The organism is Thioalkalivibrio sp. ALJ1, from assembly GCF_000745395.1.
In the GTDB taxonomy this organism is placed as follows: Bacteria; Pseudomonadota; Gammaproteobacteria; order Ectothiorhodospirales; family Ectothiorhodospiraceae; genus Thioalkalivibrio.
Genome location: NZ_KN050684.1, coordinates 1,526,173 through 1,583,843, shown reverse-complemented (window position 1 = coordinate 1,583,843; position 57,671 = coordinate 1,526,173). Strand labels below are relative to the sequence as shown.

Here is a 57,671-nt window from a genome sequence, read left to right as displayed (position 1 = left end):
CGACCGCTTCGACCTAGAGGTGCCCCCGCAGACGTTGGACTTTCTCGGCTCCCTCTACCTGATGATGCAGCAACTGGAGAGCGGCGCGCTGAGCCAGGAAGGCGCCCGGAAGACCATCCAGTCACTGGAGCGGGACCGGCTGCGCGAATACCGCTTCGAAGTCGCCGGACGCGAGACCATGGACTCCCCGATCGGTCGCGTGGAGACCGTCCGCATCGATCGCCGCACCGATGACAGCGATGTTGCCCTGTCCGCCTGGTTCGCCCGCGAACTGCGCCACGTCCCGGTGCGTTTCGACTACGAGGCCGACGGCCGTGTGTTCGAGCTGAATCTCACCCAGCTCGAATGGCACGACCCGATCATTGATCTGAACGATTAGGGAAACACTGATGAATGGCATCCGCCCTCACTGTTCCCCTGGCCAGACGAGGAATTTTCCTCAGTCAGCCGTATAACCCCGACGCGCTGTACCCTGGGAGAATCCCCGTACAGCCAATATCCTGCGCGACCATCGAACAAACTCACGAACCATCCGGGCTAACCAACCATGAGCGAAACCTTTGACCTGGCCATCATCGGCAGTGGCCCCGGGGGCTATCGTGCCGCCGTCCTGGGCGCCCTGCGCGGCCTCAACGTCATCATCATCGAGAAGGGTGACTGGGGCGGCTGCTGCCTCAATCGTGGCTGCGTGCCCAAGAAAGACTGGTACCACACCGCCCGCACGGTCGCCGCCCAGCGCCACTTCGAGGGCCGTGGTATCAGCGGTAGCCTGAGTGCCGACATGGGCCAGGCCTGGGACCACCAGAACGACGTGGTCACCGAGGTACGCAACTCCTATCTCGGCTATATGAAACACCTCAAGATCCAGTATCGCCATGGCAACGCTAGCTTCCGCGATGCCGAGACCCTCGAGATCGTAAACGATGACGGCACCGAGACCGTCAGCGCACGGCACACGATCATCGCCACCGGTGCGACGGCCAGTGTACCGGCACCGTTCAAGGCCGAGGCCGGCCGCGTCCTCACCACCGACATGCTGTTCGACGACAAGCCCCCGACCGGCTCGCGCGTCGCCATCATCGGCTCCGGCGTGGTGGCCACCGAGTTCGCCTGGATCTTCCACCACCTCGGCAAGGAGGTGACCTGGTTGAGCCGTTCCAAGCCGCTCTCCGGCCAGAAGTTCAGCCCCCAGGCGCTGGGCACGCTGAAGGAACGCCTGTCAGAAGATGGCGTAGAGCCGATCCGGGTCAAGGGCTACGACAAGGTGGAGACCTCGGACAACGGCGTCACCATCACCGACAGCGAGGGCAATACCTTTGAGGTCGACTGGGTGCTGCTCGGCACCGGGCGCACCCCCCACACCGAAGGCCTCAACCTGGATGCCATCAGCGTCAAGACCGATGGCCGCGGATTCGTGAAGCGCCGCCCCACTCTGCAGACCGACGTCGACAATATCTACGCCATCGGCGACGTCGCCAGCGAATGGCAAACCGCCAACCATGCCCTGGCCGACGCCACCATCGCGGTCGAGAACATCCAGAACGGCAACACTCGAGAACAGGACGAGCGCTTCGTGCCGATCGCGATTTACACCGCGGTCGAGATGGCCCGCCTGGGGATGGACGAGGACGACGCCGAAGACGAAGAGCTGGAACCCGCAGTGGGCTTCGCCGCCTTCGAGACCTCCCCCCGTGCTCTGGGCCAGGACGAACCGGAAGGCTTCGTGCGCCTGATCGGCGACATGGATACTGGCGCCCTGCTGGGCGGTGAAGTCATCGGCAGTGATGCCGGCGAACTGATCCACATCCTGTCCCTGGCCCCCGACCGCGACACCGCGCTCGCCTGGCTCGCCAAGGGCCAGTGGAACCATCCGACCCGCGCCGAGGAATTCCTCAACGCCACCGAGACCCTCGCCTCCAAGTGGAACCTCAAGTCGGAAATCTTCGGGCTCTGAGCCATTAGCGGATGTAAGGAAGCAGGATCGCCGCCACTGGAAAACCGAAGGCTGACCGAACCACGCGGTTGCAACGTCAAACCAGCCCTACCCCAGCTTGCGTCCACGTTTAGCCGAAAGGACTTCGGCGTCAGCGCGCTGGACGAGCGTGTCGAGGTGATGATCGGCGGCAAGGTATCCGGCGGCGCCCAGGCTGATGGCCACCCCGGCCTCGGCCTGTACGCGGTTGCGCAGACGATCCCCCATCTGGCGAGCAGACGCCAAGGGCGTATCAGGAAGAAGCAGGACAAATTCGTCCCCGCCATAGCGGGCAAAGAGATCATTCGTCCGCAGCTCGGCCTGCACACTAGCTGCCACCCGCTGCAGCACAGCGTCGCCGGCCGCGTGGCCGTCCTGGTCGTTGATCTGCTTGAAGCCGTCAAGGTCGAACATCAACAGCGACAGCGCGCTGCCATGGCGCCGCGCGCGCTCCATCTCACGCTCGGCCCCAGCCTGAAAGTAACGGCGGTTACCGACGCCCGTGAGGCTATCCCTTGAAGCCAACAATTCCAGCTGCGTATTGGCCTCCTGCAGCTTCCGGTTCGCCTCGTTCAGGGCCTGGGTACGCACCTCGACGACGGCTTCAAGGTCCTGGTTATAACGCTCCAGATCGGCGCACGCGAGACGCAACTCGGTGACGTCCTGGGCGATCCCAAACACGTGCGAGACCGCCCCGTTCGTATCGTGCACAGGCACCAGCAGGGTCAACCAGTGCCCCGCGCGCTCCTCGCCATGGCCATCACGGAACGCCGCATGCTCTTCGTAACGAAGCGGTTTGTCCTGGCGCAGACAGTCCCGATAATGCCCAACCGTCGCCTCCGCGACAGACCACGGCAGGAAGTCGTGCAGCCGCTTTCCGATACAGTCCTGAGCAACCACTTCCGTCATTTTCGGATTGGCCGCCTCAACCACAAAATCTGGCCCCTCGACCCGCATCAGGAACATGTTCTCCGGGAAATGTTCCCAAATCTCGGTGAGCAGGCCAGTCTGGGCGATGGCTTCCATAAACCCTGGGGTTCTATCGTTCTCCATCTCGCCCTAACGCCCGGCATTATTCCCTTTTCATGGTGCATCCAGATTTTTCCCGGCACTTCCCTGCTCGCGATGGACCACGGCCTCGAAATCGGCAACGGGCATCGCGTGGTGGTACAGGTACCCCTGGAAGCGATTGCAGCCATGGCGTACCAGGAAATCACGCTGGATTTCGTTCTCCACACCCTCGGCAATGAGTAACAGGCCCATGTTGTGAGCTATAGCGGTGATGGTTGCGACGATGTTGGCGTCATCGGCGTCATGTTCGATGTCCTGTACGAATGAGCGATCAATCTTGAGCATATCCAGCGGTAGCCGTTTCAGATAACTCAATGACGAGTACCCGGTCCCGAAGTCATCCAGCGCCAATACAACACCCAGGGCTTGCAAGGCCTCCAGGTTGGCGATCAGTTGCGGCGAGGCATCGGCCATCACACTCTCGGTTACCTCGACATGCAGACGCTCGGCCGGTGCAGCCGTCTGTTCCAGAACACTCGTCACCTCGTCCATCAGGCGTCGCTGGCGCAGATGATGCGGCGACAGGTTGACCGATATCGGCAACGTCTCCAGCTCTGGCTGGCCCTGCCAGCGGGCAAGGACCTGGCAGGCCTGCAACAACGCCACGCGCCCGATATCCAGGATCTGACCGGTGTTCTCGGCCATTGGAATGAACTCGCCCGGGGAGATCCAGCCACCATCGGCTTGCGGCCAGCGCATTAGCGCCTCGCCACCCAGGATGTGACCGTGTGAATCCACCTGGGGCTGCAGGTGGATCACCAGCTCGTCGCGCTCCAGGGCCTGGCGCAGACTGCGTTCGAGCTCGGCCTCGCGCAGCAGCGTACGCTGCATCTCCGGATCATAAAAACGCACCGCGTTGCCGCGCTGGTGTTTCGCCTGATACATCGCGAAATCCGCCTGCTTGAGCAGCTCCTCGGCGGTATCAAAGCCCCGCGGGAACAGGGTGATGCCGATACTGCCCGACATCACGTGCTCGATCTCGTCGATGACGACGGGTTCGCGCATGGCCCGCAGGAGTTGCTCGGCTATCCGCCGGGCGTCCGCGCCGGCCTGGGAACGATCCGAACTCAACTCCTCAAGCAGGGCCACAAACTCGTCGCCACCCAGGCGGGCGACGATGTCCTGATCCCGCAACCGGTCGGTAAACCGCCGGGCCAGGGTCTGCAACAGACGATCACCCGCGGAGTGCCCGCAGGTATCGTTCAGCGTCTTGAAGTTGTCGAGGTCAATCAGCAAAAGCGCCGCATGGCGCCCGGTGCGATTGACCGTGTGGATCGCGTGCTCCAGGTGTTCCAGTAGGAGCCGCCGGTTGGGCAGATCGGTCAGTGCATCGCGAAAGGCCAGCCGGGCATTCTCCTCTTCCACCTCGAGGATGCGGCCCAGCCGCTGCGCCATGGTCTGCGTCACCTCCTGCAGCCGCGCAATCTCGCGGATGCGCGAATCGGCGCGTAGTTCGGTGGAAAACTCGCCATGGCCGATCCGATCCAATGTCTGCACGGCCTCTCGCATCGGCTTTAGGGTGCGACCCAGCCACAGATAAAGTCCGCCCGCGATCACCAGTAGTACCAGGAACGCGACGGTGTAGGTCGTCAGGTTGATCAGCTTCTGGGTGGCAACGGATTCGGTCAGATCGCGCGCCAGGACCACATTGGCGGTCGGGCGCTCGGCGGCATACGGGGTCAACGGCAGGTACACCAGCTGCGAATGCCGCCCGTCAAGGTCAACGCGAACGGCCGCCGGCTGTTCATGCAGCCGGCGGCCCACCGACAAATCCATCGCGAAGGGGGCAGTGAGCGCGAGTGGGCCCCGCTCGTCCAGTAGCGCGGCCCGACCACCAATGGCGTCCGCCATGGACTCCAGCGCGGAGGTCGACAGGTCACGCAGCTGCACGACACTGCCAATCGGGTTTCCGCTTCGATAGACCGGGACGGCCAGGCCCGCGTAGAACCGCTCGCCGGGGACATGATGCAGGCCTTCGTGAAAACGTCCATCAGCCAAGGCTGCAGCAGCCAATGGCACCCGTTCGCCGCGTGAACCGTCCGAGTCGTAGCGCACGGTGCCCTGGGCATCAAGCACGACGATACGGTCGGCAATTTCGCCCGCGCGCAAACGATTGTAGAGGGGATCGGCGTAATTCTGGATACCCCTGTCCGCTCGCATAGCACCGATCAGAGCATCGTTCCGGGTAACCGAGGGCACCTCCGCGCGCATGCGCTGCCACTCGTTCTCTAGCGTCTGGCGCCACGCGGCCGACTGGCCGTCCACGCCCAGACGGTCAAGACGCTGCTCCGCCTGATCGACTGCGAGGTGTGTCCCGAGGGCAAGGGTTCCCGCCAGCACCAGCAGGCCGGCGAACATAACCCCGGCAAGGATCGTCTGAAGCCGAATGCCCCGGCCGAGCTGGGCGGCGCCTGCGGAGTCCATCGGGTTATTCGAAAGGGTAGCCCGCGCGGATCCACTCCGGGAAGCCACCGGGGAAGTAATGGAGATTGGTGAAGCCCCACTCCTGCGCCCTATGAATTGCCGCTTCGGTGCGCCAGCAGTCCCGTTCGTTGCAATACAGGACAACCGGTTCATTCAGCCCACCGATAAACGCCAGCAGCTTCTCGCGGGTAAAGCGGTTCTGCTCATCGTCAGCGGCGCGCATGATCGTCAGGTTGCGCGCCTCGGGTATACGTCCGGCCTCGTAATCGGTTTGCAACCGGGTATCCACGAACGGCACGCCTTCGCGGAACAGCGCCCAGGCCTCGGACGCATCGATGGTCTGGGCACCGGGAATCTTGTCGGGGGCGCGATACGGCCCCCCGTTGGCGCTAAGGCTACCTGCGAACAGCGACAGCAAAACGCCCATGACGACCACCAATACACATCCAGAACGGCGCGCCCAGGCGGGATTCGGAGCAGGTTTACGGAGGCCTCCATGCATGTCGGAACCCTATCACGTCACGCCCAACCATCCAGCGTAAAACTTGTTTTTTATGCACATTTCTAGCGCGACTGACATGACGCCCGGACGACCGGGGCCAGAGGGCATCAGCACATACAAAAACCGCGCACAAAAAAAGTCCCGCACATGGCGGGACTTCTGCAACCTGGCGCTTACGCGCTGGCGGTTGTCTTACTGCGCTTCGACGTTCGCGGCGGCCGGACCCTTCTGGCCCTGCTCGACGTCAAACGAGACGCTCTGGCCTTCGGCCAGCGACTTGAAGCCGCTACCCTGGATGGCGCTGTGGTGGACGAAGACGTCCTTGGAGCCATCGGTCGGGGTAATAAAGCCAAAGCCTTTTTCGTCGCTAAACCACTTCACTGTACCTGTAGCCATTTCGGTTACCTCTGCTTGTTCATAGTAGATTGGGATTTCGAGGAGGAGAGACTGAAGGGCAACCGAACGACGGTGGGTCTTGATCGTGATTCTCTGCGGTCCCGAGCGGGGCCGGTACTGCGAATCTGTACGTCCATTTTCCTGGGTGTCGCCTGGTGCAATATGGAGCCTGTTACCGTTACCTCGCAGCCATTGTCCTCCTAAACGGCCGCGCATTGATAGTGTTTTTTGGGATTTTCTTTCCGGAAGGCGAGAAATACTTTGCTTATCCGCTGCTTGAACCACAATTTAATTTCGGCGAATACGCGTTATTTCTCCTAAAACGGCGCTCGGAGGCCGAGTTACAGGGCATCTCCCGCGATATCGACAAGGCCATCTGAAGCCAAGGGAAGGGGCACATGCAGCGAGGCAGCCATTACCCGCAGCAGCTCTGCCTCGGCGACCCCAACAGTGCCTCCGTGGTGGGCGGTCACGGCCATCGCGCGAATCAACCGATCCTTGTCGCGCAGACGCAACCCATCCAGCTGATCCAGCACACGATCCAGCACGTTCGCCCAGGCCCTCGCCCCACCGGCACCGGAGAGGGCCTCGGGAATCGTGGCATCCAGCGGCAAGGCCCCGGTGAGCTCACCCAGCCCGGCCGTCAGCGCCGCCCGCGCGGCGTCCGGATCATCCGGGTGGCCGTGGTGGGCCAACAACGCGAGCAGGTAATGCGCTCCCTCCTGATGTGCATCCAGCCGGGCATGCCGCGGACGGGACGCCGTGTAGGGGTCCTGCACGTCACCCAATTGCCGCGCCAATAGCCGGCCCAGGGCATATTCGAATACCGCCACCCGGCCATCGGCGTGAATCATGCGCTCCACCAGTGCCTCCAACCGCACCCGTTCCTCGGCGGCCAGCCGCCGCAAGGCTGGAAAGGCAAGCTCGAGCAGCGGCATACGCAGGTCCGCGCGCAAGGACGGTTCGGCGTCCAGCAGCCCACGCACTGCCTGCGCACGGGCCTCGCCCTCGGCCTCGGCGATCAAGCCCAGTTGCTGCTCACGCACCTCGAAATCGGGGTTCAATAGCAGGTACAAGACCACCTCGACCGCCCGGGCCTCGGAACGCGCGGTCCAGGCCAGCGGTCCCGGGATTGCGGCGAGCAACATCCCGGCCCCCAGGATGTGGGTCAGTGCAGGGTGGCCGCCCAGGGCATCCCCCACCGCTTCGCCCCCGGGTAGTGTGCCCTCCCGCTTGTGCTGCATCCCGTCCACGGCACGTTCCCGGGCGGCCTTGCGCACACGGGCATTCAACTGATCCCGCAGGCCTTCCAGTTCGTCCGGCTCGAAGTGGGGCTGCAGGACGCGGATACGGTCCAACAGCGGAGGGTGGGTCTCGTAGAGCTGGCCAATCGCATCGCTGGCGAACAGCATGTGGGTAATCTCTTCGGTATTGCCGTTGAGCCCCGCATAGCGCGCCGCGACCTTCTTCAACGCCCCGGCCAGACCTTCCGGCTCGCGGGTGAACTGCACCGCATGGGCATCTGCCAGATACTCGCGCTGACGCGAGATCCCGGCCCGAATCCAGCGCGCGAGCGCCAGCCCCATGTAGCCAACCACGATCAGGGTCACGCTCACGATCGCGCCACCGGTCTCGGCAATATCGCCCTTGTGTCGCCGCCGGCGCCGCGCCAGCCCGCCCTGCCCTAGCAGCGCCAGGATCTCGATCCCGTAGAGAATGCCAATCAGGCGCATGTTAAGCCGCATGTCGCCATTGAGGACGTGCCCGAACTCGTGCGCGATCACGCCCTTTAGCTCAGCTCGGTCCAGGCTGTCCAGAGCGCCACGGGTCACCGCCACCACCGCGTCACTCGGCGCAAAACCGGCAGCGAAGGCATTGATGCCCAGGTCCTGCTCCAGCACGTACACCTCGGGCACCGGAACCCCCGAGGCGATCGCCATCTCCTCCACCACGTTGCGCAGCTGGCGCCGCTGCGGGTCGGTGGGGTTGCCATCAACCTGCACTCCGCCCATCTCCCGGGCGATCAGCCGGCCGCCGCCGGCGCGCAGCTGCCAGGCCCGGTACAGGCTGGCCAGGGCGATCAGCCCCGCGGTCACCCCCATGGTCCAGGCAGCGGCCTCGGTCCCACCCCCGAAGGCCCAGACCATCAGCCCCAGGGACCCAACGATCACCAGCACGGACAGACCGAACAGGGCCAGCAACCAGCGAGTCCTGCGCTGCGCCTGATCCTGATGCTCAAAGAAGTTCATGGCCGCTCCTCGCCACAGGGGAGGAAACCGGCTGCTGGGTAACGACCGGTCGAGCCCCGAGAAAGCGCCGATCGTTCGGCGCCGCCGGAAGACAGGCTACAAGAAAAGTGCAGTACCGCGCCCTACCGAGAACCAGCGGGCTCCAGGCTACTCTCCGCAGTACGGACGGATTCAGTCGCCCGCGACCGTCATGGACTCGATGAGGATGGAGCCAGTGTGGATGTTGCCGCGGCGGTCAACGTCGGTGCCCACGGCCACCATGCGCTGGAACATGTCCTTCAGGTTGCCGGCAATGGTGATCTCCTCCACCGGGTACTGCAGTTCGCCATTCTCCACCCAGAAGCCGGCGGCACCACGCGAGTAGTCGCCCGTTACCTGGTTCACACCCTGGCCGATCAACTCGGTCACCAGGAAGCCGGTGCCCATCTCGCCCAGCAGGGCGGCGAAGTCCTTGTCGCCCGGGGCCACCGTCACGTTTCGTGCCCCGCCAGCATTACCGGTGGTTTCGAGGCCCAGGCGGCGGGCTGCGTAGCTGTCCAGGGTGTAGCTTTGCAATACGCCCCCCGCGATCAGCGGGCGATTGCGGGTCCGCACGCCCTCGCCGTCGAAGGGGGCCGAGCCCAGTGCCCGCGGGGTCAGCGGGCGTTCCTCGATCTGCATCCACTCGGGGAACACCGCCTCGCCGACCGCGCTCAGCAGGAACGAGCTCTCGCGGTACTGGGCCGGGCCGGAGATCGCGCGGGTGAAGCTGCCGATCAGGGTCCGCGCCATCTCCGGGGCGAACAGCACCGGGCAGCTGCGGGTGGAGAGTTTGCGCCCGCCCAGGCGGCGCACGGTGCGCTCGGCGGCCTCGTGGCCGATCTGCTCGGCCGCGGTGAGGTCTTCAGCGTGGCGGGCGACCGTGTAGGCATAGTCGCGCTGCATGCCAGCATCGTCACGTGCAACCAGGGCGCAGGACAGCGAATGCCGGGTGCTGCGGTATCCACCCATGAAGCCTTGGCTGTCGCCGAGAAAGGCGATGGCGCGACGGGTGCTGACACTGGCCCCTTCGGAGTTTTCGATCCGCGCATCGGTGGCAATACCGGCGGCCTCAATGGTGCGTGCCAGTTCCGAGGCCTCGACCGCGCTACAACCCCAGGGGTGGTCCAGATCGAGATCTTCCCACTCGGCCGCCTTGAACGCCGGGTCCGGCATCCCGGCATACGGGTCCGGCTCGGTATAACGGGCAATGCGACAGGCCGCCTCGACGGTATCGATCAGGGCCTGATCGCTGAAATCGGTCGTGGAGGCCGCACCCTTGGACTGACCAAAGTAGACGATCAGCGACAGGCTCTGGTCGCGTTCGTGTTCCAGGGTCTCGATCTCGCCCTTGCGCACGCCCAGCTCCAGACCCACGCTGTGACTCACCACCGCCTGGACATCCGAGGCCCCACGCGCCTGCGCGGCTTCCAGCGTGCGCTGCACGCGCGCCTGCAGCGAATCCGGCGAATGGGACAGGGCCTGGACTCCGTCTTCCTGGGACACGGGTTCCGGGATCGCGCGTTCGGGTGATGTGCTCATGCAGGGTTCCGTTACTCGGTAGCTGATCGGGATAGCGAAAGGTGGGCCGCGCCCCGGGGGCCAAACCCCGGGGCGCGGCTCGACTGAGGGGGCGGCGCGGGGCTAGTCGACCCGGGCACCGTGCTTATGAACCGCGCCGACGTTACCCCAGCGTTCCAGGTCATCGACGTGTACACCGACCCAATAGAGCATGCCGACGCTGTCACGCGTCCAGCCGCCGACCAGATCCTGGCCTTCGCCCAGCTCCACATGATGGGCGAACTGCTCGGCCTTCTCGCGTGCCCGGAAGACATGCCACTGGACAATCTTGTCATGGCCATGGCCTTCCGGAAGGGACCGTTCCTGCTCCAGAAAATCGAGATTCATCTGCTGCCTCCTTGGTTGCATTCCGTACCGCGAGCCTCGGGGAAACGCCCCTTCAGTCGCGTAGTCACGCTCAGGCCGCCTGGGTACCGCCCACGGTCATGCCGTCTATACGCAGCGTTGGCTGACCCACGCCAACCGGCACGCCCTGGCCCTCCTTGCCGCAAGTCCCGACGCCAGTATCGAGCTTCATGTCGTTACCGATCATCGACACCCGGGTCAGAACATCCGGGCCATTCCCGATCAGGGTCGCACCCTTGACCGGATAGGTCACTTTGCCCTTCTCCACCCTATAGGCCTCAGACGCCGAAAACACGAACTTGCCCGAAGTAATATCCACCTGGCCACCGCCGAAATTCACTGCGTACAGACCATCGTCCACCGAGGCCAGGATCTCCTCCGGATCGGCGTCACCGCCAAGCATGTAGGTATTCGTCATCCGCGGCATCGGCAGACGGGCGTAGGATTCGCGACGACCATTACCGGTGGAGTGCACGCCCATCAGGCGGGCATTCATCTCGTCCTGCATGTAACCGCGCAGCACGCCGTCCTCGATCAACACCGTCTGCTGGGTCGGGTTGCCCTCATCGTCCACGTTCAGCGAGCCACGCCGCCCCTCCAGAGTGCCGTCGTCGACAATGGTGATGCCCTTGGCCGCCACCTGCTCGCCGATGCGCCCGGAGAACGCGGAGGTCCCCTTGCGATTGAAGTCCCCCTCCAGCCCGTGACCGATGGCCTCGTGCAGCAGCACGCCCGGCCAGCCAGGGCCCAGCACCACTTTCATGGTCCCGGCCGGAGCCTCGCGCGCCTCCAGATTCACCAGCGCCTGACGTACCGCCTCGCGGGCATAACCGGCGGCGCGATCCGCCTCCAGGAAGTAACGGTAGCCGGAGCGCCCGCCGCCGCCGGAGGTACCGGATTCGCGGCGCCCGCCCTGCTCGACAATCACCTGGACGTTGAGACGCACCAGCGGGCGCACGTCGGTGGTCAGCTCGCCACGGGCGTTCAGGATCAGCACGACCTCGTGCACCCCGGCCAGCGAACACATCACCTGGGTCACGCGCGAGTCGGCGCCCCGGGCGACCGCATCCACTTCCTTGAGCAGATCGATCTTGGCCTGTTCGCCCAACGAATCCAGCGGGTTGTCCGGGGCGTACAGGGCCGGGCGCGAGGGCGCGCGCGAGGCAACCGCGATGCGCCCGCTCTGCCCGGCATCAGCAATGCTGCGGGCGGTCTTGGCCGCCTCCAGCATGGCCGGCATTGCGATGTCGTCGGAATACGCGAACCCGGTCTGCTCGCCGCGCACTACACGGATCCCGACGCCGCGCTCGATATTGAAGCTGGCGGATTTGACGATACCGTCCTCCAGCGACCAACCCTCCTGGCTGGAGAACTGGAAGTAGCAATCACCCCCATCAATGCCCCGTCCGAAGGTGGTGCCCAGGAGTGTGCTGAGCTCGCTGTCGCCAAGGCCGGCGGGGTCGAGCAGGGTTTGTTGCGCAAGGCTGTCGATCATGAAGTCCTCTCGGGTGCCGCGGTACCGACGCCCCGGGCCAGGTCCGGACGGGGCGCGTCGTGTTGATCGTCAGTATGGAGCTTGGGGCGCGGGCTTCGCTTTCAAGCGCGCGGGCGTTGCGGGTATATCGCGCGCCTGCCCACGGCCTGGGTATCCAATAAGCGAATCACGTGGTCCCGGGGCAAGGCAGGCGTCGATGTTCAACGGCCGGGAAGCTGTTGCGGATACGTTTCACCTGCGCGTGATCCAGCTTGGCCAGTAATACGCCGGGGTTGCGCTGCAACTGCCCCACAACCCGGCCCCACGGGTCCACCAGCGCGCTATGCCCGTAGGTCTCGCGCCCGTTGACATGGAACCCGCCCTGGGCAGCCGACAGCATGAAGCATTGATTCTCGATCGCACGGGCGCGCAGCAACACATCCCAGTGCGCCTGCCCCGTCTGCGCGGTGAAGGCGGCCGGCAGGGCGACCCATTCCGCATCCTGGTCCAGCAGGGCCCGGAACAGCTCCGGAAAACGCAGGTCGTAGCAGATCGCGAGGCCCATCCGCCCCACCGGGGTATCGACCACCACGACCTGGTCACCGCGCTCGAAGACCTTCGATTCGGTATAGGCCTCGGTACTGTCCGGCAGGCGTACGTCAAACAGGTGAATCTTGTCGTAGCGGGCCACTTGCTGCCCCTGATCGTCGAACACCAGGCAAGCCGAACGCACGCGTTCGCCGCCCTCGGTCTGCAGCGGGATGGTCCCGCCGACGATCCACAGCCCCAGGCGGCGGGCCTGTTCCGACAGGAATGCCTGTAGCGGACCCGCGCCATCGGCGACCTCCGCGATCCCGAGGATGTCGGTCTCCTGCATGCCCATAAAGGCGAAGTTCTCCGGCAGCACGGCCAGGCGTGCCCCCTTGTCCGCGGCCTCCTGCAGCAGGCGCTTGGCCTCCAGCAGATTGGCCTGGGGTTGGGGTCCGGAGGCCATTTGAATGGCCGCTACCTGATTCATATTGCTCCGATCATCCAGTCTACTGTGCGTCAGTCGTTGTCGCTTCCGTCCGTATCCGCGGCAGGTTGCACCAGCACGCGTATTTGCGGGTCGTCCCAGGCGCCTGTCACCGCGTACTCAACACGGGCCGCCTCTTCTATCTGATCACCAATCCCCAGTACTCGTTCCGCAATCAGGACCACCACTCCGGTCACCGGCCCACCCACCAGCGCGCCGACAATCGGCAACGCGGTGCGCAGGCTGGGTACCACCACGATCTCGTGGTCGTAGTCGCGCGCCACCAGGCCCGTTCGTCCGCTCAAACGCACCCGCGCCGAGGGGCCCTCCATCCGCAGGCCGGGCACATGCAGGTCGCCATCCTGCAGCACTGCATCCGCCGTCAGTTCGCTGAAGCTCAGACCCTCGGTGAATACGTCACGGAAGTCGAGGCGCAGCCGCCTTGGCAGCACATCCAGACTGACCAGGCCCAACAGGCGCCCGGCCCCCGGCTCGACATCGGCCAGGCGGCCATCCTCCAGCGCCAGTTCCATTGCGCCTGCCAAATGCGCAAGGCGGGGGGCATACAACGCCCCCGGCCAGGACAACGACAGCGTGCCGTCCCCGGAGCCACCCACCAGCGCTCGCGACAGGCCCGCCGATTGCAGCGCACCCCCCCAGTCATCCCCGACCAGGGTTACATCCAGCCGGGCCTCCGGCCGCCCCTCGGCATCCACCTGCCAGACGCCCGTAGCGTCCGCATGGAGGTCGCCTTCCGGGGCCCGAACCTCCAGACCGCGAACTACCAGTCCATTTGCCTGAGGCTCCAGCCCCAGCTGGATGTCCGCGAAACGGTAATCGCCCAGCGCCAGGCTGTCGAGTGCAAGGGCCACAGACGGCCAGACACGCGGGTCCTCGAAGGTTCCGGCCTCAACCGGTCTCGGGTCCGCCTGGGATTCCGGCTCACCGTCGCCCCAGTCAAGGTCCTCGATCAGCAGATGGCTCAGATTCGCCTCCAGGCGACCGCGTTCATCGGCCGCCAGCGGCCGCCATTGAGCCTCTCCTGCCAGCCAGTCAGAGGCCGCCTCCATATCCCAGCCGGAATCCGCACGCCGCGCCAGGAAGCGCAGTCCTGGGAACACCCGGTCGTCCCAGAGAATCCGGTCGCGTATATCCAGCTCCAGACGCGTCAGCGCCACTTCGCCGGTGCTTTCATCTTCGGTCGGCGCACCGATGTCGACCTCACGGCCCCACGGCGCCGATTCCAGGGCCGCCTGCCAGGGGTCCACTGCGAGCTCCGGCAAGCGCGCACGCACCGATACACCCGAACCTGGCAGGGCCAGGTCACTGGCCGCGGGCGCGCCGATCTCCAGCGCCATCGCCTGCAGCCCTACCCCGCGCCCGGCGGTATCCGGTTCGGCCCCGCGTGCCGCCGGGTCCTCCGGCGCAGCCGCGGGCGACAGGCGCATGTGCGCACGCAGCACCTGACCCAGGCTGATGCGCCCGATCCCGGCGCCGGAATGTCCCAGGGGCAGGGAGAGATTCAGCGCGCGGGCTTCCCCCGCCGGCTTTCCGATGGGCTCCGGCCAATCGATCGCCACCCCGACCAGGTCGGAGCGCAGTTCCAGTCGAACCCCATCCACGGCTTGCCCCAGCCGCAGCTGGGCGTCCCATTGGGCGGAGCCCTCGAGATAGGGTTCAAGCTCCGGAAACCCCGCCAACCAGGGCGCCAGTGGTTGGGGCCCTTGCGCGGTGATTCGGGCCTCATCGCCGTTCAGCGGCCAGTCCGCCCCGAAGGTCACGGTCTCGTCATGCACTCGGGCCGTCAGCCCCTCGGTGGTTACTCGGTCCGCGGTATCGAACCGCACCCGCCCCTCCACCGATCCGAGATCGGCGGGCCAACCCGCCACCTCGAAATCGACCCCGCGCAATTCGAGCTCGCCTTGTACGCGGGTCTCGTCCATCCGGCCTTCCTGCAACGGCAAACTGAGGGCGAGACTCAAGCGACTGCGTCCTTCCGCGGCGGCCTGGTCGCGAATCTCCGCGGCGGGCTCAAGCAGTTCGGCCTGACGCAGATACGTCAGCAGATCCGCGGCGTCGCCCTCGGATTGCCCTTCGAGCTCCAAGATCGCGTTCTCCATATCGGCGATACGGATCTGGGTATCACGCACCTCGGTGTCGAGGATGCGCCCGCCGGCGCCTTCAGCCCGGAAGCCCGCGTTATGGAACAAGAGCCGACCGCTCAACTCTTCAGCCCGCGGCCAGCCGTCCTGATAGTCCAGCACACCGGCCTCGACATCGGCCCAGAGGTCGAACACCCCCTCGTCATTGGCAAACGGGAAGTCCTGCCCGCGCCCCCGGTACGCCATGCCGCCACCGGAGGACTTCCCGGTACGGATACTGTCCACCAGCCACTGGTAGGTGTTTTCCGGCAAGTGATAAAGCGGCAGGTAGCGCGCCGTGTGGTCGCCGTCGGCACGCAGAATATCCATTGCGATATCGACCCGTGGCCCCGCCGCGTGACCGTCCAGGTAAACCTGCATGCGTCCCCGCACGGCGGCATGGGCATTGGCCGCATGCAAGGCGTCACCGCTCAAGCGCCAGTGCCCCTGCTGATCTCGCTCTGCCTGCAATCGCCCCCGAACCCGATCCAGCGACACCGGGTCCGCCAGCACCCGTGGCAGATCGACCTGCATCCCGCGGCTATCCAGCAGCCATTCCGCCGTATCGTCCCGCCACTGAAGGTAGCCCGACACGCCTTCCACCCCCGGGACCTGCTCAACCGCCCGCCATTCGAGATCGCGCAGGTCGGCCTCGGCCCAGACCGGCTGCAGGCGGTCGTCTTCGCGACGGGCCTCCACCCGGCCGAAATCCAGGCGGCCGCGAGGTCGCAGATCGCCAATGCGCTCCGCCAGCTTCGGCTCGGCCTGCTCCAGCAAGGTCAGTAGTGGCACGTACGGCGCGATGTCGAGGTCGCGCGCCGCCAGCTCTAACGCATCCACCACTAGCTGGCGTGGTTCGCCCTCCAGGTGATACCTCAAGCGCAGGTCGCCCGAACCGGGACGGGTCGCGGCCCAGGAAGAACGCTGCCAGTGGTCGGTAACCCGCCAATCGAAGCGGTGACCAATCGCCGATCCGGCGGGCTCGCCATCCAGGCTGAGGATGGTGTCATGTTCACCGCGCAGCCAGGCCATGCGCCCATCGTCCAGCCCCCCCCACAGGTGGAGTGAGGTCGTGCCCTGGGGGGCCGGCCAGCCCAGATAGGCCAGCCAGGGTTGCCAGGCCTCCAGCTCCACGGCATCGGCATGCAGGAAGAAACGCGCGTCGCGCAGGTCCGCCGCCGGGGCTTCCAACCCGACTTCCACCCGGCCACCGGGGCTGGAGGCCTCCAGCTCGCCGTTGACGTAGGCCCGCATCGATCCGTCATGGGCCGTGCGCAAGGCGGCCCGTTCCAGTTGTAGTGAGGATTCGAGACCCGCCTGACGATCGTCCCAGACCAGATGCACCTGCTCGGCGTCGACATCGGGCCACTGTGCAACCGGGATGGTTAGCAGACGTCCCTCGCCCAGACCGATCTCGCGGCCACTGAGGACGAATCGTCCGTCGGAATGGCGCACCAGGCGCAGTTCCACGCCTTGCACACGAAGAGCCAAGGCGGGGTGGCGGCTGCGCAGGCTGGCGCCGGCGCGAAGCGACACCCCCAACGAGTCAATCGCGATCGACTCGCCGGAGGGCATCGCAACCGAGACCTCTCGGATCATCAGCGCGGGCGACCACCCCACCCAGCCGAGCTCGATCCGGGACGCGGTGACCTCGTGCTCGAGTTGCTCGCTCGCCGTGGTTTCGACCCAGGAATGGAGACCGTTCCAGTGTGGCAGTGCGAGACGCAACGCCAACAGCGTGATCGCGGCGAGCAGAATCAGGAAGAGCAGCAGACGCAGTAGCACGCGCAGACTCTGTGACAGGGTGCTCATTTCGACCCCACGCGGTCGCAATCCAGCCTCCCCGGCCGACCGGGACCCGTATCCAGGATGGGTCCGCTTGTGCGAATCAACTGGGTGTCCTCTCCCCTGGGGAATGCCCGGCAACGACGGCATCCGCCGATCGTGCCGCACGGGTCGTCAGGTTCCGCGAATCACCGCGCCGCATTGGCCCTTGCGACGACGCATTGACGCGCATCACCCGGGCGGTAGCTGCGCGTTGGATGATCCACGCGCCCTTCAATTGTCAGACGAAGACCACATCGAACTGTTCCTGGGTATATAGCGTCTCCACTTGGAAACGAATCGGAATCCCCACGAAACTCTGCAACTCGGCAAGGCTGGCGGACTCCTCGTCCAGCAACAAATCGATCACGCTCTGCGAGGCCAGCACCCGCAACTCGCGAGCGTCATACTGGCGCACCTCGCGCAGGATCTCGCGGAACAGCTCGTAGCACACCGTCTCCGCCGACTTCAGATAGCCGCGCCCGCTGCATACCTGGCAAGGCTCGCACATCTGGTGCTCCAGGCTTTCGCGGGTGCGCTTGCGCGTCATTTCCACCAGACCCAGCGGGGAGACATCGCAGGTCTGGGTCTTCACGTGGTCGCGTTCCAGCGCCTTCTCCAGCGCGCGGATCACCTGGCGCTTGTGCTCGTCGTCCTGCATGTCGATGAAATCAATGATGATGATCCCACCGAGGTTACGCAGGCGCAGCTGGCGGCCGATCGCCTGGGCCGCCTCCAGATTCGTCTTGAAGATGGTCTCTTCGAGCTTGCGATGGCCGACGAATCCGCCGGTGTTGATGTCGACCGTGGTCATCGCCTCGGTCTGATCGAAGATCAGGTAGCCGCCCGATTTCAGCTCCACCTTGCGCTCCAGCGCGCGATGGATCTCTTCCTCGACATTGAACAGGTCGAAGATCGGACGCTCGCCCGGATAGTGCTCGATACGACCGATCAACTCCGGCAGATAGCGTTCCACAAACCCGCAGACCTTCTGATAGGTCTCGCGCGAGTCGATGCGGATGCGCTCGATATCCACCCCCACCATGTCGCGCAGGATGCGCTCCACCAGCGGCAGATCGGTATAGACCTCGGTCCCCGGAGGAGCGCCCGCAGCCTGCTCCTGCAGGGTGTCCCAGACCTTCTTCAGAAAGGCCGTGTCGTTGTACATGGCCTCGTAGTCGGCCAGCTCCGCGGCGGTACGCACGATGAAGCCATGCTGCGGGGCCAGCTCATCGCGCAGCTGCTCGATGGACTCGCGCAGCCGCGCACGCACGCCCTCGTCTTCGATCCGCGTGCTGACGCCCACGTTGGTCTGGTATGGCATCAGCACCAGATTGCGCGACGGCAAGGTGATGTACGTGGTCAGCCGAGCCCCTTTGGAGCCCAATGGATCCTTGACCGCCTGCACCAGGACTTCCTGACCCTCGCGCAGCAGTTCGCGGATACCTTCACGCGCCATGGGAGCGGGGGCACCGTTTCCGTGGCCATTGCCATTGCCATTCCCGTTGGCCGTGGACGCGGGGACCTCTGCGTCGGACAGGCCATTGCCATTGAATTCCTCGCGCTCCACCGGCGCCACGTCGGAGGCATGCAGAAAGGCCGTGCGTTCAAGACCGATGTCGACAAAGGCGGCATCCATGCCCGGGAGCACCCGGGCGACCCGGCCCTTGTAGATATTGCCCACGATCCCGCGGCGGCGGGTGCGCTCGAGGTGCAACTCGGTCAGGACGCCATTTTCCACCAGGGCCACGCGGCTCTCCTGGGGTGTCACGTTCATCAGGATCTCAGTACCGGTCATGCGTTCTTCTTGTTATTGATCGAGTAATGGGGCAGGCCGCCGCGCCCGCGAATCCGCGGTGCAGCGGCCTGGAGTATCGGCCTACTTCGAAGCGGGTTCGGATGCCTCGCGCTCGGCGTCGGTGATCGCTGCCTCGGGCGGGGGTCGGTCGACGCGCGGCCAGGACTTGATCACCGCATGCACCAGGGTCGCCAGCGGGATCGCAAAGAACACGCCCCACAGGCCCCAGATGCCACCGAACACGAATACCGCGGCGATGATCGCGACAGGATGCAAATTGACCACTTCGGAGAACAGCAACGGCACCAGCACATTGCCATCGAGGAATTGGATCACCCCGTAGGCGATCAGGATCCAGGCGAACTCGGGCCCGATGCCGAACTGGAAATACGCCACCGCCGCCACTGGGATCGTCACCACCGCCGCACCGATGTACGGGATGATGACCGATATCCCCACCATGAACGACAACAGCACCGCGTATTCCAGGCCAAACCAGTTGAAGGTGAGGAAGGTAACGGCCCAGACGATCAGGATCTCGATGAACTTGCCGCGCACGTAGCTGGCAATCTTGATGTTGACCTCGCGCCAGACCTCACTGGCCAGGTGCGTGTCCTGCGGCATAAAGCCGCGGATCCAGTTCAGGATCAGGTCGCGGTCCTTCAGCATGAAGAACACCATCAGCGGGACAACGATCAGGTAGATCACCACGTCCACGATATGCCGTGCCGAGGACAGCGAGAACGAAAGCACCCGCTGACCCAGCAGGGTCGCCTCGGCCTGGATCGCTCCCATCAGGTCCCGCACCTGTTCGTCGGTAATCAACTGGGGATAGTGCTCAGGAAGCTGTAGCAGCAGGGATTGCCCCTCACGGATCATCCCCGGAAGCTCGCGGACCAATTGCGTCACCTGGGCCGACAGCAGCGGCACGACGCTAAACAGTGCCGCCACCGTCAGCGCCAGGAACGCGATCAACACGAGGGTGACCGCCAGCAACCGCGGCACGTGGATCCGGGTCAATTTCTTGACCCCACCTTCCAGCAGGTAGGCGATGATCAGCGAGGCCAAAAGCGGCGCCAGGATGCGCCCGGCGAAGATGATGACCAGGAACCCCGCGAGCAGCAAAAACGCCAGGATCACGACCTGCGGGTCGGTGAAATGACGCTGGTACCATTGGCGCAGAACTTCGATCATCGCGCAGCGCCTCCCGCCGCGTCGTCATCACCACCGCCCGTCTGACGCGTCGGATCCTGAGCCACCGCCTTCTCGTAATGGGTCCGGAAGACCACTTCCAGCTCGTCGATCACCTCCACCGCCGGGCGCCCCTGCATCACGTGCTGCCCCATCAGGGCCGAGGTCTCGTTCAGCAACTTGGAGCGATCCAGCATGTGATACGTGGCCGATAGCCGACGCATCGCCTTGATCACCGACTCGTTCTCCGGACGCGGGATGGATTCCGGCTCGGGCACCGGCTCCGGTTCCGGAGCCGGCGACTGCTGTTCCAGGAAGCGGGCAAACTTCAGCAGGCTGGCCTGGTCCTCGGCGGACAGGCGCTGGGCGATCTCGGCAATCGCCTTGGCCGGGTCATCCCGATCCTTCTTGCGCGCGCCGCCAAGCACCGACCCGAGGTCACCCCCGGACAGGCCACCCTTCTGGCCCGGACCCAGGGGTGGAATCATCCCTCGTCCTCGACCTTCAGGCTGAACACCGGCATCTTGCGGCGCTCCTGCATCAGACCCAGCTCCTTGACCAGGGCCACGATCACGTCCTCGGTCACTTTCTGCATGTCGCCCCATTCCATGCGGGCCTCGCCCAGTAGCTCGCCCATGTTTGGCGGCGGATTGTGCTTGGCCTCCATGATGATGTCCTCGAGCATGCCTGGCTTCATTTCGGGCCGGAAAAGCACGCCATAGGTCAGTGCATCGGGACGCACGGCCAGCCAGTCACCTTCGTCATCGACCAGGATCGGTTCCAGGTCGTCCGGCAGTGCCACGCTGCCATTGACCAGCTGCAGCACACGCCGGCCGTCCAGGGCCTCGGCCAGGTCATCCCCTGTGCCCGCCGCAGTCTTGTGCGCAGTCACAAAGCGGGCCCGGTACATCGGGTCCTCGTGGGCCGTGCCACCAGCCTGCTCGGCCACCAGCAACCCGCCCATGCCGATGCCGACAACCGGGCGCTTCGAGCGGCGGAAGATATCGATCAGCGACAGCTCGTCCGGGACCTGCGGATTCTCTTCGTGATCCGCGGTCGGCCAGGCCCCGCCGAGCAGCCAGAGGCCATCGAACTGGGCCGCCGAGCCCGGCAGATCCTGGCCCACGAACGGGCGATAATAGGAGAAGCCAATATCGCGCTTTTCCAGCTGCGACTCGATCAGACCGAGAAACTCGGAATACGTATGCTGCACCACGCAGTAGTTCTTCATGTCGCGTCAATCCTGTTTGGGTTCTTTTGCGGGGCCGGGCGTCCGCTGGCCGGTGCAATAGCCATGCAGGAACTGCATCAGTACCTCCAGCGTCGGCACGCGGAACTTCTGCCGCGCGTGCACCAGCGAGATTGGCCTTTCCAGCGGCGGCGACAGCGGTAGCGCCACCAGTTCGCCCAGGGCCAGTTCCTTGGCCACCACCGCTTCGGACAGCACCGAGACCCCCATACCAGCTACCACTGCACCCTTGATCGCCTCCGGGCTGCCCAGTTCCATGCAGCCGCGCAGACTGTTGCGGTCGTAACCAGCACGCCCAAGGTACTCCATGATGACCTCGCGGGTCCCAGAACCCTCCTCGCGGCAAATGAATGGGCGTGCGATGAAATCGGCAACGGTCGCGGTCTCGCGGCCCGCCAATTCGTGCTCCGGCGGCACAATCAGCCGCAACTGATCCACCAGGCAGGGCTGAACTTGCAGGCTGCGATGGGTCACCGGTGCCTCGACGATGCCGAGATCGACACTGCCGTCCTCAACCATTACCACCACGTTCTCGGTGTTGCCGACCCGCAGCCGAATACCAATATCCGGGTGCTCGCGCCGGAAGGTCCCCAACAGGGCGGGCAGCATGTATTCGGCCACCGTGGTACTCGCCCCGATCACCAGCGCGCCTCCATCGGCGCCCTTCAACTCACGCAGGGCCGCCTCGAGCTCGCCGTAGGTGTCAAAGATGCGCTCGGCATATCGCTGAACGACACGCCCGGCATCGGTCAGGGTCACCCGATTGTGATTGCGATCAAACAACCGAGTATCCAGCTGCTCTTCTAGCTGCCGCACCTGAAAGGTGACCGCCGGCTGGGTCATATGCAGCATTTCGGCCGCCCGGGTGAACGACAACAGGCGTGCCACCGTAAGAAAGACCTGCAAGCGTCGATCAGCCATGCCACCCCATCCCTGAATATTGCCGTGCCCCGCAGGACGTACCGGAATGCTATCAAGCCCCCACCGTGGGCAACAGCGCCCCCGGCCAGCGCGCGCCCAACCTCATCACCCGCACCTGACACATCAACCGGATATAAGTGGTCCATAACCCAAGGCATAAGTAGCGGCGCAAGCCAAGGGATCCACAATTGCGCAGTCGCCGTTTGGCACCTGGCCCAACGCCCATTCACAACGGATTGGAAGAAGCGAGGGAGACACTGACTGAATCGCACGCCCGCTTACCATCGACTCGGCAGCACACCCAATCCAGGCGTCTGCGAGAGTCAGACACCTTCGTGCCTCCCTTGCACCGCCCCAATGCCTGCGCTATAGTCCGCCGTCTTTCTGGTAGACCCAAATTCCGGAGTCCCCCGATGGCCCGAGTATGTCAGGTGACCGGCAAACGCCCGGCGACCGGTAACAACGTTTCGCACGCACACCGCAAGACGCGGCGGCGCTTCCTGCCCAATTTGCACTCCCACCGTTTCTGGGTGGAGAGCGAAAACCGTTTCGTACGCCTGCGCGTTAGCAGCAAGGGCATGCGCATTATTGACAAGCGCGGTATCGACGCGGTCCTGGCGGACTGCCGATCCCGTGGTGAGAAGGTGTAAGGAGAGTACCCATGGCAGCGAAGAGCGCACGCGACAAGATCCGCCTGGTGTCCTCCGCCGGCACTGGCCACTTCTACACCACGTCGAAGAACAAGCGGAACATGCCCGAAAAGATGGAGATCAAGAAGTTTGATCCCGTCATCCGCAAGCACGTGATGTACAAGGAAGCCAAGATCAAGTAATCGCGCCTTGCGGCCCGATTGCCTGGTCGACAGGCGAGAAAAGCCCGGCCCGCTCACACGGTGCCGGGCTTTTTTGTGTCCGCGTGAACTCAGACCGGATCCGGCTGCTCGCCCTCCCCCGGGTGCGCGCTACCCTCGGCGGCTGTCTTGGCCCATTGCGTCATCACGCGGCCCCAACGGTGGGCCGTCGCAGGGTCCAGTTCGATCTTGGTATAACGCCCACCATCGCGGATAATAATCCGCAGGAGTGGTACCCCAGAGTCGTGCAGGATCTGCCGCAACTCCACGACTTCGCCGAAAGGCGCATCAATTGAATCCATGGTGCGTGTGTTCCTCCTGAGCCGGCCTTTCGCACACAGTCGTGGCCGCCCATCCGTTTATTTTATTGATCAAGGGAAACACTGGTTAATGTACACGCCCGCGTTGGTACCCCAGTTTTCCAGAGACAACGCGCGTCGTGCAGCTGGTAGTGGTTCTACCCGCCCGTTTCGGATGGAGTTGGGGCGCAACGCAGGATCGGGGAATCTGGGGCGCCAACCCTACAAACCATTGAAAGAAGGGGCTCGCCCGCTTTTTCATGGAAACGGCGTTGCGGCTCCCTTGTGCAGAATGACTGCACGGCAGTCACCGCGCATTAAACGCACGCAAAAGCGACTCGAGCGCGAACGTCTACATTAATCAGTGTTTCCCTGGCGCAAGCATGCAACCAATTTTTGTCGGCCGGCAACCTATATTCGACGAGCAGGAGAACCTGGTCGGATTCGAGCTCCTCTTTCGCGCCGGTCACCTGGACGCCGCCTCGGTCACCGACGGCGACCTGGCCACATCGGATCTCCTGCGCAGCGCCTTTATCGACATCGGCCTGGAACATCTGGTTGGAGACCATCTGGCCTTCGTCAACCTTACCCGTGGCTTTCTTGAACACGAGGTCATCACCAGCCTGCCACCGGAGCAGGTCGTGCTGGAGATCCTCGAGGATATAGAGATTGACGCCGAGGTCATCGCCGCCGTGCGCCGGCTGAAAGGGAGTGGCTTTCGCATCGCGCTAGACGACTACCAGTTCCAGGAGAGCCACGCCGAGCTGGTAGAACTCGCGGATCTGGTCAAGCTGGATGTGCTCACCCTCGGTCCCGAGCGCCTGGAACAGGAGGTCGCGAACCTGCGCGCCTTCGGCGTGGAACTCCTGGCCGAAAAGGTCGAGACCGCGGAAGAATACGCCCATTGCCGGAGCCTCGGCTTCAGCCTATTTCAGGGCTTTCATCTCTCCTTCCCCCACGTGATCGAGGGCCAGCGCCTGGAGAGCCTAGAGCTCGCCCTGCTGCGCCTGCTGAAGGCATTGCAGGCACCCGACCCCTCACCGGGAGAGCTGGAAGAATTGATCGCCGCCGAGCCAGGATTGGCGATTCAGCTGCTACGCGTCGCCAACAGCCCCGCCTACCGCGCAAACCGCCCGACTGACTCCCTGTACGGTGCGATCCTGCGCCTGGGACAGGGGCGCATCAAGCGCCTGGCCATGCTGATGGTGCTGCGCGGCTCCAGCGACCAGACCCAGGGACTCGAGCAGGTGATGATCCGCGCACGCATGGGCATGCTGGTGGCCCGCGCCCTGGGACTACCTGCCGAGGAATGCGAACGCTATTTCACACTAGGCATGCTCTCCGGGATGGATCGCGTCCTGGGCGTTCCCCTGCGTCGCATCCTGGGCGAGCTGCATCTCTCGCTCGAGATGGAGCAGGCGCTACTGGAGGGGACCGGCCCCCTCGCACCGCTACTAGCGACCATTGCGGCGTTTGAGGGTGCCAGTGCAGAACCCGACTCCGTCAAAGCCCCGGTCCCCGCCCCGGTCTCCAGCCGCCTGTACCTGGAGGCGGTACGCTGGACCGAGGATTTACTCGCCTCACTATCGGAGAATTAGAGCACCAATGGCCATCGCCCTGCGCAGCCAGCTAGCACCGGCCACCGCAATCGGACCGGACGCCGGGATGCGAATCCGCCTGCGCGAACCCGCCGGTATCGATGCTGGACCCGATTACCTGCAGGTCCAACCCGGACTGCTCCCATTGGCTCCCGATGACTATGTAGAACTCTGGACCACGAGCAGCGAGTCTCGGATGGCCAAACAAGGCCCCGTCCACCTGCTCGAGTCCGATGACGTCCTGTTCGCGAGCTGGACCGGCACCGACCACGGCCTGAAGGAACAAACAGAACAGGCCTACCGCGCACTGCTCGAGGCCTGCCGCGCGCGCGGGTTCACCCATCTGGTGCGGGTCTGGAACTTCTTTGGCGACATCCACGCCGAGGAGGAGGGTCTAGAACGCTATCAGGCCTTTTGCATCGGCCGCGCCGCCGCATTGGAGGCACTAGAGATCCCGCTGGCCAGCATGCCCGCCGCCACTGCCATCGGCAGCGACCAGCGCCAGTTGATCATCTACCTGATTGCCACTCGAACCCCGGCCGAACCACTTGAGAATCCGCGCCAGGTAAGTGCCTACCATTACCCCAAGCGCTACAGCCCCAAGAGTCCGACGTTTGCCCGCGCGACCCGTCTGGAAACGCGGGACGGTCTTCTGATCCTCCTCTCCGGGACCGCCAGCATCGTCGGCCATGAAAGCCGCCATCCAGACGACGTAACCGCCCAGGCGCGCGAGACCCTGGCCAACTTGCAAGCCCTGCACGACGCGGCCGGGCGTGAGCTTCCCTGGCCCTCCTGGCTGCGCGTGTATCTGCGCCGCCCGGAAGACCGGCCCAAGGTCGCGGCAGTGCTCGCGGAGCACTACAAAGCGGCCCACCCTGGCCCGATCGTGCAATGGGTTCGAGGCGACATCTGCCGCCAGGAGCTATTGCTGGAGATCGAGGGCGTCCATGCCTGAACTGCCGGAGGTCGAGACCATCCGACGCGGGCTGGAACCCCTGCTGGCAGGGCGCCGCATCACCACCTTCGAGACCCGCGAGCCACGCCTGCGCTGGCCGGTACCGACGGAGCTGGCGCAACAGCTAGCCGGTGCCCGAGTGCAAACCCTGTCCCGCCGCGCCAAATATCTGCTGTTGGAAACCGACCGCGCGGGCATCCTGCTACACCTGGGTATGTCCGGAAGCCTGCGCCATTGCACACCGGGGACGCCGCTGCGCCGGCACGATCACTTGATCCTGCATCTGGACAACGGCTACCAGATCCGCCTGCACGACCCACGCCGTTTTGGGTGCTGTCTGCCCTTACCTTCCGACGACACACTCCATCCGTTGCTGGCAGACCTGGGACCGGAACCGCTGGCCCCGGAATTCGACGCTGACTACCTGTTCCAGCGCAGCCGTGGACGCCGGAGCGCGGTGAAGGCCTTCATCATGGATCAGGCCATTGTGGTCGGGGTTGGCAACATCTACGCTACGGAGGCGCTGTTCCTCGCCGGCATCCGGCCCGGCCGCGCCGCCGGCCGGGTCACTCGAGCCGAATACGATCGCCTGGCGGTGCACATTCGCACTGTACTCGCCACAGCCATCGAACAGGGCGGCACCACCCTGCGCGACTTCCTGCGTGAAGATGGCACCCATGGTTACTTTCGTCAGTCCCTGCGCGTCTACGGCCGCGCGGGAGAGCCCTGCCACGTCTGCAACAGCGTGCTGCGCACCCGCCGCATCGGCCAGCGCGCCAGCAGCTACTGCCCCACCTGCCAGAAATAGCCGCCCGTCTTGCTACAAGGCCGCGCAGAGCTTTTCACCACAGAGGGCATCGAGGACACGGAGAAGGGCGAGTCACAGAAAGACCGGAAGCTCGTAAAGATTCCGGATGGAATGAATGTGATCCGTACCGATGCGGGCCCCCGCAGCTACAACGATCCACCCAGGCCCGTCGTCATCCCAGCCGCAGTGCCGCGAAGAGCCGAGATCTCCCAAGGCACCTTCGGCGCCTGGCGCTCTGCCCGTTTTGGGCCATTCCGGATAAACGCTGCGCGGTTTCCGAGATGGCGACGGTCCGTCACGTTTTCAGAATAATGAATGTCTCTTCCGATACTTACCGGGCAAGGCACACGGGAGCCGGAACCTGGGTCTTCTCCGTGCACTCCATGCCCTGTGTGGTGAAAACGCCCTTGGCCTTCTTCGTGCGCTTCGTTGTGAATCAAGACGACCTCACCAAGGCACAAAGCCGCCGGCTCGCCCGGTTCAGAGGTAGCGCGAGACACGGGGTACAGCATCCAGCAAGTGCCGGGTGTACTCCGCCTTGGGGTTAGCCAGCACCTCGGCGGTGGTGCCGATCTCTTCCATGCAGCCGTCATGCATCACCAGCATTCGATCCGAGAAATACTCGACCACGCCCATGTCGTGGGTGATGAAGATCATCGCCAGGCGCCGGTCCCGGCGCAGCCGCGCGAGGATCTGCAAGACCTCGGCCTGTACCGACACGTCCAGCGCGCTGGTCACCTCGTCGCAGATGATCACGTCCGGGTCCAGCACCAGCGCGCGGGCAATCGCGATGCGCTGGCGCTGACCGCCGGAGAACTCGTGTGGATATCGCCACAGGGTGTCCTCGGGGAGCGCGACCTGGTCCAGCACCTTCCCGGCCATCGCGATGCGCTCCTCCTGGTCAACGCCAATGCCGTGTACGGCCATTGGTTCCGTCAGCAGAGTCAGTACGTTCAGGCGCGGATTCAGCGACGACGCCGGGTCCTGGAACACCACCTGCAAGTGGCGTCGCAGCCGACGCAGGGGCTTGCGCGGCATGCGCGTCAGCGACTCGCCCCGGTAGCGGATCTCGCCACCGGTCGGTTCCACCAGGCGCAGAAGGGCCCGGCCCAGCGTGGTCTTGCCGCAACCGGACTCCCCGACCACGGCCAGAACCTCGCCGTTCTCCAAGGAAAACGAGACATCGTCCACCGCACGCACTACATCGACCTGGCGGCGTAGCAGACCCTTGAGCACCGGGAAGTGCACCTGCAGCCCGGAGACCTCGAGCAAGGCCTCGCGCCCGGCGCCCGGTACCGGTGGCAGCGGGGGCAGGTTCTCCGGCAGGGCCTGAATCAACTTGCGGGTGTAATCGTCCTGCGGATCGCGCAACAGCGGGAGGCATTCGCCCTCTTCCACCAGGCGCCCATTGCGCATCACGGCCACGCGGTCGGCGACCGAGGCCACGACGCCAAAGTCGTGGGTGATCAGCAGCACCGCCATGCCGTTCTTTTCGCGCAAGTGATCGATCAGCTTCAGGATCTCGGCCTGAATGGTTACGTCCAGTGCCGTGGTCGGCTCGTCCGCGATCAACAGGTCCGGCTCGGCCACCAGCGCCATGGCGATCATTACGCGCTGGCGCTGGCCGCCGGATAGCTTGTGCGGATACTCGTCGCGGCGCTGCTCGGGGTTCGGCAGCTGCACCTCGCGCAGCACCTCCAGCGTGCGTTCGGCCCGCTGCTCCGGGCTCATCTGCGGGCGGTGCAGGCGCAGGACCTCCTCGATCTGATCACCGACGGTCAGCACCGGGTTCAAGGAGGTCATCGGCTCCTGGAAGATCATACCGATGCGGTCGCCACGCACCTGCTGCATCACCGCATCGGGCAGGCCCAGCAATTCCTGGCGCCCGCCGCGACCGGCCAGCCAGATTTCACCGGTGCTGGCCCGGAACCCGGCATCCAGCAAGCGCATGATCGCCAGGGCGGTAATCGACTTGCCGGAGCCGGACTCCCCGACCAGGGCAAACAGCTCGCCCGCGCGGATGGAAAAGCTCGCTTCCGCCACCAGCGGCTGCTCGCTGTCGCGATGGCGGATCTGCAGGTTGCGCACATCCAGCATATTCAGCGCATCCCGCCGCTGGTCGCGCCGCCCGCACCCGCGGCCGGCCGTGCACCCTCGTCACGGTTGGCCGTGCGCGCGGCCGAACGGGCATGCGGGTCCACTGCGTCACGCAGGGCCTCGCCGATCAGGTTGTAGGCGAATACCGTCAGGAAGATCGCCCCGCCAGGGAAGGCCGCCATCCACCAGTTGAAGGTGGAGCTCTGCACTGCCTGGTTCAGCATCTGGCCCCAGGAGGGCTCATCCACCAGCCCCAGGCCCAGGAACGACAGGGTGGCCTCGGCCAGGATCGCCGAGGCGACACCGAAGCTGGCGGCCACCAGGATCGGCGCGATGCCATTGGGCAGCATGTGGCGGAACAGGATCGAAGGCAGTGACAACCCGGAGGCGATCGCCCCCTGTACGAAATCCTGCTGGCGCAGGCGCAGGAACTCCGCGCGCACATAGCGAGCATAACCCGACCACGAGGTCAGGCCGATGATCAGCATCATCAGGTACAACGAGCGCCCGAAGAAGGCGACAAAGGTCAGCAACAGGAACAGCGTCGGAATGGCCTCGAAGATCTCCACCAGACGCATCCCGATGATATCGACGATCCCGGAGAAGTAGCCCATCAAGCCGCCCAGGATCACGCCAATCCCCAGGGCGATCCCGGTGGCGATGAAACCGATGGACAACGCAATGCGCGAGGCATGGATCATGCGCGAGAGCACGTCCGCCCCGGTATCGTCGGTACCAAACCAGTGCACCCGCTCCAGTACCTCGCGCGGGGCCTCGAGCCCGGTATCGGCGTAGTCGCGCAGGTAGTCGCGCGGGGAATACGGGATCAGTGCACGCACCACCGTCTGGTACTCTCCCATGGCCTCGGCCTCGCGATACTGCTCATAGATCACCAGCGACGGCGGGGACACCGTCTGCCAGGCGACTGCCCCCAGGATTGCGCCTAACACGCCCCAAAGGGCGAAGCGCCGCCACGGCCGCCCGGGCAGACGCCAGAACACCAGCGCCAGCAGCAGCATACCGAGTAGTGTGACGTCGGCCGCGGTCAGGTAACGCAGGAACGGCATCGCCCACTCGCCGTCGGCCGTCTGCACCAGCAGCGGGTGCGAACTGGCCAGCAGTGGCGCCAGCACCGCAACCAGCGTCAGTAACGCGATCCAAGCGATTCCAAGCCGTGCGCCCCAGCGCAGCAGCACCTCGCCCACCACGCGACGCGACCAGGAGCGGCTGCGGCGCTGGTTCGCCGAACGTATGGCCTCAGTCATAGTTCACCCGCGGGTCGACGATCGCATAGGCCAGATCCGCCAGCAGATAGCCCACCAGCGTCAGCACACCGGAGATCAGCGTGATCGACAGCACCAACTCGCGGTCGCGGGTCTGCACCGCCTCCACCGCCAGCTTGCCCATCCCGTCGATGGAGAAGATCGCCTCCACGATGACCGAACCGGCCAGCAGCGATGGCAGCAGGGTCGCGGAAACGGTAATCAGCGGCAGCAACGAGTTGCGAAACACATGGCGCCACAGCACGTCGTGCTCGGCCACACCCTTGGCCCGGGCGGTACGGGCATAGTCCGAGGTCAGATTTTCGAGCACCGCCGAGCGCGACAGCTTGGCAAGAAAGGCCAGCCCGCCGTAGGACAGGCACAGCACGGGCAGGACCAGATGCCAGGCCCGGTCGAGCAGGAAGCCTGGCACCATGCTGCCGGGCGTGAGGCCAAGCGCCAGGACCAGTCCGGCCCCCAAACCCACCGTGCCCAGGTAGAACCCCCGCAGCACGCCCCAATCGCTGTGCGCCATCAGCCAGCCTGCCCCCAGGCCCACCAGAGCCGCAACGATGGTGCTGAAGGCACCGGCCGCAGCCAGATCCCGAAACATCAGCCAGCCACAGACCGCCCCGATCAGGGCCCCGAGGCCGCCTCGGATCAGGGCCGGTAGATGCCGCGCCAGATAAATTCCCAGCGCCGCACCCAGAAACGGCAGCACCAGCAACAGTGGCAATGCCCAGACCACCTCCACCGTCGGGAGAAAGGTCATGTCCAGCGCCGCGCGCTGGCTCAGCCCTCCGGTGGGGAACCACTGCCAGAACTGGTCCGAAGCGAAGAAGCCGATCAACAACACCCCCGCAAGCATGGTCGGCACCGACCACAGCGCCAGCAGCACCACACCGGACTGGGAGTCGAAGGCCTCGCCGTGACGCGTCGCCGCGCGCACCCCCACGGCCACCGCAATGATGTAAATCAGCGGGATGGAGAGGACATTCAGCAGCAACGTGATCGGCAATCGCTCGGCAATCAGGTCCATGACCGGACGGCCGTAGCGGAAGCTGGTCCCCAGGTTCGGTACCTTGAAGTGCGGCCACCCGGTCATTGAGCCATCCGCGTCCTGGGCAAAGCCGACCGGGGAGATGTTGTTCAGCCAGCGCCCGAACTGCACCGGCGCGGGCTGATCCAGGCCGTACAGGCGGTTGTAGTACTCCTCCATCGCCTTTTGCGCCTGCGGCTCCAGGCCCTGTCCCTCGACCAGGGTCAGGGCGCTGATCCCACCGGGCGCAGCGGCCATGACGGCAAACACGATCACGGTGATGCCGAACAGCGTCGGCACCATGAGGACCAGGCGGCGCAGGATATAGGTCAGCATGACACGCGCGGGCTCCTGGCGAACTCGGCTCCGGTTCGCATCCCGGCTACTGCCCGTGGCGCTGTTGTTCGAACGGCACGTAGACCTCCAGCGGCACGAACCCGAGGTTCAGGCCCAGCGCCGTCTGCTCCAGGTTCTGGATTCGGCGGTCGATGAAGGCCAGGGTCTGGCGCCGCATCAGGAAGGTATACGGCTGGTCCTCGTGCAGGATGCGTTCGGCCTCGCGCCAGTGCTCCATGCGCTCGGCCTCGTCCACCTCGCCGCGTGCGGCCTCGATCACCGCATCCATCTCCGGATTTTCGTAGTGGATGAAATTGTCTCCACCGGAGACGGTCTGGCTGGAATGGAACATCTGGTAGATATCCACCTCCACACCACTGGTCCAACCGAGCGTAATGGCATCGAAGTCCTGGCGACTTAGATTCTCCAGCATCACCGACCACTCGGTCGGCGTCGGCTTCATCTCGACCCCGGCGCGGGCATACAGATCACGCAGGAACAGCGCGATACGACGGGTGTCCTCGTTGTCCTGGAAATACACCAGTTCGAAGGAGAACGGTTCACCTTCCTCGTTGACCAGCACGCCATCGCGGTTCTTCTCCTCGTAGCCGGCCTCGGCCAACAGTTCGAGTGCCCGCTCGACGTTGTACGGAATCGGCTCCAGGTCTGGATTGTGCTGATCGCTGCGTGGGCTGAACGGGCTGATCGCACGTTCCGCGTAGCCCAGCATCACCTCTTCGATCAGGCGGTCGACATCGGTCAGATGGCTCATCGCCTTACGCACGCGTGGATCGGCGAAGCGGGTCGGCTCGCTCCCGCGCCGTTGGTTCCAGGCGATGTAGGAATACCCCGCGGTCGGACTCATGTACTCGTGGGTATCGGCCCGTTCGCGCAAAGCCTCGTCGTCGCGCAGCCGGGCGTACTCACGCGGACGGGCACCGTAGACGTCGATGTCCCGGTTGCGGAACGTGGTCAGACGCGCAGAATCGTTCTGGATCACCCGCCAGACCAGACGGTCGAACGACGGCTCCACCGGGCCCCAATAACGCGGATTGCGTTCCAGCTCGATGCGACCGGCGTCCGGGGTCCAACCGGTCGGGTCCTCCAGGCGGTAGGGCCCGGAACCAAGCAGGATTCCCCGCGATTCGTTGAAGTTCTCTGGCTCGTCCAGATAGCGCTCGTAGAAGTGCTTCGGCAACACACCCAGCCCGCCGGCCACCCGCATCGCATCGAAATACGGCTCCTCGAAAATGAACCGAACCGTGCGTTCGTCGAGCGCCTCCACGACCTCGACCTTCTCCAGAAACGCCCGCGCCCGCGGCACTGCAATGGCATCGACCATCAAAAAATCAAAGGTGAACTGCACATCCTCGGCGGTTAGCGGCTCGCCGTCGGAGAACTGGAGCCCCGGGCGCAGACGAAAGGTCAGCTCGGTCCCGCTGTCGTCGAATTCCCAGGACTCGGCGAGCAGACCCTGCCACTCCAGCGACTGTGGATCGCGCTGCACAAGGGATTCCAGCACGTAGTTCTGTACCTCGGAGGCATAGGCATCCGAAGAGACATAGGGCGTGATGGTCGCCAGCCCGGTGCCGAAGGCCTGGACCAGCCAGTCGCCCTCGGCATAGTCCTCGGTCCCCGCGGCTTCGGCGGCACGGCGGAAGGCCGAGGGGACCTCGTCCACCCGCGGCGCGCGCTCCGCATCCATCCCGGCAAAACGGCCGGACGCCAGGTCGGATTCCAGCCCCTGAAGGCTACGCCGCAAGGCCCGAAGGTCTCGGGCCTGTTCGGTCATGACGTTCTGCATGGAGGCCATGCGCTGCCACTGGCGGTCGATCTGAACCATTACCAGCAACAAAAGGATGCCCAGCACGATCAGGGTGGCGATCCAACCGAAATGACGATTCACAAGGCCTCCGAATTGCAGCGGTGGCGCGCCGTCGCCCCCGATTTCGGGACGCCGGGCGGGTGGTCGCGCGGACCGTAAGTGTTCGCACTATAGCAAGCCATTCCCTTCGACTCATTGGGTGGTGGCCGCACTTGCGGCACATCGGTATGATCCCGAAGACAGTCGCGCCCGACCACGGTTCCACAAACCGTCGGGCGCCGTCGAGACCGCCCGCCCGGGTGCGTCGGCACGGACCTGAGCCAAGGAGTTTCACATGGGTTTTCTGAAGGGCAAGCGCGCGTTGATTGTCGGCGTTGCCAGCAACCGCTCCATCGCCTACGGCATTGCCGCGGCCATGCATCGCGAAGGCGCCGAACTCGCCTTCACCTACCAGAACGAACGCCTGCGCGACCGCGTCGAAAAACTGGTTGCCGATTTTGATTCCGACATCCTGGTGCCCTGTAACGTCGAGGATGACCGCGAGATCGAGCAAGTGTTCGAACACCTGGACAACTACTGGGACGGGGTCGACATCCTCGTGCACTCGGTCGCCTTTGCCCCCAAGGAGCAGCTTGAGGGCGACTTTCTGGACAACATGACTCGCGAGGGCTTTCGCATTGCCCACGACGTCAGCTCCTACAGCCTGGCGGCCCTGGCCAAAGCCGGGCGCGGGATGATGAAGGACCGTGACGCCTCCATCCTGACGCTTAGCTACCTGGGTGCCGAACGCTCCATGCCCAACTACAACGTCATGGGTCTGGCCAAGGCCAGCCTCGAGGCCAACGTGCGTTACCTGGCCAGTACCCTGGGACCGGAAACCACGCGCGTAAACGCCATCTCTGCCGGTCCGATCCGCACCCTGGCGGCCGCCGGTATCGGCGACTTCCGCCGCATCCTGGACCACGTCGAGGCCAATGCCCCACTGCGGCGCAACGTGACCACCGAACAGGTTGGCAACGCCGGGGCCTTCCTTTGTTCCGATCTTGCCTCCGGGATCACCGGCGAGATCATGTACGTCGACTCGGGCTACAGCACGGTGGGACTGGGCGCGGCCGAGATCGGCCTCGAGAAGTAGTTCGCCGGCTAGCTGCCTCGCCCTCGCCCCACCCGTCAGGGGCAGGCACAGAAAAGCCCGGCCCGCGAAAGCGGAGCCGGGCTTTTCTGTCAGCGGACTTTGAGCCTCTCTCGACAATCAAACACGTTCGGCATTACCGACCGCCATACAAGAGCGCTTCGCCACGGCATGCAGCGGCCCTTGACCTCGTCCCTTAGTCGAGTGCTTCGGGGAAGCGCTTGATATCCGCCTGCTCCTCCAGCCAAGCCAGATAGGCCCGGAATTCGGCGCTGCCATAGGCATTGCCCATCTGATCCCGCGCCTGCTGGCGTGCGGCGCCGTCCGCCACGTCCTCACCCATGCGGACCGCCTCAAGAACCGTTACGGCAAAGTCACCGTCCCCGATCCGCGTCCCGGCGATCTCAACCGACCCCTCGCCTGGAGCCGGCATACGGAACAGGTAGTCCTGCAAGCCGGTTGGTAAGTCCGTAGCGCTCTCGCGAGTCACATCCACCGACCGGCTCCACTCGTCATTTTCGTCGGCCTCCGTGGTCCAATCCTCGGCCTCGCGCAGACGCTCAATCAGGGCCTCACCCTCGGCCTGCGCTGCATCGGCGGCGGCCTGGCGCTGCAGGCGCTCGCGGATTTCGTCCTCGACATCGGCCAGATCCCTCACCTCGGAAGGCTCGTGGGACTCGATGCGCAGGATCACTGTAGAGCCATCCTGCAGGTCGATTGCCTCACTGTTGTTGCCATCCTCCAGCACCCGAGGGTCGAAGGCCGCATCGCGGATAGACCGATGACGCGCGATGTCGTCACCGGAACCACGGGAGAACCAATCGCTCGTCTGGATCTCGAGTCCCGTCGCATCGGCAGCCGGCTCCAGGCTGTCGGAGAATTCGGCCGCCAGAGACATAAGGTCGTCCAGGGCATCGATCTGCATTTGTTCGGCGGTACGATCACGCAGATCCTGCTCCACGTCGTCGCGGACGTCCTCGAACGGTTGCGGCTGCGCCTCCTGGATCGAGGTGACCTCAAGGATGTACCAGCCACGATCGGTGCGCACCGGCTGACTGATCAGCCCCTCCGGAAGGGTGAAGATCACCGTCTCCAGGGTGGAGTCCAGATCGCCGCGCGCCACCTCGCCCATACGCCCACCACGATCGGCGGTCAGACTGTCCTCGGAGTATTCCTCGGCCAGCTCGGCGAAGTCTTCGCCCGATTCCAGGCGCTCGCGCAGCTCACGGATCTTGGCCTCGCCATCCTCGCCAGTCTCTTGAATACGGATCAGCTGGACATCGCGCACCTCTGGCTCTTCGTAGCGGCTGCGGTTGACGCGGTAATGCTCGCGGATCTCGTCCTCCGTCACATCGACCCCCGCTTCCAAGCCTTCCGGATCCAGGCGCAGGTAGCTCACGCGGACCCGCTCGGTGGTAGTGAACTCGTCGGGATTCGCCTCGTAGTACTCCCGAATCGCCTCGTCATCGACGACGTCGGGACGGTCGAAATCGTCGGCCTGAAAGACGCGCCAGCTCGCCACGCGCGTCTGGTTGCGCAGGCGGCTGTAATCTTCCACCAGGGCTTCCGGGACCACACCTGTGGCCTGGATACCGCGCTGAATTTGAGACATCACGATGCTGCGCGCGATGTCCTGCTCGAAATCCGCCGGGCTGATGCGCTGGGCATTGAGCAGCTGGCTGTAACGCTCGCGGCTGAATCGGCCCTGTTCCTGAAACACCTGCATGCCCCTAATCTCGCGCAGGACACTGTCACCTGAAGCCTTGAAGCCTGCCGAATCGGCCGCCTGACGCAGAAGCTCTTGTCGGATCAACGTCTCCAGGGCCTGCAGCCGAATGCCTTGCTCATCCAGCAAGTCATCGGGGATCTCGCCACCGAACATGCGTGCCATTTCATTGCGCTGGGTGCGCGCTTCCTGGTGCACATCACGGACGGCGATGTCCGTACCGTTCACCTCGGCTGCCACCAGGGGACCGGCGCCGCCGAAGTATTCCCCCAAGCCCCACAGAGCAAAGGGAATGGTAATCAGGCCGATGATCACATAGGCGAGCCAGCCGCTCGCCCGGTCACGAATCGCTTGTAGCATGTTGGTCTCTGCTCGCTCCGCAGTCGGGAGGAAATCGGGAATCAGCCGCCGATGGTAGCAGGCACGCTTGCGTACGTCTGCGCTTGCGGGTTCTCCACCAAGCACACGACACCCCGACGAAGGGCAAGGCCGATTCACAGGAAGATAGGAAGACGGGAAGATTCTCGTTGTCGAGAGCGGGCTTTGCGGAGACCTCCAGTCCGACCGACTGCGCGAACTCAGTCGCGCCCCCCTTCAAAACCCTTCCTGTCTTCCCATCTTCCTGTGAATGCTTTTGCGCCCCCAGCTACTCCGCGTCTTCGGGTGGCCAAAAAAGAAAAAGGCGCCGCAAGGGCGCCTTTTTCAGATGATGGCGGAGCGGACGGGACTCGAACCCGCGACCCCCGGCGTGACAGGCCGGTATTCTAACCAGCTGAACTACCGCTCCGTATTCTTTCAGCGCAACCAGGGTCCGGGCTGCACTTGGTGGGTGCTGACGGGTTCGAACCGCCGACATTCGCCGTGTAAAGGCGACGCTCTGCCAACTGAGCTAAGCACCCAATAAAGCGCGTTAGTTTACGCGATCCTTAAGGGCTTTACCAGCCTTGAAAGAAGGCGTTTTCGAAGCGGCGATCTGGATGGTCTGACCGGTACGGGGGTTACGGCCGGTGCGGGCTTCGCGTTCGCGCACCAGGAAGGTACCAAAGCCCACCAGGGAGACCTGGTCACCTTTGGCGAGGGTATCACCCACGACACTCACCATGGCATCCACGATCCGGCCGGCCTGGGCCTTCGGGACATCGGCTTCTGCGGCGATCGCGTCGATCAATTCGGATTTATTCATGAAGCGCTTCCTTATCTCAGTGGTGACTCAGGCTTTCTGCCGGATGGGAGGTAGCTTACACCAGGCGGGACCCTTTTCTCCATGGTCCCGCGACTGCCCTGCGGCACGAAATCAGATGATGCGGTTGGGGTTATAGCAAGCCGCCGGAAAAGGAGTCAAACACCCCGGCGGTCGGGGCCCCGGACCAGGGTGACTGCGGGCATAAAAAAACCGCGGGCTCCGGTTCAGTCGCGCCCGCGGTTTGTGCCCGATTACAGGGGCTTAGTGGTGGCGAACCCGTCGGCGACCGGATTCCTTGGCCGGCTTGACCACTTCCTCAACCTTTTCCGGGGTATCGGTCGTTTTGCCCTCCGGCATGTGTGTCAGCGCCACCTCAAGAACCTCGTCAATCCAGCGTACCGGACGGATATCGAGTTTCTGCTTGATGTTCTTCGGGATGTCGACGAGGTCCTTTTCGTTCTCCTCGGGGATCAGCACCGTACGGATACCCCCTCGGTGGGCCGCCAGAAGCTTCTCCTTAAGCCCACCGATCGGCAGGACCTGACCACGCAGGGTAATCTCGCCGGTCATCGCAACATCCGCACGTACCGGAATCCCGGTCAGCGCCGAGACGATCGCGGTGCACATGCCGATACCGGCAGACGGACCATCCTTGGGCGTCGCGCCCTCCGGCACGTGGATGTGCAAGTCCTTCTTCTCGTGGAAATTCTCTTCCAGGCCCAGGGCCTCGGCCCGCGACCGCACGACCGTCAGAGCGGCATGGATGGATTCCTGCATCACGTCACCCAGCTTCCCGGTTTGCTGGGTCTTGCCCTTGCCAGGAACCACGCTGGCCTCAATGGTCAGCAGCTCGCCACCCACCTCGGTCCATGCCAGTCCAGTCACCTGGCCAATCTGATCGTTCTCTTCGGCCAAACCGAAGCGGAAACGACGCACTCCCAGGTACTTCTCCAACGTCTTCGGCGTCACCGAGGTCGTACGCGCACGCTCCTTCTCGCTCGCCAGGAGGCGCTGCTTGGCCACCTTACGGCAGACCTTGGCAATCTCGCGCTCTAGCGAGCGTACGCCCGCCTCGCGGGTGTAATAACGCACCATGTCACGCACAGCGGCATCCGAGATGCTGATCTCCTCGGCTTTCAGGCCATTGGCCTTGATCTGCTTCGAGAGCAGGTAGTTGTGCGCGATGTTGACCTTTTCGTCCTCGGTATACCCGGACAGGCGGATGACCTCCATCCGATCCAGCAGCGGACCGGGGATGTGCATGCTGTTGGCCGTGGCCACGAACATCACATCGGACAGGTCAAAATCGACTTCCAGGTAGTGATCGCTGAAGGTGTGGTTCTGCTCCGGATCAAGCACCTCGAGCATGGCCGAGGCCGGATCGCCACGGAAATCCATTGCCATTTTGTCGATCTCGTCAAGCAAAAACAGCGGATTGCGCACCCCGACTTTGGCCAGGTTCTGGATGATCTTGCCAGGGAGCGAGCCGATATAGGTGCGCCGGTGGCCGCGGATTTCGGCCTCGTCGCGCACCCCGCCCAGGGCCATGCGCATAAACTTCCGATTGGTCGCACGGGCAATGGACTGGCCCAGCGAGGTCTTGCCGACGCCTGGGGGCCCCACCAGGCACAGGATCGGCCCCTTCAGCTTGCGCACACGGGACTGGACGGCGAGGTATTCGAGGATGCGCTCCTTCACCTCCTCCAGGCCGTAGTGGTCCTCGTTGAGGATCTTCTCGGCGCGCGCCAGGTCCTTGCTGACCCGGGTCTTCTTCTTCCACGGGACATTGACCAGCCAGTCGATGTAGCTGCGTACGACGGTGGCCTCGGCCGACATCGGCGACATCATCTTGAGCTTGTTCAACTCGGCGGTGGCCTTCTTCTTGGCCTCCTCCGGCATCCCGGCCTTCTCGATCTTCTCGGCCAGGTCTTCCTGCTCGTTGGGCGTGTCTTCCATGTCGCCCAGCTCTTTCTGAATGGCTTTCATCTGCTCATTCAGGTAGTACTCGCGCTGGGACTTCTCCATCTGCTGTTTTACGCGGCCGCGGATCTTCTTCTCGATCTGCAGCACGTCCATCTCGCCCTCGATCTTGCCAACCAGGTGCTCCAGACGCTCGCGCACGTTCGCGATCTCGAGGACCTGCTGTTTCTCCTCGAGCTTCAGCGACATGTGGGCGGCGATGGTGTCGGCCAGGCGCGAGGTATCGTCGATCCCGGCCAGCGAGGTGAGGATCTCCGGCGGGACCTTCTTGTTCAGCTTGATGTACTGCTCGAACTGATTCAGCGCGGAGCGGCCGAGGACTTCCAGCTCCTTGTCCTCGGTGTCGTATTCCTCGTCGATCAGGCGGATATCGGAGACGAAGTAGTCTTCCTCCTTCTCCGTGTCACCGGTCGTGGAGACGTCCATCACGCGGGCGCGCTGGGCCCCCTCGACCAGCACCTTGATGGTGCCGTCGGGCAAGCGCAGCAATTGCAGGATATTGCCGAGGGTACCGATCTCGTGCAGGTCTTCGGCCTCGGGCTCGTCCACCTCGGCGCTTTTCTGCGCAACCAGCAGGACCTGCTTGTTCTCCGCCATGGCCGAATCCAGCGCTCGGATCGACTTCTCGCGACCCACGAACAGCGGGATCACCATGTGCGGATACACCACGACGTCGCGCAGCGGCAGGACCGCTACACGCTTGACGGGGGAATCCACCTCGTTCTGGGAGGAATGGGTATCGGTCATGTGGCCCCCTCAGGGCTGGACGAATGTACAAAGGAAGTGGGGGCGACGGCGCCCATTTCAAGGGCGCCGCAACACTTCCGGTCAGGAATCCGCAGAGGCCTGCTTCTTGGCAAACGACTCGTTTTCGTAGACCAGATAGGGCTCCGCGTCGCCGCGAATTACTGCTTCGTCGATCACCACCTTGCTGACGCCCTCCATGGACGGCAGCTCGTACATGGTATCGAGCAGGATGTTCTCCATGATGGTGCGCAGGCCGCGCGCTCCGGTCTTGCGCTCCATCGCCTTGTGGGCGATGGCGGCCAGGGCATCGTCGCGGAACTCGAGCTCCACACCTTCCATGTCAAACAGGCGGGCATATTGCTTCACCAGCGCGTTCTTCGGCTGGGTCAGGATCGTGATCAGAGCGTCCTCATCCAGCTCGTCGAGCGTCGCCTGTACCGGCAGGCGCCCCACGAACTCGGGGATCAGCCCGTAACGCACCAGGTCATCGGCCTCCAGCTGCTTGAACCACTGGCCACCGGATTTGGCCGCCTCGGTGGTCCGCAGCTCGGCACCGAAGCCGATACCGCCTTTCTCGGCCCGCTGCTGAATCACCTTTTCCAGTCCGGAGAACGCCCCGCCACAGATGAACAGGATGTTGCTGGTGTCCACCTGCAGGAACTCCTGCTGCGGATGCTTGCGGCCACCCTGCGGCGGCACCGAAGCGGTGGTGCCCTCGATCAGCTTGAGGAGCGCCTGCTGCACACCCTCACCCGAGACATCACGGGTAATGGACGGGTTGTCCGACTTACGCGAGACCTTGTCGATCTCGTCGATGTAGACAATGCCATTTTCGGCCTTCTCTACGTCGTAATCGCACTTCTGCAACAGCTTCTGGATGATGTTTTCCACATCTTCGCCCACGTAACCGGCTTCAGTGAGCGTGGTCGCGTCGGCGATGGTAAACGGCACGTTGAGCACGCGCGCCAGGGTCTCGGCCAGGAGCGTCTTGCCGGAACCGGTCGGGCCGATCAGCATGATGTTCGACTTGGACAGCTCGACATCGTCCTTGCCGGCCTTGGCCTGCAGGCGCTTGTAGTGGTTGTACACCGCCACGGAAAGGATCTTCTTGGCGGAATTCTGCCCAATCACGTAGTCATCGAGGATCGCCCGGATCTCGTGCGGGGTCGGCAGGGAATCCCGTTCGGTGTGCCCGGCCTCCTGCATCTCCTCGCGGATGATGTCGTTGCACAGCTCGACGCACTCGTCGCAGATGAATACGGATGGCCCGGCGATCAGCTTGCGCACCTCGTGCTGACTCTTTCCGCAGAAAGAACAGTAAAGGAGTTTGCCGTCGGCGGAGGGGGTGGTTTCGTCGCTCATCCGTTTGCCTCGGTTGCGATTTCAGTGTTCCTCAAAACATGCCCCGTTTGCCGAATAGTTGCAAACGAGCCATCCCGGAGTCCGGTATTGAGGCCTCACCCCGAGCGATTGCCCGGGGCGTGGTTGCGGCAGTGGAGCGATCAGGTATCCGCGGAGCTACGGTGGGTCAGCACGTGGTCGACCAGGCCGTATTCCTTTGCATCGGTCGCGGTCAGGAAGCGGTCGCGGTCGGTGTCCTGCTCGATCTTCTCGATCGGCTGGCCTGTGTGATGGGCCAGCACCCGATTCAGCTCGTCGCGAATCTTCAGGATCTCGCGCGCGTGGATATCGATATCCGATGCCTGCCCCTGGAAACCGCCCAGCGGCTGGTGAATCATCACTCGCGAGTGCGGCAGGGTGTGGCGCTTGCCCGGGGCGCCGCCCGCCAGGAGCACCGCACCCATGCTGGCAGCCTGGCCTACGCACAGGGTGCTGACTTCAGGCTTGATGAACTGCATGGTGTCGTAGATCGCCATGCCGGCGGTGACCGCGCCACCCGGAGAATTGATATACAGGCTGATCTCCTTGTCCGGGTTCTCGGACTCGAGGAACAGCAGCTGGGCCACGATCACGTTGGCCATGTAATCCTCAACCGGGCCCACGCAAAAGATGACCCGGTCCTTCAGCAGCCGGGAATAGATGTCGTAGGCACGTTCGCCGCGGGCAGTCTGTTCGACCACCATCGGCACCAGGTTCAGACCCTGGGCGTGTTGCGCACCCTGATCGGCCATGTCGTGGCTCATTCAGTCGACTCCTTGTTCGGATTCATGATGTCCTGGAAGTTGGTCTTCTTCTCGCTGACCTTGGCCTGTTCGATGACCCAGTCAACGACCTGATCTTCCAGAACCAGTGACTCCAGGTTGCCCTTCGCCTGGGGGTTGGAACGGTAGTAGTTCTTGACCTCTTCCGGGTCTTCGTAGGTAGCCGCCATTTCCTCAAGATCGCGTTCGACCCGCTCGGCATCCACCTCGAAGCCCTTCTGCTCGATGATCGCCCGCAAGGCCAAGCCCAAGCGCACGCGGCGCTGAGCCTCTTCTTCGAAGAGGCTGTCGGGCAGCGGCTGGGTCTGCTGTGCGCCGCCGAAGCGTTTCTCGGCCTCCTCGCGCAGGCGGTTGATCTCGGACTTCACCAATGCGTCCGGCAGATCGAACCCGTGCTTTTCGACCACGGCCTCCAGGACCTGCTGCTTGACCCGACCCTTGAGGGCCTGGCGCAGCTCCCTCTCCATGTTGGACTGCACATCGGCGCGAAGTTTCTCAACCGAGCCATCCTCGATACCAAATTTCTTCGCGAATTCCTCGTCGACCTCCGGCAGCTTGGGCCCTTCAACCTTCTTGATGGTCAGGGCGAACTGCACCGTCTGGCCCTTCAGGTTTTCGGCCGGGTAGTCGTCCGGGAAGGTCACATCAATGGTCGGCTCCTCGCCGGTCTTCACGCCCTTGAGCTGCTTCTCGAAGTCCTCGATCAGGCGACCGGCACCGACTTCAATCTGGAAGTCTTCGGCCTTGCCACCTTCAAACTCTTCGCCATTCAGGCTGCCCACGAAGTCCAGGGTCACACGATCGCCCTTCTTGGCCTTGCGCTTGACGTCTGCCCACTCCTTGTTCTGCTCGCGCAGGGAGTCAATCACGCGATCGATGTCCTCGTCACCCACCTCGGCGACCGGTCGCTCGATCTCGACATCGGCGAAATCGGCCACTTCCACGTCGGGGAACACCTGGAAGCTGGCGGTGAACTCGATGGCGTCGCCGCCTTCGAGATTGGTCGGCTCGATGCTCGGATTGCCGGCCGGCTCCAGCCCTTCCTGCTGCACCGCCTCGCGGTAGCTCTCCTGCAGGACTTCGCTCAACACCTCCTGGTACACGCCGGTGCCGTAACGCTGGCGTACGACCTTCAGCGGGACCTTGCCGGGACGAAAACCGTCCAGCTTGACCCGTTTGGCCAGGGACTTCAGGCGATTGTCGACCTCGGTGTCGATCCGCTCGGAGGGGACCTGGATGGTCATCTTGCGTTCCAGGTTGCCGGTGGCTTCAACAGAAACTTGCATGGAGGGCCTCGTCAGTATTCGGAATATCGGTCATCCCTGCCGATGATCAGGCACCATCCGGTGCCTCGGTTCGGGACCAATTCTTGGGATTCATGGTGCGAAAGGAGAGACTCGAACTCTCACGGGTTTTACCCCACTGGGACCTAAACCCAGCGCGTCTACCAGTTCCGCCACTTTCGCTTCGCTTAAAAGGCGCGCATTTTAGCCTGTTCCGCCCCTGTAAACACAAAAAGCCCGCAAAAGCGGGCCTTCGCGCCGATCTGGACTGCCGACCGGATGAATATGGTGGGTCGTGTAGGATTCGAACCTACGACCAATTGGTTAAAAGCCAACTGCTCTACCAACTGAGCTAACGACCCGGTACTGGCACTACCGAAGACCCGGGGGTGCCGAGCCTTCGGCGCGTAGTGTACGAACCGCCGGGGAAAACGCAAGCGCACCCCCGGCAGCCAATCAGATGGCCTCAAGCTTGCGCAGACCACCCGGCAGCAGCTTCATGTCCACCAGCGAGGTGATCAGCGCCTTGCCGAAGCTGGCCTCCTCTTCGTAGACCATCTTGTAGTACTGGATCTTCATGGTCAGGGCAGAACCGAACACGATGAACGCAAACGTGAGGAAGCCACCCAGGGCCAGCGTGGAGATACCGGTCACGGCCTGCCCAATGGTGCAGCCCAGCGCCAGGATGCCGCCGACACCCATGAGGATCCCACCGAAGAAGTGGTTGACGAAATCGCGGAAGGAGGAGAACCACTCCACCCGGAAGCTACGGGAGACCAGAGCCCAGAAGAACGAACCCAAGATCACACCGGCCAGCGCCATCACACCGAAGTACAGCAGGGTGCGATCGAAGCCACTGGACACGTAGCCCACGCTCTGCCCCATCGGGTTGATAAACGTGAACGACTGGTTGGCCCAGGGAGCGGACAAGGCCGGGCGCTCGCCGTCATCGGCGTCGGAGACAAAGTCCCACTCCTGGATATATTCCTGGGCGCTGTAAACGCCGCCCATGCCATCGTCGACCTGCACGTTGCTGGTCAACCACCAGGCGCCGATCACGACCAGGCCGATCACCAGGCCGCCAAGGACATTGTCGAAGCTGCGGCGGAAGTCCGCGGCCTTGAAGATCAGTGCGAGCAGCAGCACACCGATCACCAGGCCCAGCACCAGGCGGGCGGTGTCCGCGCCGTCACCGGCGATGATCGAGCCCAGATCCTGACCGCCTTCCAGGCGGATGGCCGCGCTGTCCATCCAGCCGAACAGCAACTGGAACAGCGTCTGGCCGGTACCAAACACGGTTTCGCGGCTGGTCAGCCAGAAGGCGATGACCCCGATGATGATCATCACCATCACCGACTTGATATTGCCGCCACCGACACGCACCAGCGTCTTGTTACCGCAGCCGGAGGCATAGGTCATACCAATCCCGAACAGGAAGCCACCGATGACATGGCCCAGCCAGTTCAGGTTTTCACCGCGATAGGGAGGGAAGGAGCCCTCGGCGCTCAGAACCCCAAAGAACTCGAGCAGCGCGACGCCCAACATCGCAGTGGCAATCGCGAGCAGCCAGGAACGCATACGCCCGGTGTCGCCCATGTTGACCCAATCGGACACCGCACCCATGGTGCAGAAGTTGGTCTTGTTTGCGACGGCGCCCATGATAAAGGCGAGAATGAAGGTCCCGCCCAGGAACGCCAAAGCGGCCGTTGAAAAACTGGAGAATTCCATCACGTATCCTCTCGACGAAAGATTTCAGGGCAAGCCTGCACCCATGGGGTGCGCAGCATACATCGGACGCTAGACGAGATCGACCCCGAATTCATTCCGGAATTACCTGGGCCTGTGGCCCCAAGCCTCTGGCAAAATCTATGGTGTGGCGTAGCGGGTTGGATCGGTGACGCCGGCGGCGGCAAATCCCTCGCGGCGGATGCGGCAGCTGTCGCAGCGACCGCAAGCGCGACCCTCCGCGTCGGCCTGATAGCAGCTAATCGTCTGACTATAGTCCACGCCGAGACGCGCGCCGGCCTGGATAATCTCGGCCTTGCTTAAATGCATGAGCGGGGCACGCACCTCCCAGGGCACACCCTCTACGCCGCTTCGGGTTGCCACGCACGCCAGATCACGAAAGGCCTCGATAAAGGCTGGACGGCAATCCGGATACCCGGAATAGTCCACCGCATTGGCCCCCACATAGAGCAGGCGCGCATCCAGCGTCTCGGCCAGCCCCAGGGCCAGCGACAAAAAGACCGTGTTGCGGGCAGGTACGTAGGTGACGGGGATGCCTTCAGTCGGCGTGGTCGGGACATCGATCGCCGGGTCCGTCAGTGCCGACCCACCAATGGCGCTTAGGTCCACCGCGACCACGCGATGGTCCGTCACACCCTGAGCGGCGGCGACACGCCGGGCTGCATCCAGTTCTGAACGATGGCGCTGACCATAATCAATGGACAGGGCGTGGCACTCGAAACCCTCGGCCCGCGCCATTGCCAGACAGGTCGCCGAGTCAAGACCGCCCGAGAGCAGGACCACGGCCTTCTCCGCGGGTACGTGCATCCTAGCGCCCCGGCTGGTCGCCCCAGAGGAGCTTGTGTAGTTGTACCTGAAAGCGGACTGGAAGACGCTCGGCCACGATCCAGTCCGCGAGGCTACGCGGCTCCAGTTCGCCGAATACGGGCGAGAACAGCACCTCCACCTCGGGGTCCAGCCCCAGGCGCACCAGCTCAGTCCGGGCCCATTCGAAATCGTCGCGCCCGGCGAGCACAAACTTCAGCTGGTCGCCAGCCTTCAATCGTGGAAGGTTCGCCTCGCGGTTACGTTCGGCCTCGCCCGAACCGGGCGCTTTCCAATCCATCACCACCGCTACGCGCGGATCGACAGCCGATACGTCCATCGCCCCACTGGTCTCCAGCGAGACCGCAAAACCCGCGTCGCAAAGACCCGCCAACAGGGGAAGATAACCCGGCTGCGCCAAGGGCTCGCCCCCCGTCACGCAGACATGGCGCACCCCAGCGCGCCCGACCCAGTCGAGGATGGAGGTCAGCGGCAAGGCCTCTCCACCCTCGAACGCGTACTCACTGTCGCACCAACGGCAACGTAGTGGGCAACCGGTCAGGCGCACAAACGCAGTGGGCCAGCCGACCTGAGCCGCCTCGCCCTGTAGCGAGACGAACATCTCGGTGATGCGAAGGCGCTGACTGACCGGATCGACCAAGTCAGCGCTGCGGGCGTCCCGCAACGGTGTTTCGCTCATTGGGCCTCGTCGATCCGCCGCAGGCGTTCCCGGGCCAGGCGATCCAGGGTGGTCCCGCCGTAATCGGCGCGCACCGCCTCCAGCGCCTCGCGAGCTTCGTCGAAGTTTTCCAGCTCGTAGTGCGAATAGCCGATCTTTAACAGGGCATCTCCGCTCTTGTCACTTTCAGGGAAGTCCTCGCGCAGGCGCTCGAAGTCTTCCAGCGCGGCGTCGAATTCGCCGCTGGCATACTTCGCCTCAGCCAGCCAGTACCAGGCGTTGGCCGCAAAATTCCCATCCGGGTAATCCTCGATAAAGCGCTCCAGCTTCCGGATGGCGGTGGTGTAGTCACCGGACATCAGGTCGTCAAAGGCATCTTGATAGGCAGCCTGCTCGTCGGCCTCGGGAAGATCCAGCTGAACGACCTGCTCACTCGTGCCGTCATCGGCTACCACGGCCCCGCCCTCGACTGCCGCCACCCGCTCATCGAGATGTCGGAACTGGTCACGCTGGCGTGTACTGAGGCGATTCACCTCGTGGCGGAGCGTCTCCACCTCTCCGCGCATCTCGCGCAGATCGCGGTTGAGGGACTCGGAGACCTGCAACAGCTCATTCATCGCGCTGGAATCCAGGACCCGCTCGATGCGCTCCAGGCGCCGATCCAGCTGGCGGATCTGGGACTGCGTCGCGAACACCGTGTCGTCCTGGGCACCAGCGGGCCCCGGCACCAGCGGCGCCATGGTGACCAGGGCAAACAACGCGAACGCCAGAGCAATCGAGCGCCCCGACCACCGAAACAGAAATGCCCCCGAGGGGGCATTTCCGCAAGACTGTTCAACCACTAAAGGCATCGGACTTCCCGTAATCAGCGCCGGGATTCGTAGACCAGCTCAACCCGGCGATTCTTGGCCCAGGCCTCCTCGTTCTGCTGGAAGGCGACCGGCATCTCTTCACCATAACTGATGACCTCGAGTTGGTCATCCGAAGCGCCATTAAGGTTCAGCACCCGGCGTACCGACTGTGCGCGCCGCTCACCCAGCGCCAGGTTGTACTCGCGCGTGCCGCGCTCGTCGGTATGCCCTTCCAGACGCATCCGCGCACCCGGGTTCTGCGACAGATAGGCCGCGTGCGCCTCCAGCATCGGCATATGCTCGGACTTCACCTCATCGCGGTCGAAGTCGAAGTACACCATACGCTCAGCCAGCGGGCTGTCGGGATCGTCCAAAGCGGCCGCGTCAAACTCTCGATCGCGGCCAAGACCGCGAGCCTCGGCCGCTTCGCGCTCGGCACGTTCGGCGCGCTCTTGCTCGGCAGCCGCTTCACGCTCGGCTTCACGCTCGGCGTCTTCGGCATCACGGGTCGGGGTGGCACAAGCCGACAGGGCGGCCACCAAAACGGCTGCAAGGGTCAGGCGAAAAACGTTATTCATGGCTTTCGTTTCCTCGAAAGAAGATCACAATAAAAGGGGTCAACGTTCAATTCAGGGGCGACCAGGCAGGCTCGCGTACCTCGCCCTCACGGGCCGCCAACCGCTGGTGGACTTGCCCGTCCCGACTCACCGAACCCAGCACACCGCGACCCCGGTCTGTCATGGCATAGAGAATCATGCTGCCATTGGGGGCAAAGCTTGGCGATTCTGCATCCCGTCCGTCCGTGAGGCGCGTCACACGGCGATCATCCAGATCGAGACGCGCCAGCTGAAATCCACCATCACCCCCGTGCACATACACCAGTGAACGACCATCCGGAGAGATCGTAGCCGCGGCCGCGTAGCCGCTTTCGAACGTCAGACGCCGCGCGTTACCGCCACCCGCAGGCTGGGCGTAGATCTGCGGCGCACCCGCTCGGTCGGAGGTGAAGTAGATGGTCTCGCCATCCGGTGACCAGACCGGCTCGGTCTCGATAGCACTGGAACGCGTCAACTGCCGCAGGTAACCGGAGTCCAGATCCATTACGTAGATGTTCGGCGAGCCGTCGCGTGACAGACTCAACGCCAGATGTCGCCCGTCTGGCGACCAGGCCGGGGCGCTGTTGATGCCGGTAAAGCTGGCAATCCGCGAACGCTCGCCGGTCTCCACGTTCTGACGAAAGACCTCGGAGCGGCGGTTTTCGAACGACACGTACACCAGTTCGCGCCCGTCCGGCGACCAGTCCGGCGACATGATCGGGTCCTCGGAACGGAACAGGGTGCGCGGGTTGGCCCCGTCGGAATCGGCCACCTCCAGGCGAAACTCGCGGGAGTCGTTCTGACGCTCGACGCTGACGAATGCAATCCGTGCACTGAAGGCACCCGGATCACCGGTGATCTGCTCGTAGACGATATCCGAAACACGATGCGCGCCACGGCGCAGCATGTCGGCCGGCACGGGGATACGCCAACCGCCCAGGCGCTCCTCCGCCAGCACGTCGAATACGTGGAACTCCACGATCACGTTATCCCCGTCCGGGCGCTTGGAACCGACCACCAGATATTCCATACCGGCGTCCGCCCAGGGCTCGGCAAGGAAATCGGCCGGGCCCGAGGGCGCCGAGGGCAGACCCTCGCGCTCAACCTCGAACAGCCCGCTACGAGTCAGGTTCGCGGCCAGGATCGAGTCGACCTCCTCATCGGGGCTGCCCTCACCCTCCCAGGCAAACGGGGCCACCGCGACCGGGATCGCTCCAGTCACCCCTTCGGTCACCGTCACTTCCAGCACGGCCTGGGCCTGGGCCGACCAAAGCAGCGCCAGCCCCAGCAGCATTGCGTGAATCACTCGTTGCATGGTGTTCCTCATTGCCCGGCTTGTAACCGATCAGTCCGGCTCGAAACGAATCCGCACCCCGCCGCGCACGGCATCCGCATCCGGCGGGCGTGGCAGCGAGGACAGACGATCCATGGTCTGCTGAACCGAGCTGCAGAAGGCAGACCCACCGGAACAGCTCTCGATATCGAAATTGATGATACGCCCGGCCTCGTTCACACGCACGAGAACAATGGCACGGTCTGAACTATCCACCCCCGAGGGCTGACGCCAGCGCCGCTGCACCACCGACTGCACCTGTGAACGCCACTCGTCGATCTCTCGATCCAGCTGTGCCTGGCGTTCGGCGGCCTCACGCCGAGACTGGGCCTCGGCCATGCGCTCGCGCTCGCGCTCCATCTGTTCGCGGCGGCGCTGTTCCTCCAGCTCGCGCTCCTGCTCGGCCCGGCGCTCGGCCTCTTCCTGCTCCCGGCGTTCGGCCTCCTCACGCTCACGGCGCTCCGCCTCCTCCTGAGCCTGGCGCTCCGCCTCCTCGCGTTCCCGGCGTTCGGCTTCCTCGCGTTCGCGGGCCTCCTCGGCCTCACGCCGCTCCCGTTCCGCCGCCTCGCGTTCCTGACGAATCTGCTCCCGCTCAGCCTCAGCTTCTTCGCGCGCCCGCTGGCGCTCTTCCTCGGCTTCACGCCGAGCCTGTTCAGCCTCTTCCAGCGCCTGCTGGCGCGCGCGCTCTTCTTCCTCGCGGCGCCTTTGCTCCTCGGCCTGGCGCTCCTCTTCCTCGCGCCGGGCCTGTTCCTCGGCGCGCCGCTGCTGCTCTTGCTCTCGAAGTTGCTCGGCAACCTGTTCCTGTTCGGCCACTACACGCTCGTGTTCGATGCGATCGAAGGTCTCGGCATCCACGGCCACCGCATCGATCACCTCGATGTCCTCCTGCATGGCGATCTCCACCGCCGCGCGCGAGGATGAAGTCGAGGGCGAGATCAGGCTGACATTCAGCAATAACGCCGCGAACAACACCCCGTGCAGAAGCAGAACGAGGAGCAGACTAAACGGGTGGCGGCGCAGGAGCTCGAACACGGCAGCGTACGTCAGTCGCCGGTTTCGCGCGGCGGCTCGGTGATCAAGCCGACACGGCCACCCCCGGCACGCTGCAGGGCAACCATCGCGTCGATCACCCGGCCGTAATCCACATTGCGATCGCCGCGCACAAAGGTCTGGGTGCCCGGATTCTCGGCAAGGAAGTCGCGCACGATCTCGGTCATTTCCTGCGGCGCTAGCGGCTCGTTGACGTAAGGCCCCTGATTCAGGCTCATCGCCCCGGAGGCCGCCACGGTCACGACCAACGGCTCGGCTGCCTGCTGGTCCTGTTCCATGGATTCGGCATCCGCCTCCGGCAGGTCCACCTCCACGCCCTGCTGCAACATCGGGGCGGTGATCATGAAGATGATCAGCAGCACCAGCATCACGTCGATGAACGGCACGACGTTGATCTGCGACATGGGCCGCCGCAGGCGACGGCTACTACGACGAGACTCGGCCATGGCTTAGGCCGGCGCCCCGGCGGCACCCTCGGCGGGCTTGCCCGCACCCTGGCGGTTCAGCAGGGCCACGAACTCGTCGCTGAAGTTTTCCAGGCGGCCTGCTACCCGATCCACATCCCCGGCAAACCGGTTATAGGCAATCACCGCCGGGATGGCGGCAAACAGGCCCAGCGCAGTCGCGATCAGCGCCTCGGCAATCCCTGGGGCTACCATCGCAAGCGTCGCCTGCTGCACCCCGGAAAGACCGAGGAAGGCGTGCATGATCCCCCAGACAGTGCCGAACAAACCGATATACGGGCTGGTGGAGCCCACCGTGGCGAGGAACTGCAGGTAGCGCTCCATCTCGTCGGTCTCGCGCGCAATGGCCACCCGCATCGCGCGAAAAGCGGGTTCGCCAGCTGACATTCCGTGCTGGCGGGCACGCAGAAACTCCTTGAACCCGGAGGAGAATACGTGCTCCATACCGGACATCTCGGGCTTGCGGCGCACGCCCTCATACAGGTGCGACAGGTCCGCACCCGACCAAAAACGTTCCTCGAACTCGTCGCTGGCGCGATGAGCCGCGTTCAGGGAGCGCGCCTTGATGATAATCACCAGCCAGGAGAGCACCGAGGCGATCACCAGGATCACCATGACCAGCTGCACGATCAGGCTGGCATCCATGATCAGCTGGTACATCGAAAAATCGACTGTCACTTGTCCGTCTCCCGTTATGCCGTTGTTCCTTCCGCCGCACGCATCGCGCGCGCCACTTCGTCGGGGACCGCCACCGGCGCCTGCCGCGCCACATCCACACAGGCGATCCCCACCTGCCCGGTCGCCAGCACCGTCGTGTCACGTCGCACGACCTGCTCGAACTCGACGCTCGCGCGGCGTAAGCGCTGCACCCGGCAGGTGGAGACCAGCGCCTCGTTAAAATGCGCCGGGCGCTGCATCTCTACAGCCAGACGCCGCACGGCGAACACAATTCCGTATTCGGCGCGCAGCTGGTCCTGCTCAAAACCCAGGGCGCGCAGCCACTCGGTGCGGGCGCGCTCCATGAATTTGAGATAGTTCGCGTGATACACCACGCCACCGGCATCGGTGTCCTCGTAATACACGCGCACCGGCCATTCGAACTCCACCGTCATGAAGAGTTCGCGTCCCGGGCCACCGGCGTCAGCAGATCGCCCTCCTCCATGCGCGTCAGGCCAAACATGGCCAGCGTGCGCCGAGTCGCCTGGCGCCCGCGCGGGGTGCGCTGCAGATAGCCTTGCTGAATCAGAAACGGTTCGACCACATCCTCCAGCGTACCGCGGTCCTCGTTCATTGCCGTGGCGAGGCTCTCCACGCCCACCGGGCCACCATCGAATTTCTCGACCAGCACCTCCAGCAGGCGCCGGTCCTGGGCATCCAGACCCGAGGCGTCGATCGCCAGCAGGTCCAGCGCCTGGGAGGCGACCTCGTGCGTCACCACCCCATCGGCCCGCACCTGGGCAAAATCGCGCACCCGGCGCAGCAAGCGATTGGCCAGGCGTGGAGTGCCTCGCCCGCGGCGGGCGATCTCCGCCGCGCCCTCGGGCTCGATCCCCACACCCAGCAGCCCGGCCGCACGATTCACAATATGCGCGAGGTCCGTGACAGTGTAATGATCAAGACGCTGCACGATACCGAACCGGTCACGTAACGGACCCGAGAGCAGACCGGCCCGGGTCGTGGCCCCCACCAATGTGAACGGCGGCAGATCCACCTTGATCGAGCGCGCGGCCGGACCCTCGCCGATCACGATATCCAGTTGGCCGTCTTCCAGCGCCGGATACAGGATCTCCTCCACCACCGTCGGCAGGCGATGGATCTCGTCCACGAACAGCACATCTCGGGGTTCCAGCGCAGTCAGGATGGCCGCAAGGTCACCGGCGCGCTCTAGCACCGGACCGGAGGTCTGACGCAGCCCCACACCCAGCTCGTGGGCCACGATATGCGCAAGCGTGGTCTTGCCAAGCCCGGGCGGGCCGGCCACCAGGGTATGATCCAGGGCCTCGTCGCGCGCGCGCGCGGCCTCGATGAACAACCCCAGCTGCTCGACAACACGAGGCTGACCCGTGTAGTCCGCGAGCCGTTTCGGGCGCAGGCTGACCTCCGCCCGATCTTCTTCGGACCGACTCTGCATATCCACCAGGCGCGATTCCATAGCCCCGCAGTATGCAGTGCCAGCGGCCCCGTTTACAGGGTCCGGACGAGCAATTTCACCCCGTAGACCCTGAAGTACCCCTAAGGAGCTTCAGGCAGGTCGCGGGCATGGATCAGAAACACACCGTGCCCGCCCGCCTCGAATTCCAGCCAGATCAGCGGCAGCTCCGGGAAGGCGGCCTCCACTGCGGCCTGGCTATTGCCAACCTCCACGATCAACACACCCTCATCGGTCAGGTGCGCGCGCGCCTTATCCAGGATACGGCGCACGATATCTAGGCCGTCACCCCCGGCCGCCAGCCCCAGTGCCGGCTCGTGGCGATACTCGTCGGGGAGGGACGCCATGTCCTCGGCATCGACGTACGGCGGGTTGGACACGATCAGCTCGTAGCGATCCTCCGCCGCCAACCCGTCGAATACATCCGACTGCAGCGCCCGCACCTGATCGCCCATCTGGTGGCGCTCGATATTGATGCGCGCCACGGCCAGCGCATCCGCCGAAACATCCGCCAGATCCACGTGCGCCTGCGGCAAGGCCAGCGCCATCGCGATGCCGATGCAACCGCCGCCGGTGCAAAGATCCAGCGCCCGCGTGACCGTATCGGGATCCACCCAGGGCTCGAACCCGGCGGCAATCAGCTCCGCCAGCGGCGAACGCGGGACGAGGACACGCTCATCGACATAGAAGGGGAGCCCGGCAAACCAGGCCTCGCGAGTCAGGTACGCCGCCGGCTTGCGGGTGGCGACGCGTTCGCGCAGCACCGCCACGACCCGCGTGCGTTCGGCTTCGCTCAGGCGCGAGTCCCACCAGGATTCCGGCAGGTCCAGCGGCAAATGCAGGGTATGCAGCACCAGCCAGGCGGCCTCGTCGAAGGCGTTGTCCGTACCATGACCAAAGCTCAGCCCGGCACCACGAAACTGGCTGGCGCCGAAGCGGATGAAGTCGCGCAGGGTGCGCAATCCGGTGGTGGAATCCATACCCGGTCTTTCCGTTGCGTGCGAGGGCGGTCATCATACCGCCTCGAATCACCCGTGTACGCCCGAATGAGGCCCCATGAGCAAACTCGACCCCTGGCTCGCCCGCCTGTCGCATCTGCTGCCGCAGCACGCCCTGTCGCGCGTGGTGCATCGCCTGGCGCGCATCGAGTCGTCACGTCTGCAGCCGCTGCTGCGGGCCTTCGTACGCCGCTTCGGGCTCAACATGGACGAGGCCGCGGAGCCGGACCTGACCGCCTATTCCAGCTTCAACGCCCTGTTTACCCGCGCCCTGCGCGAGGATGCGCGGCCACTAGCGGGCGATGCCAATACCGTGGTCAGCCCGGCCGATTCCCGGGTCAGCGCCGCCGGGCGCATTGAGGCCGGACAGATCTTCCAGGCCAAGGGGCATCACTACACGGTCAGGGAACTGTTGGGCGGAGAAGAGAACCTCGCAGAGGCCTTCCAAAACGGTCACTTCGTCACCCTGTACCTGTCACCGCGCCACTACCACCGGCTGCACATGCCGCTGACCGGCACCCTGACCCACATGATTCACGTGCCTGGCCGCCTGTTCTCGGTTGCGCCGCGCATCGTGCGCCATGTCCCCCGACTGTACGCGCGCAACGAGCGCGTCGTGGCCTGTTTCGACACCCCGGTGGGTCCGATGGCCATGGCCCTGATCGGTGCCCAGAACGTCGGGTCCATCGAAACCGTCTGGGCCGGCGAGGTTACCCCGCCGCATGGCCGCGAGATCAGCGTCAGTGAATACCCAGATCGCACCGTCACCCTGGAGCGCGGCGCCGAGATGGGCCGCTTCAACCTGGGCTCTTCCGTGGTGCTGCTGCTCCCCGACCACCCCCTCAAGCTCGCCGACCACCTGAACCCTGAAACCGAGGTCCAGGTCCGCTCCGCACTCGGCCAGTTCTACTGACTCGATTCACCACGAAGCACACGAAGGCACGAAGAAGGTCAAGGTCAAGAGCGGGTTCACCACGGAGGACACAGAGGTCACGGAGAAAACTAAAGGGGGGCGGGGCGAGATACGGATGTTGATAGTGGCTCGCGTTGTTCAGGCGAACCGAAATTCTTCCGCCTTCGTACGCTTCGTGGTGCCTATTCCCCTGACACGCAACGCATCTGAAAAAGCCTTGCGACCTTCTCCGTGATCTCTGTGCCCTCTGTGGTCAAGCCGCCCTTGACCTTCTTCGTGCCTTCGTGCGCTTCGTGGTGAATAAAGAGGCTCAGGCGTGGGCGCGGGTCCCGGCGGGCTGGTTGAAATAGGCGGCCTTCCAGCTTTCGTAGTCGGCGACGAGTTGTTCGACGTCGCGGGCATCGAAGGGGCGCAGTCCGCTAAGGACCAGATGCTTGCTGCCGTCGGCGACTACGGACTGATCGATCACCAGTTCGTAGTCCAGGCGGATCTCGCCACGCTTGCCGTTGACGGTCATCACCGCGTCCTTCAGGCGCGGCGTGGGGATGCCGGCGCTGGCCGCCAGGGGCTCCGGCAGACGGAAGCCCATACGCTCGTACATCACCAACGGGCGTTTAGGATTTACCATCACGCCGTGCTCTTCCATCAACGGAACCAGCACATGCGGGAAGTTCTGCCCGGAGAAGCTCACATAACTGCGGATGAGGGATTCGATTGCGTTCGGCTCGTCGATCACCGCGCCGGAGCGCTCCACCTCGATCACGCTCTTGCCATTGTCATCCGTAATCGCAAAGGCATCGCCCGGTGCCTCGGGGAACACCAGGGGCACGTTGCCGCCGACCATCCCGGTAAAGCGAAAGTGCATGTTGCTACTCGCCCCATAGGTGTCCAGCACCAGCGCAAACAGAAGATCTCCCGGCACGCAGAACCGCCGATTATCGGCGTCATGTATCGGGTTGAAGTCGCCCGCGAGCGTCTTCGCAAAAACGCTGCCCTGCTCCGGGGTTACAACCAGCTGACCGTCGCGATGGCGGTAGAAGTCCTCAAGGAAGCTTTTGTCGGTCACTCGGTCTCCCCGAAATCATCGGTCGATATACAACATGGTTTTTCCGCCACTATAGCCCGAAATGTCCTTCGATGGTCCGGATAAAGGCGTCGCCGTAGCGCTCCAGCTTGTGCTGCCCCACCCCGGAAACCCCGGCCATCTCCTCGCGGCTGCGTGGAGCGGACGCCACCATCTCCAGGAGCGTGGCATCGCTGAAGATCACATAGGGCGGCACCCCCTGATCGCGGGCCAGGTCCGTGCGCAAACTGCGTAGCGCTTCCCACAACGCGCGATCCTCGCTGTCCATCGCCGCCACACTGCGTGCCGTGTCGCGGCGCGCCGGGCTGGCGCTGCGCGCCGCCCGTTCCGGGCGAGCCGCCTCCTCGCGCAGATGGACCGGTTCGGCACCCCGCAGGACTGGACGACAGGCCGGATCCAGCTTCAGCCCGCCGTAGCCCTCCTCGTCCAGCCGCAACAGGCCGCGCGCCAGAAGCTGCCGCACCACGCCCCGCCATTGCGCCTTGTCCAGCTCCTTGCCAATGCCAAAGGTGCTCAGACGGTCGTGGCCCAGTCGCGTCAGGCGCTCACTGGCGGAACCGCGCAGCACATCGATCACATGCCCGGCACCGAAACGCTCGCCAGTGCGATAGATACAGGACAGGAGCTTCTGCACGGGTACGCTGGCATCCCAGGTTGCCGGCGGCTCCATGCAGTTGTCGCAGGTACCGCAGGGCTCCGGCATGTGTTCATCGAAATAGGCAAGCAGGGCCTGGCGCCGGCAGCTGGTGATCTCGCAAAACCCCAGCATGGCCTCCAGTTTTTGCTGCTCGATGCGCTGGCGCTCGGCGCCGGCCTGCGAGCCCTCCAGCATCTGCCGCAGGGTGACGACATCCTGCAAGCCATAGACCATCCAGGCGTTCGCCGGCAAGCCATCGCGCCCGGCGCGGCCGGTCTCCTGGTAGTAGCCCTCCAGGCTCTTGGGCAGGTTCAGGTGGGCGACGAAGCGCACGTTCGGCTTGTCGATCCCCATGCCGAAGGCGATGGTAGCGACCATCACCACCCCCTCCTCGCGCAGGAACCGGGTCTGGTTGGCCGCTCGGGTCGCTGCGGGCAAACCGGCGTGATACGGCAAGGCCGTGATGCCCTGCTCCGCCAGCCATTCGGCCACCGCGTCCACCTTCTTGCGGGACAGGCAATAGACGATGCCCGCCTCACCGGCGTGTTCTTCGCGGATAAAGCGCAACAGGCGATCGCGCGCCGAGCCGCCCCGGCCACCATCCGCCTGGGCGATGCGGTATCGGATGTTCGGGCGATCGAAGGAGCTGACGAAGGCCCGTGCCTGCTCGAGGCGCAGGCGCTCACGGATTTCCTGGCGGGTCGGCCCATCCGCGGTGGCGGTCAGGGCCAGGCGAGGCACTTGAGGAAAACGCTCGGCCAACACCGCCAACTGGCTGTACTCGGGGCGGAAGTCATGCCCCCATTGCGAGACACAATGCGCCTCGTCAATCGCGAACAGGGCCAGGTCGATGCCTTCCAGACGCTCCAGCATGCCCGGCGCGAACAGCCGCTCCGGCGACATGTACAACAGAT

Annotated in this window: 49 protein-coding genes and 4 tRNA genes (2 of these 53 only partly in view); 9 read left to right on the top strand and 44 right to left on the bottom strand. The window is 64.3% G+C overall.

Features of this window, described 5'->3' with window-relative positions; translation table 11 throughout:
- Both F462_RS09840 and F462_RS09835 read left to right on the top strand, forming a co-directional pair.
- On the top strand, positions 1 to 379 hold the 3' end of the coding sequence (locus F462_RS09840; RefSeq protein WP_038053734.1) for a DUF3108 domain-containing protein. The gene continues 380 nt to the left of window position 1, outside the view; only the last 379 of its 759 coding nucleotides appear in the window; its start codon lies beyond the left edge, outside the window; it ends in the stop codon at positions 377 to 379.
- 168 nt (positions 380 to 547) lie between these two features.
- A complete protein-coding gene (locus F462_RS09835) occupies positions 548 to 1,954 on the top strand; it encodes a dihydrolipoyl dehydrogenase family protein (protein WP_038053731.1) in 1,407 nt (468 codons plus the stop codon).
- An 87-nt stretch (positions 1,955 to 2,041) separates the two neighbouring features.
- On the opposite strand, the gene F462_RS09830 is transcribed toward F462_RS09835, so the two are convergent.
- The 15 genes from F462_RS09830 to F462_RS09760 form a co-directional block, all read right to left on the bottom strand.
- Complete coding sequence (locus F462_RS09830) at positions 2,042 to 3,025, bottom strand: sensor domain-containing diguanylate cyclase (RefSeq protein WP_038053727.1); 984 nt, start codon at positions 3,023 to 3,025, stop codon at positions 2,042 to 2,044.
- A gap of 30 nt (positions 3,026 to 3,055) precedes the next feature.
- The gene (locus F462_RS09825) at positions 3,056 to 5,401 is read right to left on the bottom strand and encodes a putative bifunctional diguanylate cyclase/phosphodiesterase (RefSeq protein ID WP_208854171.1); all 2,346 of its coding nucleotides are present in this window, start codon (positions 5,399 to 5,401) and stop codon (positions 3,056 to 3,058) included.
- A 70-nt stretch (positions 5,402 to 5,471) separates the two neighbouring features.
- Entirely contained in the window at positions 5,472 to 5,894 is a 423-nt protein-coding gene (locus F462_RS09820) for a rhodanese-like domain-containing protein (RefSeq protein ID WP_038054941.1), read from the bottom strand.
- Between the two features lie 267 nt (positions 5,895 to 6,161).
- On the bottom strand, positions 6,162 to 6,365 hold the full coding sequence (locus F462_RS09815; RefSeq protein WP_018140642.1) for a cold-shock protein: 204 nt from the start codon (positions 6,363 to 6,365) through the stop codon (positions 6,162 to 6,164).
- A 341-nt stretch (positions 6,366 to 6,706) separates the two neighbouring features.
- Entirely contained in the window at positions 6,707 to 8,614 is a 1,908-nt protein-coding gene (locus F462_RS09810; RefSeq protein ID WP_038053722.1) for a M48 family metalloprotease, read from the bottom strand.
- 171 nt (positions 8,615 to 8,785) lie between these two features.
- A complete protein-coding gene (gene pmbA / locus F462_RS09805; protein WP_038053719.1) occupies positions 8,786 to 10,174 on the bottom strand; it encodes a metalloprotease PmbA in 1,389 nt (462 codons plus the stop codon).
- A 102-nt stretch (positions 10,175 to 10,276) separates the two neighbouring features.
- Positions 10,277 to 10,540, bottom strand: coding sequence for a hypothetical protein (locus F462_RS09800; protein ID WP_018140639.1), 264 nt, complete (start codon positions 10,538 to 10,540; stop codon positions 10,277 to 10,279).
- A gap of 70 nt (positions 10,541 to 10,610) precedes the next feature.
- The gene (gene tldD, locus F462_RS09795) at positions 10,611 to 12,053 is read right to left on the bottom strand and encodes a metalloprotease TldD (RefSeq protein ID WP_038053716.1); all 1,443 of its coding nucleotides are present in this window, start codon (positions 12,051 to 12,053) and stop codon (positions 10,611 to 10,613) included.
- Between the two features lie 166 nt (positions 12,054 to 12,219).
- The gene (locus F462_RS09790) at positions 12,220 to 13,050 is read right to left on the bottom strand and encodes a carbon-nitrogen hydrolase family protein (protein ID WP_018140637.1); all 831 of its coding nucleotides are present in this window, start codon (positions 13,048 to 13,050) and stop codon (positions 12,220 to 12,222) included.
- 29 nt (positions 13,051 to 13,079) lie between these two features.
- A complete protein-coding gene (locus F462_RS09785; protein ID WP_038053714.1) occupies positions 13,080 to 17,000 on the bottom strand; it encodes a YhdP family protein in 3,921 nt (1,306 codons plus the stop codon).
- A gap of 253 nt (positions 17,001 to 17,253) precedes the next feature.
- On the bottom strand, positions 17,254 to 18,810 hold the full coding sequence (locus tag F462_RS09780; RefSeq protein ID WP_038053712.1) for an Rne/Rng family ribonuclease: 1,557 nt from the start codon (positions 18,808 to 18,810) through the stop codon (positions 17,254 to 17,256).
- A gap of 81 nt (positions 18,811 to 18,891) precedes the next feature.
- Entirely contained in the window at positions 18,892 to 20,004 is a 1,113-nt protein-coding gene (locus F462_RS09775) for an AI-2E family transporter (protein WP_018140634.1), read from the bottom strand.
- Positions 20,001 to 20,489 (bottom strand): hypothetical protein, encoded by a 489-nt coding sequence (locus F462_RS09770; RefSeq protein WP_038053709.1) that lies wholly within the window; start codon positions 20,487 to 20,489, stop codon positions 20,001 to 20,003. The genes F462_RS09775 and F462_RS09770 overlap by 4 nt, the downstream gene beginning before the upstream one ends.
- Positions 20,486 to 21,232, bottom strand: a complete 747-nt coding sequence (locus tag F462_RS09765; protein ID WP_038053706.1) for a type 1 glutamine amidotransferase — start codon at positions 21,230 to 21,232, stop codon at positions 20,486 to 20,488. The genes F462_RS09770 and F462_RS09765 overlap by 4 nt, the downstream gene beginning before the upstream one ends.
- 6 nt (positions 21,233 to 21,238) lie before the next feature.
- Entirely contained in the window at positions 21,239 to 22,171 is a 933-nt protein-coding gene (locus F462_RS09760; RefSeq protein WP_038053704.1) for a LysR family transcriptional regulator, read from the bottom strand.
- A 413-nt stretch (positions 22,172 to 22,584) separates the two neighbouring features.
- Between F462_RS09760 and rpmB the strand changes: the two genes are divergently transcribed.
- Entirely contained in the window at positions 22,585 to 22,821 is a 237-nt protein-coding gene (gene rpmB / locus F462_RS09755; protein WP_018140629.1) for a 50S ribosomal protein L28, read from the top strand.
- 11 nt (positions 22,822 to 22,832) lie between these two features.
- Positions 22,833 to 23,003 (top strand): 50S ribosomal protein L33, encoded by a 171-nt coding sequence (gene rpmG / locus F462_RS09750; RefSeq protein ID WP_012983362.1) that lies wholly within the window; start codon positions 22,833 to 22,835, stop codon positions 23,001 to 23,003.
- Between the two features lie 89 nt (positions 23,004 to 23,092).
- On the opposite strand, the gene F462_RS09745 is transcribed toward rpmG, so the two are convergent.
- Entirely contained in the window at positions 23,093 to 23,323 is a 231-nt protein-coding gene (locus tag F462_RS09745; protein ID WP_038053701.1) for a DUF6967 family protein, read from the bottom strand.
- Positions 23,324 to 23,703: 380 nt separating this feature from the next.
- Here F462_RS09745 and F462_RS09740 point away from each other — a divergent pair, with 380 nt between their 5' ends.
- From F462_RS09740 to mutM, 3 genes are read left to right on the top strand one after another with little or no spacing between them, the layout of a single operon-like run.
- Positions 23,704 to 24,918: an EAL and HDOD domain-containing protein gene (locus F462_RS09740; protein WP_038053698.1), complete on the top strand. Its 1,215-nt coding sequence runs from the start codon at positions 23,704 to 23,706 to the stop codon at positions 24,916 to 24,918.
- Positions 24,919 to 24,925: 7 nt separating this feature from the next.
- Positions 24,926 to 25,873 (top strand): chorismate transformation FkbO/Hyg5 family protein, encoded by a 948-nt coding sequence (locus tag F462_RS09735; RefSeq protein ID WP_038053695.1) that lies wholly within the window; start codon positions 24,926 to 24,928, stop codon positions 25,871 to 25,873.
- Complete coding sequence (gene mutM / locus F462_RS09730; RefSeq protein ID WP_038053693.1) at positions 25,866 to 26,681, top strand: bifunctional DNA-formamidopyrimidine glycosylase/DNA-(apurinic or apyrimidinic site) lyase; 816 nt, start codon at positions 25,866 to 25,868, stop codon at positions 26,679 to 26,681. The genes F462_RS09735 and mutM overlap by 8 nt, the downstream gene beginning before the upstream one ends.
- A 480-nt stretch (positions 26,682 to 27,161) precedes the next feature.
- Here mutM and F462_RS09725 read toward each other — a convergent pair whose 3' ends face one another.
- The 4 genes from F462_RS09725 to F462_RS09710 are packed head-to-tail and all read right to left on the bottom strand — an operon-like array spanning position 27,162 to position 33,321.
- The gene (locus F462_RS09725) at positions 27,162 to 28,778 is read right to left on the bottom strand and encodes a dipeptide ABC transporter ATP-binding protein (RefSeq protein WP_038053691.1); all 1,617 of its coding nucleotides are present in this window, start codon (positions 28,776 to 28,778) and stop codon (positions 27,162 to 27,164) included.
- Positions 28,779 to 28,780: 2 nt separating this feature from the next.
- On the bottom strand, positions 28,781 to 30,043 hold the full coding sequence (locus F462_RS09720) for an ABC transporter permease (protein WP_018140622.1): 1,263 nt from the start codon (positions 30,041 to 30,043) through the stop codon (positions 28,781 to 28,783).
- On the bottom strand, positions 30,036 to 31,415 hold the full coding sequence (locus F462_RS09715; RefSeq protein ID WP_038053689.1) for an ABC transporter permease: 1,380 nt from the start codon (positions 31,413 to 31,415) through the stop codon (positions 30,036 to 30,038). Before F462_RS09715 ends, F462_RS09720 begins: the two co-directional genes overlap by 8 nt.
- A 46-nt stretch (positions 31,416 to 31,461) precedes the next feature.
- On the bottom strand, positions 31,462 to 33,321 hold the full coding sequence (locus tag F462_RS09710) for a peptide-binding protein (RefSeq protein WP_038053687.1): 1,860 nt from the start codon (positions 33,319 to 33,321) through the stop codon (positions 31,462 to 31,464).
- A 253-nt stretch (positions 33,322 to 33,574) separates the two neighbouring features.
- On the opposite strand from F462_RS09710, the gene F462_RS09705 reads away from it, so the two are divergent.
- A complete protein-coding gene (locus tag F462_RS09705) occupies positions 33,575 to 34,375 on the top strand; it encodes an enoyl-ACP reductase FabI (RefSeq protein WP_018140619.1) in 801 nt (266 codons plus the stop codon).
- Positions 34,376 to 34,568: 193 nt separating this feature from the next.
- Here the strand turns inward: F462_RS09705 and F462_RS09700 are convergent, their stop codons facing one another.
- From F462_RS09700 to prmB, 22 genes are all read right to left on the bottom strand, one after another.
- Complete coding sequence (locus F462_RS09700; RefSeq protein ID WP_038053685.1) at positions 34,569 to 36,458, bottom strand: SurA N-terminal domain-containing protein; 1,890 nt, start codon at positions 36,456 to 36,458, stop codon at positions 34,569 to 34,571.
- A gap of 350 nt (positions 36,459 to 36,808) precedes the next feature.
- Positions 36,809 to 36,885, bottom strand: a tRNA-Asp gene (locus tag F462_RS09695).
- A 36-nt stretch (positions 36,886 to 36,921) separates the two neighbouring features.
- Positions 36,922 to 36,997: transfer RNA gene (locus tag F462_RS09690), tRNA-Val, on the bottom strand.
- A gap of 11 nt (positions 36,998 to 37,008) precedes the next feature.
- Positions 37,009 to 37,281, bottom strand: a complete 273-nt coding sequence (locus F462_RS09685) for an HU family DNA-binding protein (protein WP_017940837.1) — start codon at positions 37,279 to 37,281, stop codon at positions 37,009 to 37,011.
- 261 nt (positions 37,282 to 37,542) lie between these two features.
- On the bottom strand, positions 37,543 to 40,008 hold the full coding sequence (lon, locus tag F462_RS09680) for an endopeptidase La (protein WP_038053682.1): 2,466 nt from the start codon (positions 40,006 to 40,008) through the stop codon (positions 37,543 to 37,545).
- A gap of 81 nt (positions 40,009 to 40,089) precedes the next feature.
- A complete protein-coding gene (gene clpX, locus F462_RS09675) occupies positions 40,090 to 41,370 on the bottom strand; it encodes an ATP-dependent Clp protease ATP-binding subunit ClpX (RefSeq protein WP_018140616.1) in 1,281 nt (426 codons plus the stop codon).
- Between the two features lie 140 nt (positions 41,371 to 41,510).
- On the bottom strand, positions 41,511 to 42,152 hold the full coding sequence (gene clpP, locus F462_RS09670; RefSeq protein ID WP_038053679.1) for an ATP-dependent Clp endopeptidase proteolytic subunit ClpP: 642 nt from the start codon (positions 42,150 to 42,152) through the stop codon (positions 41,511 to 41,513).
- Entirely contained in the window at positions 42,149 to 43,456 is a 1,308-nt protein-coding gene (gene tig, locus F462_RS09665) for a trigger factor (protein ID WP_018140614.1), read from the bottom strand. The genes clpP and tig overlap by 4 nt, the downstream gene beginning before the upstream one ends.
- 93 nt (positions 43,457 to 43,549) lie before the next feature.
- Positions 43,550 to 43,636: transfer RNA gene (locus tag F462_RS09660), tRNA-Leu, on the bottom strand.
- Between the two features lie 103 nt (positions 43,637 to 43,739).
- Positions 43,740 to 43,815: transfer RNA gene (locus tag F462_RS09655), tRNA-Lys, on the bottom strand.
- Between the two features lie 94 nt (positions 43,816 to 43,909).
- The gene (locus F462_RS09650) at positions 43,910 to 45,181 is read right to left on the bottom strand and encodes a YeeE/YedE family protein (RefSeq protein ID WP_018140613.1); all 1,272 of its coding nucleotides are present in this window, start codon (positions 45,179 to 45,181) and stop codon (positions 43,910 to 43,912) included.
- Between the two features lie 138 nt (positions 45,182 to 45,319).
- Positions 45,320 to 46,006: a 7-cyano-7-deazaguanine synthase QueC gene (queC, locus tag F462_RS09645; RefSeq protein ID WP_018140612.1), complete on the bottom strand. Its 687-nt coding sequence runs from the start codon at positions 46,004 to 46,006 to the stop codon at positions 45,320 to 45,322.
- A 1-nt stretch (position 46,007) separates the two neighbouring features.
- A complete protein-coding gene (gene queE / locus F462_RS09640; protein WP_038053676.1) occupies positions 46,008 to 46,703 on the bottom strand; it encodes a 7-carboxy-7-deazaguanine synthase QueE in 696 nt (231 codons plus the stop codon).
- On the bottom strand, positions 46,700 to 47,422 hold the full coding sequence (gene ybgF / locus F462_RS09635; protein ID WP_051918138.1) for a tol-pal system protein YbgF: 723 nt from the start codon (positions 47,420 to 47,422) through the stop codon (positions 46,700 to 46,702). The genes queE and ybgF overlap by 4 nt, the downstream gene beginning before the upstream one ends.
- Before the next feature lie 125 nt (positions 47,423 to 47,547).
- On the bottom strand, positions 47,548 to 48,111 hold the full coding sequence (gene pal, locus F462_RS09630; protein WP_018140609.1) for a peptidoglycan-associated lipoprotein Pal: 564 nt from the start codon (positions 48,109 to 48,111) through the stop codon (positions 47,548 to 47,550).
- A gap of 46 nt (positions 48,112 to 48,157) precedes the next feature.
- Positions 48,158 to 49,444 (bottom strand): Tol-Pal system beta propeller repeat protein TolB, encoded by a 1,287-nt coding sequence (gene tolB, locus F462_RS09625; RefSeq protein ID WP_038053671.1) that lies wholly within the window; start codon positions 49,442 to 49,444, stop codon positions 48,158 to 48,160.
- Positions 49,445 to 49,474: 30 nt separating this feature from the next.
- On the bottom strand, positions 49,475 to 50,494 hold the full coding sequence (tolA, locus tag F462_RS09620; protein ID WP_038053667.1) for a cell envelope integrity protein TolA: 1,020 nt from the start codon (positions 50,492 to 50,494) through the stop codon (positions 49,475 to 49,477).
- Positions 50,495 to 50,505: 11 nt separating this feature from the next.
- Positions 50,506 to 50,958, bottom strand: coding sequence for a protein TolR (tolR, locus tag F462_RS09615; RefSeq protein WP_038053665.1), 453 nt, complete (start codon positions 50,956 to 50,958; stop codon positions 50,506 to 50,508).
- A 3-nt stretch (positions 50,959 to 50,961) separates the two neighbouring features.
- On the bottom strand, positions 50,962 to 51,636 hold the full coding sequence (gene tolQ, locus F462_RS09610; protein ID WP_038053662.1) for a protein TolQ: 675 nt from the start codon (positions 51,634 to 51,636) through the stop codon (positions 50,962 to 50,964).
- 32 nt (positions 51,637 to 51,668) lie between these two features.
- Positions 51,669 to 52,088: a tol-pal system-associated acyl-CoA thioesterase gene (gene ybgC, locus F462_RS09605; protein ID WP_038053659.1), complete on the bottom strand. Its 420-nt coding sequence runs from the start codon at positions 52,086 to 52,088 to the stop codon at positions 51,669 to 51,671.
- Positions 52,085 to 53,128, bottom strand: coding sequence for a Holliday junction branch migration DNA helicase RuvB (gene ruvB, locus F462_RS09600; protein ID WP_038053656.1), 1,044 nt, complete (start codon positions 53,126 to 53,128; stop codon positions 52,085 to 52,087). Before ruvB ends, ybgC begins: the two co-directional genes overlap by 4 nt.
- Positions 53,129 to 53,208: 80 nt before the next feature.
- Positions 53,209 to 54,105, bottom strand: a complete 897-nt coding sequence (prmB, locus tag F462_RS09595) for a 50S ribosomal protein L3 N(5)-glutamine methyltransferase (RefSeq protein ID WP_038053653.1) — start codon at positions 54,103 to 54,105, stop codon at positions 53,209 to 53,211.
- Between the two features lie 76 nt (positions 54,106 to 54,181).
- On the opposite strand from prmB, the gene asd reads away from it, so the two are divergent.
- Positions 54,182 to 55,036: an archaetidylserine decarboxylase gene (asd, locus tag F462_RS09590; protein WP_038053651.1), complete on the top strand. Its 855-nt coding sequence runs from the start codon at positions 54,182 to 54,184 to the stop codon at positions 55,034 to 55,036.
- 310 nt (positions 55,037 to 55,346) lie between these two features.
- Here asd and F462_RS09585 read toward each other — a convergent pair whose 3' ends face one another.
- Positions 55,347 to 56,102, bottom strand: coding sequence for a DUF3581 family protein (locus F462_RS09585; protein WP_038053648.1), 756 nt, complete (start codon positions 56,100 to 56,102; stop codon positions 55,347 to 55,349).
- Positions 56,103 to 56,151: 49 nt separating this feature from the next.
- Positions 56,152 to 57,671, bottom strand: the 3' portion of a protein-coding gene (gene recQ / locus F462_RS09580; protein ID WP_038053646.1) for a DNA helicase RecQ. It continues 370 nt past the right edge of the window; the window shows 1,520 of its 1,890 coding nt (coding positions 371–1,890); its start codon lies beyond the right edge, outside the window; its stop codon occupies positions 56,152 to 56,154.

Coding starts and splice junctions, on each gene's coding strand:
- F462_RS09835 (WP_038053731.1), top strand. CDS start 548: ATGAGCGAAACCTTTGACCTGGCCATCATCGGCAGTGGCCCCGGGGGC.
- F462_RS09830 (WP_038053727.1), bottom strand. CDS start 3,025: ATGGAGAACGATAGAACCCCAGGGTTTATGGAAGCCATCGCCCAGACT.
- F462_RS09825 (WP_208854171.1), bottom strand. CDS start 5,401: ATGTTCGCCGGCCTGCTGGTGCTGGCGGGAACCCTTGCCCTCGGGACA.
- F462_RS09820 (WP_038054941.1), bottom strand. CDS start 5,894: ATGGGCGTTTTGCTGTCGCTGTTCGCAGGTAGCCTTAGCGCCAACGGG.
- F462_RS09815 (WP_018140642.1), bottom strand. CDS start 6,365: ATGGCTACAGGTACAGTGAAGTGGTTTAGCGACGAAAAAGGCTTTGGC.
- F462_RS09810 (WP_038053722.1), bottom strand. CDS start 8,614: ATGAACTTCTTTGAGCATCAGGATCAGGCGCAGCGCAGGACTCGCTGG.
- pmbA (WP_038053719.1), bottom strand. CDS start 10,174: ATGAGCACATCACCCGAACGCGCGATCCCGGAACCCGTGTCCCAGGAA.
- F462_RS09800 (WP_018140639.1), bottom strand. CDS start 10,540: ATGAATCTCGATTTTCTGGAGCAGGAACGGTCCCTTCCGGAAGGCCAT.
- tldD (WP_038053716.1), bottom strand. CDS start 12,053: ATGATCGACAGCCTTGCGCAACAAACCCTGCTCGACCCCGCCGGCCTT.
- F462_RS09790 (WP_018140637.1), bottom strand. CDS start 13,050: ATGAATCAGGTAGCGGCCATTCAAATGGCCTCCGGACCCCAACCCCAG.
- F462_RS09785 (WP_038053714.1), bottom strand. CDS start 17,000: ATGAGCACCCTGTCACAGAGTCTGCGCGTGCTACTGCGTCTGCTGCTC.
- F462_RS09780 (WP_038053712.1), bottom strand. CDS start 18,810: ATGACCGGTACTGAGATCCTGATGAACGTGACACCCCAGGAGAGCCGC.
- F462_RS09775 (WP_018140634.1), bottom strand. CDS start 20,004: ATGATCGAAGTTCTGCGCCAATGGTACCAGCGTCATTTCACCGACCCG.
- F462_RS09770 (WP_038053709.1), bottom strand. CDS start 20,489: ATGATTCCACCCCTGGGTCCGGGCCAGAAGGGTGGCCTGTCCGGGGGT.
- F462_RS09765 (WP_038053706.1), bottom strand. CDS start 21,232: ATGAAGAACTACTGCGTGGTGCAGCATACGTATTCCGAGTTTCTCGGT.
- F462_RS09760 (WP_038053704.1), bottom strand. CDS start 22,171: ATGGCTGATCGACGCTTGCAGGTCTTTCTTACGGTGGCACGCCTGTTG.
- rpmB (WP_018140629.1), top strand. CDS start 22,585: ATGGCCCGAGTATGTCAGGTGACCGGCAAACGCCCGGCGACCGGTAAC.
- rpmG (WP_012983362.1), top strand. CDS start 22,833: ATGGCAGCGAAGAGCGCACGCGACAAGATCCGCCTGGTGTCCTCCGCC.
- F462_RS09745 (WP_038053701.1), bottom strand. CDS start 23,323: ATGGATTCAATTGATGCGCCTTTCGGCGAAGTCGTGGAGTTGCGGCAG.
- F462_RS09740 (WP_038053698.1), top strand. CDS start 23,704: ATGCAACCAATTTTTGTCGGCCGGCAACCTATATTCGACGAGCAGGAG.
- F462_RS09735 (WP_038053695.1), top strand. CDS start 24,926: ATGGCCATCGCCCTGCGCAGCCAGCTAGCACCGGCCACCGCAATCGGA.
- mutM (WP_038053693.1), top strand. CDS start 25,866: ATGCCTGAACTGCCGGAGGTCGAGACCATCCGACGCGGGCTGGAACCC.
- F462_RS09725 (WP_038053691.1), bottom strand. CDS start 28,778: ATGCTGGATGTGCGCAACCTGCAGATCCGCCATCGCGACAGCGAGCAG.
- F462_RS09720 (WP_018140622.1), bottom strand. CDS start 30,043: ATGACTGAGGCCATACGTTCGGCGAACCAGCGCCGCAGCCGCTCCTGG.
- F462_RS09715 (WP_038053689.1), bottom strand. CDS start 31,415: ATGCTGACCTATATCCTGCGCCGCCTGGTCCTCATGGTGCCGACGCTG.
- F462_RS09705 (WP_018140619.1), top strand. CDS start 33,575: ATGGGTTTTCTGAAGGGCAAGCGCGCGTTGATTGTCGGCGTTGCCAGC.
- F462_RS09700 (WP_038053685.1), bottom strand. CDS start 36,458: ATGCTACAAGCGATTCGTGACCGGGCGAGCGGCTGGCTCGCCTATGTG.
- F462_RS09685 (WP_017940837.1), bottom strand. CDS start 37,281: ATGAATAAATCCGAATTGATCGACGCGATCGCCGCAGAAGCCGATGTC.
- lon (WP_038053682.1), bottom strand. CDS start 40,008: ATGACCGATACCCATTCCTCCCAGAACGAGGTGGATTCCCCCGTCAAG.
- clpX (WP_018140616.1), bottom strand. CDS start 41,370: ATGAGCGACGAAACCACCCCCTCCGCCGACGGCAAACTCCTTTACTGT.
- clpP (WP_038053679.1), bottom strand. CDS start 42,152: ATGAGCCACGACATGGCCGATCAGGGTGCGCAACACGCCCAGGGTCTG.
- tig (WP_018140614.1), bottom strand. CDS start 43,456: ATGCAAGTTTCTGTTGAAGCCACCGGCAACCTGGAACGCAAGATGACC.
- F462_RS09650 (WP_018140613.1), bottom strand. CDS start 45,181: ATGGAATTCTCCAGTTTTTCAACGGCCGCTTTGGCGTTCCTGGGCGGG.
- queC (WP_018140612.1), bottom strand. CDS start 46,006: ATGCACGTACCCGCGGAGAAGGCCGTGGTCCTGCTCTCGGGCGGTCTT.
- queE (WP_038053676.1), bottom strand. CDS start 46,703: ATGAGCGAAACACCGTTGCGGGACGCCCGCAGCGCTGACTTGGTCGAT.
- ybgF (WP_051918138.1), bottom strand. CDS start 47,422: ATGGCGCCGCTGGTGCCGGGGCCCGCTGGTGCCCAGGACGACACGGTG.
- pal (WP_018140609.1), bottom strand. CDS start 48,111: ATGAATAACGTTTTTCGCCTGACCCTTGCAGCCGTTTTGGTGGCCGCC.
- tolB (WP_038053671.1), bottom strand. CDS start 49,444: ATGCAACGAGTGATTCACGCAATGCTGCTGGGGCTGGCGCTGCTTTGG.
- tolR (WP_038053665.1), bottom strand. CDS start 50,958: ATGGCCGAGTCTCGTCGTAGTAGCCGTCGCCTGCGGCGGCCCATGTCG.
- tolQ (WP_038053662.1), bottom strand. CDS start 51,636: ATGTACCAGCTGATCATGGATGCCAGCCTGATCGTGCAGCTGGTCATG.
- ybgC (WP_038053659.1), bottom strand. CDS start 52,088: ATGACGGTGGAGTTCGAATGGCCGGTGCGCGTGTATTACGAGGACACC.
- ruvB (WP_038053656.1), bottom strand. CDS start 53,128: ATGGAATCGCGCCTGGTGGATATGCAGAGTCGGTCCGAAGAAGATCGG.
- prmB (WP_038053653.1), bottom strand. CDS start 54,105: ATGGATTCCACCACCGGATTGCGCACCCTGCGCGACTTCATCCGCTTC.
- asd (WP_038053651.1), top strand. CDS start 54,182: ATGAGCAAACTCGACCCCTGGCTCGCCCGCCTGTCGCATCTGCTGCCG.